The sequence below is a fragment of the Caulobacter zeae genome, assembly GCF_002858925.1.
In the GTDB taxonomy this organism is placed as follows: domain Bacteria; phylum Pseudomonadota; class Alphaproteobacteria; order Caulobacterales; family Caulobacteraceae; genus Caulobacter; species Caulobacter zeae.
In genome coordinates this window covers 55,731-113,401 of record NZ_PJRS01000020.1, presented here as the reverse complement: position 1 = coordinate 113,401, position 57,671 = coordinate 55,731, and the positions used below count along the sequence as shown (strand labels likewise).

General features: G+C 69.0%; 41 protein-coding genes and 1 pseudogene (2 of these 42 cut by a window edge). 25 read left to right on the top strand and 17 right to left on the bottom strand.

Annotated elements, in window-relative coordinates; all coding sequences use genetic code 11:
• A protein-coding gene (locus SGCZBJ_RS11205; protein ID WP_101718086.1) for an ATP-binding protein crosses the window boundary here: on the top strand, nucleotides 1-353 show its end. 1,195 nt of this gene lie to the left of the window's left edge; 353 of the gene's 1,548 nt are visible here — the last part of the coding sequence; the start codon falls outside the window, past its left edge; its stop codon occupies nucleotides 351-353.
• A 45-nt stretch (nucleotides 354-398) separates the two neighbouring features.
• On the opposite strand, the gene ahpF is transcribed toward SGCZBJ_RS11205, so the two are convergent.
• The 5 genes from ahpF to SGCZBJ_RS11185 form a co-directional block, all read right to left on the bottom strand.
• Nucleotides 399-1,979 carry an alkyl hydroperoxide reductase subunit F gene (gene ahpF, locus SGCZBJ_RS11200; protein WP_101718085.1) on the bottom strand — a complete coding sequence of 527 codons (1,581 nt, stop codon included), beginning with the start codon at nucleotides 1,977-1,979 and terminating at the stop codon, nucleotides 399-401.
• Nucleotides 1,980-2,111: 132 nt separating this feature from the next.
• Nucleotides 2,112-2,675, bottom strand: a complete 564-nt coding sequence (gene ahpC / locus SGCZBJ_RS11195; protein WP_101718084.1) for an alkyl hydroperoxide reductase subunit C — start codon at nucleotides 2,673-2,675, stop codon at nucleotides 2,112-2,114.
• Between the two features lie 102 nt (nucleotides 2,676-2,777).
• On the bottom strand, nucleotides 2,778-2,957 hold the full coding sequence (locus SGCZBJ_RS25370; protein ID WP_133149231.1) for a hypothetical protein: 180 nt from the start codon (nucleotides 2,955-2,957) through the stop codon (nucleotides 2,778-2,780).
• Between the two features lie 89 nt (nucleotides 2,958-3,046).
• Nucleotides 3,047-4,984, bottom strand: coding sequence for a sialate O-acetylesterase (locus SGCZBJ_RS11190; protein WP_240621481.1), 1,938 nt, complete (start codon nucleotides 4,982-4,984; stop codon nucleotides 3,047-3,049).
• A 150-nt stretch (nucleotides 4,985-5,134) separates the two neighbouring features.
• Entirely contained in the window at nucleotides 5,135-7,591 is a 2,457-nt protein-coding gene (locus SGCZBJ_RS11185) for a glycoside hydrolase family 3 protein (protein WP_101718082.1), read from the bottom strand.
• A 136-nt stretch (nucleotides 7,592-7,727) separates the two neighbouring features.
• Between SGCZBJ_RS11185 and SGCZBJ_RS11180 the strand changes: the two genes are divergently transcribed.
• From SGCZBJ_RS11180 to SGCZBJ_RS11170, 3 genes are all read left to right on the top strand, one after another.
• The gene (locus SGCZBJ_RS11180) at nucleotides 7,728-9,695 is read left to right on the top strand and encodes a glycoside hydrolase family 97 protein (protein ID WP_101718081.1); all 1,968 of its coding nucleotides are present in this window, start codon (nucleotides 7,728-7,730) and stop codon (nucleotides 9,693-9,695) included.
• Between the two features lie 139 nt (nucleotides 9,696-9,834).
• On the top strand, nucleotides 9,835-11,448 hold the full coding sequence (locus tag SGCZBJ_RS11175; protein WP_101718080.1) for an alpha-L-fucosidase: 1,614 nt from the start codon (nucleotides 9,835-9,837) through the stop codon (nucleotides 11,446-11,448).
• A 49-nt stretch (nucleotides 11,449-11,497) separates the two neighbouring features.
• A complete protein-coding gene (locus SGCZBJ_RS11170; RefSeq protein ID WP_101718079.1) occupies nucleotides 11,498-12,253 on the top strand; it encodes an SDR family oxidoreductase in 756 nt (251 codons plus the stop codon).
• Between the two features lie 200 nt (nucleotides 12,254-12,453).
• Here SGCZBJ_RS11170 and SGCZBJ_RS11165 read toward each other — a convergent pair whose 3' ends face one another.
• The 5 genes from SGCZBJ_RS11165 to SGCZBJ_RS11145 all read right to left on the bottom strand — a co-directional run bounded on the left by SGCZBJ_RS11165 (nucleotide 12,454) and on the right by SGCZBJ_RS11145 (nucleotide 18,833).
• Entirely contained in the window at nucleotides 12,454-14,727 is a 2,274-nt protein-coding gene (locus tag SGCZBJ_RS11165) for a TonB-dependent receptor (protein WP_101718101.1), read from the bottom strand.
• A gap of 188 nt (nucleotides 14,728-14,915) precedes the next feature.
• A complete protein-coding gene (locus SGCZBJ_RS11160) occupies nucleotides 14,916-16,007 on the bottom strand; it encodes a DUF3667 domain-containing protein (RefSeq protein ID WP_240621480.1) in 1,092 nt (363 codons plus the stop codon).
• A gap of 133 nt (nucleotides 16,008-16,140) precedes the next feature.
• Nucleotides 16,141-16,683, bottom strand: coding sequence for a UTRA domain-containing protein (locus SGCZBJ_RS11155; RefSeq protein WP_101718078.1), 543 nt, complete (start codon nucleotides 16,681-16,683; stop codon nucleotides 16,141-16,143).
• A gap of 90 nt (nucleotides 16,684-16,773) precedes the next feature.
• Entirely contained in the window at nucleotides 16,774-17,484 is a 711-nt protein-coding gene (gene hutC, locus SGCZBJ_RS11150; RefSeq protein ID WP_101718077.1) for a histidine utilization repressor, read from the bottom strand.
• A complete protein-coding gene (locus SGCZBJ_RS11145; RefSeq protein WP_240621483.1) occupies nucleotides 17,481-18,833 on the bottom strand; it encodes a formimidoylglutamate deiminase in 1,353 nt (450 codons plus the stop codon). The genes hutC and SGCZBJ_RS11145 overlap by 4 nt, the downstream gene beginning before the upstream one ends.
• A 217-nt stretch (nucleotides 18,834-19,050) precedes the next feature.
• Between SGCZBJ_RS11145 and hutI the strand changes: the two genes are divergently transcribed.
• The 3 genes from hutI to hutG are packed head-to-tail and all read left to right on the top strand — an operon-like array spanning nucleotide 19,051 to nucleotide 22,618.
• Nucleotides 19,051-20,259, top strand: a complete 1,209-nt coding sequence (gene hutI, locus SGCZBJ_RS11140) for an imidazolonepropionase (RefSeq protein ID WP_101718075.1) — start codon at nucleotides 19,051-19,053, stop codon at nucleotides 20,257-20,259.
• Complete coding sequence (gene hutH, locus SGCZBJ_RS11135) at nucleotides 20,241-21,791, top strand: histidine ammonia-lyase (protein ID WP_420808159.1); 1,551 nt, start codon at nucleotides 20,241-20,243, stop codon at nucleotides 21,789-21,791. The genes hutI and hutH overlap by 19 nt, the downstream gene beginning before the upstream one ends.
• Nucleotides 21,788-22,618 carry an N-formylglutamate deformylase gene (gene hutG / locus SGCZBJ_RS11130; RefSeq protein ID WP_101718073.1) on the top strand — a complete coding sequence of 277 codons (831 nt, stop codon included), beginning with the start codon at nucleotides 21,788-21,790 and terminating at the stop codon, nucleotides 22,616-22,618. Before hutH ends, hutG begins: the two co-directional genes overlap by 4 nt.
• Here the strand turns inward: hutG and SGCZBJ_RS26080 are convergent.
• A pseudogene (locus SGCZBJ_RS26080) lies at nucleotides 22,605-22,752 on the bottom strand (hypothetical protein); the annotation flags it as partial. The gene hutG and the pseudogene SGCZBJ_RS26080 sit on opposite strands and share 14 nt — an antisense overlap.
• Before the next feature lie 23 nt (nucleotides 22,753-22,775).
• Here SGCZBJ_RS26080 and hutU point away from each other — a divergent pair.
• The 11 genes from hutU to SGCZBJ_RS11075 all read left to right on the top strand — a co-directional run bounded on the left by hutU (nucleotide 22,776) and on the right by SGCZBJ_RS11075 (nucleotide 36,672).
• On the top strand, nucleotides 22,776-24,440 hold the full coding sequence (hutU, locus tag SGCZBJ_RS11125) for a urocanate hydratase (protein WP_101718072.1): 1,665 nt from the start codon (nucleotides 22,776-22,778) through the stop codon (nucleotides 24,438-24,440).
• On the top strand, nucleotides 24,440-24,982 hold the full coding sequence (locus SGCZBJ_RS11120; protein ID WP_101718071.1) for a HutD/Ves family protein: 543 nt from the start codon (nucleotides 24,440-24,442) through the stop codon (nucleotides 24,980-24,982). Before hutU ends, SGCZBJ_RS11120 begins: the two co-directional genes overlap by 1 nt.
• Nucleotides 24,983-25,021: 39 nt before the next feature.
• On the top strand, nucleotides 25,022-25,522 hold the full coding sequence (locus SGCZBJ_RS11115) for a chemotaxis protein CheW (RefSeq protein ID WP_101718070.1): 501 nt from the start codon (nucleotides 25,022-25,024) through the stop codon (nucleotides 25,520-25,522).
• A 41-nt stretch (nucleotides 25,523-25,563) separates the two neighbouring features.
• Nucleotides 25,564-26,952 carry a CheR family methyltransferase gene (locus SGCZBJ_RS11110; protein WP_205685370.1) on the top strand — a complete coding sequence of 463 codons (1,389 nt, stop codon included), beginning with the start codon at nucleotides 25,564-25,566 and terminating at the stop codon, nucleotides 26,950-26,952.
• A 7-nt stretch (nucleotides 26,953-26,959) separates the two neighbouring features.
• The gene (locus SGCZBJ_RS11105) at nucleotides 26,960-27,535 is read left to right on the top strand and encodes a chemotaxis protein CheW (RefSeq protein ID WP_101718069.1); all 576 of its coding nucleotides are present in this window, start codon (nucleotides 26,960-26,962) and stop codon (nucleotides 27,533-27,535) included.
• A complete protein-coding gene (locus tag SGCZBJ_RS11100; protein ID WP_101718068.1) occupies nucleotides 27,535-29,205 on the top strand; it encodes a methyl-accepting chemotaxis protein in 1,671 nt (556 codons plus the stop codon). The genes SGCZBJ_RS11105 and SGCZBJ_RS11100 overlap by 1 nt, the downstream gene beginning before the upstream one ends.
• Before the next feature lie 7 nt (nucleotides 29,206-29,212).
• Nucleotides 29,213-31,306, top strand: a complete 2,094-nt coding sequence (locus SGCZBJ_RS11095) for a hybrid sensor histidine kinase/response regulator (RefSeq protein WP_101718067.1) — start codon at nucleotides 29,213-29,215, stop codon at nucleotides 31,304-31,306.
• Nucleotides 31,303-32,376, top strand: a complete 1,074-nt coding sequence (cheB, locus tag SGCZBJ_RS11090) for a chemotaxis-specific protein-glutamate methyltransferase CheB (RefSeq protein ID WP_205685369.1) — start codon at nucleotides 31,303-31,305, stop codon at nucleotides 32,374-32,376. Before SGCZBJ_RS11095 ends, cheB begins: the two co-directional genes overlap by 4 nt.
• Complete coding sequence (locus SGCZBJ_RS11085; protein ID WP_101718065.1) at nucleotides 32,373-34,022, top strand: response regulator; 1,650 nt, start codon at nucleotides 32,373-32,375, stop codon at nucleotides 34,020-34,022. Before cheB ends, SGCZBJ_RS11085 begins: the two co-directional genes overlap by 4 nt.
• Nucleotides 34,019-35,833, top strand: coding sequence for a response regulator (locus SGCZBJ_RS11080; RefSeq protein ID WP_101718064.1), 1,815 nt, complete (start codon nucleotides 34,019-34,021; stop codon nucleotides 35,831-35,833). Before SGCZBJ_RS11085 ends, SGCZBJ_RS11080 begins: the two co-directional genes overlap by 4 nt.
• A gap of 176 nt (nucleotides 35,834-36,009) precedes the next feature.
• Complete coding sequence (locus tag SGCZBJ_RS11075; protein ID WP_101718063.1) at nucleotides 36,010-36,672, top strand: M23 family metallopeptidase; 663 nt, start codon at nucleotides 36,010-36,012, stop codon at nucleotides 36,670-36,672.
• A 40-nt stretch (nucleotides 36,673-36,712) separates the two neighbouring features.
• Here the strand turns inward: SGCZBJ_RS11075 and SGCZBJ_RS11070 are convergent, their stop codons facing one another.
• From SGCZBJ_RS11070 to SGCZBJ_RS11050, 5 genes are all read right to left on the bottom strand, one after another.
• Nucleotides 36,713-37,696, bottom strand: a complete 984-nt coding sequence (locus SGCZBJ_RS11070) for an isoaspartyl peptidase/L-asparaginase family protein (RefSeq protein ID WP_101718062.1) — start codon at nucleotides 37,694-37,696, stop codon at nucleotides 36,713-36,715.
• Nucleotides 37,697-37,897: 201 nt separating this feature from the next.
• Nucleotides 37,898-40,744, bottom strand: a complete 2,847-nt coding sequence (locus SGCZBJ_RS11065; RefSeq protein WP_240621479.1) for a TIM-barrel domain-containing protein — start codon at nucleotides 40,742-40,744, stop codon at nucleotides 37,898-37,900.
• 53 nt (nucleotides 40,745-40,797) lie between these two features.
• Nucleotides 40,798-42,399, bottom strand: a complete 1,602-nt coding sequence (locus SGCZBJ_RS25860; RefSeq protein WP_420808158.1) for a DUF5597 domain-containing protein — start codon at nucleotides 42,397-42,399, stop codon at nucleotides 40,798-40,800.
• 613 nt (nucleotides 42,400-43,012) lie between these two features.
• Nucleotides 43,013-44,527 carry a tryptophan halogenase family protein gene (locus SGCZBJ_RS11055; protein ID WP_101718059.1) on the bottom strand — a complete coding sequence of 505 codons (1,515 nt, stop codon included), beginning with the start codon at nucleotides 44,525-44,527 and terminating at the stop codon, nucleotides 43,013-43,015.
• Between the two features lie 116 nt (nucleotides 44,528-44,643).
• Nucleotides 44,644-47,490, bottom strand: coding sequence for a TonB-dependent receptor (locus tag SGCZBJ_RS11050; protein ID WP_101718058.1), 2,847 nt, complete (start codon nucleotides 47,488-47,490; stop codon nucleotides 44,644-44,646).
• Between the two features lie 404 nt (nucleotides 47,491-47,894).
• On the opposite strand from SGCZBJ_RS11050, the gene SGCZBJ_RS11045 reads away from it, so the two are divergent.
• The 7 genes from SGCZBJ_RS11045 to SGCZBJ_RS11015 all read left to right on the top strand — a co-directional run bounded on the left by SGCZBJ_RS11045 (nucleotide 47,895) and on the right by SGCZBJ_RS11015 (nucleotide 57,057).
• Nucleotides 47,895-48,836: a 2-dehydro-3-deoxygalactonokinase gene (locus tag SGCZBJ_RS11045; RefSeq protein ID WP_101718057.1), complete on the top strand. Its 942-nt coding sequence runs from the start codon at nucleotides 47,895-47,897 to the stop codon at nucleotides 48,834-48,836.
• Entirely contained in the window at nucleotides 48,823-49,443 is a 621-nt protein-coding gene (locus SGCZBJ_RS11040) for a 2-dehydro-3-deoxy-6-phosphogalactonate aldolase (protein ID WP_101718056.1), read from the top strand. Before SGCZBJ_RS11045 ends, SGCZBJ_RS11040 begins: the two co-directional genes overlap by 14 nt.
• Before the next feature lie 49 nt (nucleotides 49,444-49,492).
• The gene (locus SGCZBJ_RS11035) at nucleotides 49,493-51,067 is read left to right on the top strand and encodes a sodium/sugar symporter (protein ID WP_101718055.1); all 1,575 of its coding nucleotides are present in this window, start codon (nucleotides 49,493-49,495) and stop codon (nucleotides 51,065-51,067) included.
• On the top strand, nucleotides 51,058-51,969 hold the full coding sequence (locus SGCZBJ_RS11030) for an SMP-30/gluconolactonase/LRE family protein (protein ID WP_101718054.1): 912 nt from the start codon (nucleotides 51,058-51,060) through the stop codon (nucleotides 51,967-51,969). Before SGCZBJ_RS11035 ends, SGCZBJ_RS11030 begins: the two co-directional genes overlap by 10 nt.
• 17 nt (nucleotides 51,970-51,986) lie before the next feature.
• Complete coding sequence (locus tag SGCZBJ_RS11025) at nucleotides 51,987-52,712, top strand: FadR/GntR family transcriptional regulator (protein ID WP_101718053.1); 726 nt, start codon at nucleotides 51,987-51,989, stop codon at nucleotides 52,710-52,712.
• A 94-nt stretch (nucleotides 52,713-52,806) separates the two neighbouring features.
• Entirely contained in the window at nucleotides 52,807-53,943 is a 1,137-nt protein-coding gene (locus SGCZBJ_RS11020) for an efflux RND transporter periplasmic adaptor subunit (RefSeq protein WP_101718052.1), read from the top strand.
• A gap of 9 nt (nucleotides 53,944-53,952) precedes the next feature.
• Nucleotides 53,953-57,057 (top strand): efflux RND transporter permease subunit, encoded by a 3,105-nt coding sequence (locus SGCZBJ_RS11015; RefSeq protein ID WP_101718051.1) that lies wholly within the window; start codon nucleotides 53,953-53,955, stop codon nucleotides 57,055-57,057.
• Nucleotides 57,058-57,100: 43 nt separating this feature from the next.
• On the opposite strand, the gene SGCZBJ_RS11010 is transcribed toward SGCZBJ_RS11015, so the two are convergent.
• Nucleotides 57,101-57,671: the 3' portion of an aminotransferase-like domain-containing protein gene (locus SGCZBJ_RS11010; protein ID WP_101718098.1), read on the bottom strand. 761 nt of this gene lie beyond the right edge of the window; 571 of the gene's 1,332 nt are visible here — the last part of the coding sequence; the start codon falls outside the window, past its right edge — the gene reads right to left on this strand; the stop codon is at nucleotides 57,101-57,103.

Sequence of the window (57,671 nt, the reverse complement as noted above, 5' to 3'; positions counted from 1 at the left end):
TCGAGGACCATCCGACCAACCAGCGGGTGGCCCAGCTGATCCTGGCGACCCAGGGCGCGGAGGTGGTCACCGTGGGCGATGGCTTCGAGGCGGTCGCCGCCTTCGGAGGCGGCCGCTTCGACATCGTCCTGATGGACATGCAGATGCCGCGCATGGACGGCCTGACCGCCACGCGGGCCATCCGCGCCCTAGAGGTCGAACGCGGCGCGACCCGCACGCCGATCATCATGCTCAGCGCCAACGCCCTGATGAAGCACCGCAACGAGGCCCTGACCGCCGGCGCCGACCTGCACGTGGCCAAGCCGATCACGGCGGCCAACCTGCTGGCGGGGATCCAGGCGGCGGTGGCTTGAGCTTTCTGGATCCCTCTCTCTGAGAGAGAGATCGGGTAAAGCCGATCAGGCCGCTTCGGCCTGCTCGGCCGGCAGGCGGATCAGGTAGTCGAAGGCCGACAGCGAGGCCTTGGCGCCCTCGCCCATGGCGATGATGATCTGCTTGTACGGCGTGGTGGTCGCATCGCCGGCCGCAAAGACGCCCGGCATCGAGGTCTCGCCGCGGTAGTCGACCTCGATCTCGCCGCGGTTGGAGAGGGCGACGTTCGAGTCCTTCAGCCACTCGGTGTTGGGCACCAGGCCGATCTGCACGAACACGCCTTCCAGGTCGACGCGGTGGGCCGTGTCGTGGTTGCGGTCCTTGTAGGACAGGCCGTTCACCTTGGCGCCGTCGCCGTGGATCTCGGTGGTCATGGCCGAGGTGACGATGGTGACGTTGGGCAGGCTGGCGAGCTTGCGTTGCAGAACCGCGTCGGCGCGCAGTTGGCTGTCGTACTCGATCAGGGTGACGTGGGCGACGATGCCGGCCAGGTCGATGGCCGCCTCGACGCCGCTGTTGCCGCCGCCGATCACCGCCACGCGCTTGCCCTTGAACAGCGGGCCGTCGCAGTGCGGGCAGTAGGCCACGCCCTTGTTCTTGTACTCGGCCTCGCCGGGCACGTTGACGTTCCGCCAGCGGGCGCCGGTGGACAGGATCACGGTGCGCGACTTCAGGCTGGCGCCGTTCTCGAGCTTGACCTCGATCAGGCCGCCCGGGGTCTTGGGGGCCACCAGGCCGACGGCCTTCTGCAGGTTCATCACGTCGACGTCGTACTGCTTGACGTGCTGTTCCAGCGCCGTGGCCAGCTTGGGGCCTTCGGTGTGCTGCACCGAGATGAAGTTCTCGATGGCCATGGTGTCGAGCACCTGGCCGCCGAAGCGCTCGGCGGCGACCCCGGTGCGAATGCCCTTGCGGGCGGCGTAGACGGCCGCGGCCGCGCCGGCGGGACCGCCGCCGATGACCAGCACCTCGAAGGCGTCCTTGGTCTTGATCTTCTCGGCCATGCGGGCTTCGGCGCCGGTGTCGAGCTTGGCCAGGATCTGCTCGACCTCCATGCGACCCTGGCCGAACGGCTGGCCGTTCAGCAGGATGGTCGGCACAGCCATAACTTGGCGCGCTTCAACTTCCTCTTGGAAGAGCGCGCCGTCGATGGCGACGTGGCGGATGCGCGGGTTCAGGGCGCTCATGGTGTTGAGCGCCTGCACGACGTCGGGGCAGTTCTGGCAGGACTGCGAGAAATAGGTCTCGAAGCTGTAGTCGCCGTCCAGGGCCTTGATGCGCTCGATCACCTCGGCGTCGAGGCGCGGCGGGTGGCCGCCGACGTGCAGCAGGGCTAGCACCAGCGAGGTGAACTCGTGGCCCAGCGGCAGGCCGGCGAAGCGGACATCGGCGTCGCCGGCGGCGCGCGTAATGGCGAACGAGGGCTTGCGGGCGTCGGCGCCGGCCAGGTTCAGGCTGACCTTGTCGGACGTCGCGGCGACGTCTTCCAGCAGGGCCAGCATGTCCTTGGAACCCTTGTCGTCGCCAAGCGACGCGACCAGTTCGATCGGCTGGCGCAGGTTCTGCAGATAGGTGCTCAGTTGGGTCTTCAGACCAGCGTCCAGCATGACGGGCTCCCAGAAAACTAGGGGGAGGAGGAAGTGCGTTCGATTTTCGGGGGAGGATCGAACGCGGCGAACGATCGAGGGGTGCGCCGCCGCTCCAGAAGGAGCGGCGGCGCGGGGTAGGTCTAGGTACGCTTAGATCTTGCCGACGAGGTCGAGCGAGGGGGCCAGGGTCTTTTCACCCTCTTCCCACTTGGCCGGGCAGACTTCGCCCGGGTGCGAAGCCACGTACTGGGCGGCCTTGATCTTGCGCAGCAGTTCGATGGCGTTGCGGCCGATGCCCTCGGCGGTCACTTCCATGAACTGGATCACGCCTTCCGGGTCGACCAGGAAGGTGCCGCGGTCGGCCAGGCCGACGCCCGGACGCATGATCTCGAAGTTGTTGGTGATCGCGCCCGAGGGGTCGCCGACCATGTGGTACTTGATCTTGCCGATGGCCGGCGAGCTGTCGTGCCAGGCCTTGTGCGAGAAGTGCGTGTCGGTCGACACGGCGTAGATCTCGACGCCCAGGCGGGTGAAGACGTCGTAGTTGTCGGCCAGGTCTTCCAGTTCGGTCGGGCAGACGAAGGTGAAGTCGGCCGGGTAGAAGAAGAAGACCGACCACTTGCCCTTGGTGTCGGCGTCGCTGACCGTGACGAACTTGCCGTCCTTGTACGACTGGGCGGTGAAGGATTTGATCGTGGTGTTGATCAGCGACATGGGACGCTCCGTTGGAAAAGGATGCGTCGTAGGTATCGCGATGCAGCAAATAGGTCCAATCGATAAAATCAGTTCCGAAGATAGATCGTTCCTATCTCGGTTTCACGACGCCTTGCGAGCAAGCTGAGCTGTGACGGGGGCTTGTGGCGCATAGGGTTCGGCGACGGGCAGGCAGCGGACTAGGACCTCTACGGTGAGTTCGCGGTCGGTGATGATCGGCGGCGCTTCGCCGAACACCGCTCGCCAAAGTTCGGCCAGTTCTTCGCAGGTGCGGTCAGTCAAGCAGCGGGCCTCCTTCAGGAGAAGGAAAGCCTTATGACGCAAGGGGTTGCTGGTTAATAAGCGGGGCTGGAGAGGAAATTCCCTCTCTCTTAAGAGAGAGGGATTTTGAGTTCGAACGGCGTCGCCGGCAGGCGGTTTCGGCCATAGAGGTTCAGCACCGGGCTGTCGGCCCAGGCGAAGCGGACCTTCACGGCGGCGTAGCCCGCCGGGACGCTCAGGCGGACCTTGTCGCCCTCCACGGTCGCATCAACGAAGCGGCACGCCTCGGCGGCCTCGCACAGCTCGAAGCCGGCCGGACGGCCCGAGCCGTAGACCACCGCCGGCTGGTCGAGCGTGACGACGACGTCGGCGCCCTCGCGCATGGCCGAGAGCGGCGCGGGTCCGGACGCGTCCAGGGACTCGCCATAGGCCAGCTTGCGGGCCAGGCCGCCGAGCCGCAGGCCGACCTGAAGCTTGTCGGCCGGGTGGATGTCGTAGGGCGAACCGAGATCGACGGCGGAGGCCAGGCCCGTCTTGGGATCGTCGGCGACGGTGCGGCGCTGGACGTCGCGCAGCTCGGCCCAGCGCGAGACGCCGGTCTTGTCGACCTGCGGCCCGAAGGCGGCCAGCTGCACCATCAGGAACGGCGCGTCCGGCGCGTCGAAGGCCCGCCGCCAGTCGGCGATCAGGGCCGGCATCAGCCGCTCGTACTCCTTGGCCTCGGTGACGTTGGCCTCGCCCTGGTACCAGGCGAAGCCCTTGACGCCGTAGGGCGCCAGCGGGGCGATCATGCCGTTGTGCAGGGTCGACAGGCCCGAGGTTCCCAGCCACGGCGCGTGCGGCGGCAGGCCGGTGTCGGACAGCTTCGTCGAGACCTTGTAGCGCCAGGTTCCGCCCAGCGGCACGAACGCGCCGTCGGCCAGCTTCAGGCCCTTGTCCTTGGCGGGGCCCCAGGCGCCGCCGCCGCCGCCCACGTCGATGGCGCGCACGGCGATGATGTTGCGGCCGGTCTTCAGGGTTCCGGCCGGCACGGCATAGGCACGCTTGAAGTCCCAGCCTTCCTGCGAGCCGACCTGGCGGCCGTTGACGAAGCTGGTGTCGATGTCGTCGACCGGCCCCAACATCAGGGTGGCGGCCTGCGCCGCCTGGGCCTTGGTCAGGGTGATCTCCGCGCGCAGCCAGATCGTGCCGTCGAAGGTCTCCAGGCCCGGATTGGTCTCCCAGAACTGCTCTGCTGGCATGGTCGCCCAGGCCCGGTCGTCGAAATCGGGCCTGGCCCAGCCCGCCGCATGCGGCTCGACCCTGGCGGCCCAGCGGTCGAGCATCGCGCCCCAGCGGGCCATGCCCTTGGCGGGATCCTTGGCGTAGTCGGCCAGCACCGACAGGCCCTCGTCATAGCCGCCCAGGGCCTTGAGGCCCTGGCCGCTGATCCAGTCCTGGATGATCGAGCCACCCCAGGTGGCGTCGATCAGGCCGACCGGCGCGCCCGCGGCCTTGCGGATGTCGCGGCCCATGAAGAAGCAGGCGGCCGAGAAGTTGTTGGCGCTGTCGTAGCTGGAGACCTTCCAGGCGGCCTGGGCGGGCAGCGTGTCGGTCGGGTTGGGCAGGCTGGTGCGGCCGGTCTGAAGCAGGCGCACGTGCGGGTCGGTCGCGCCGGCCGCCTCGGCCTCGCCATTGAGGGCGCGGCGCAGCGGATATTCCATGTTCGACTGGCCCGAGCACAGCCAGACGTCGCCCATCAGGAGGTCGGAGACCGTCTGGGTCGCCTCTCCGGCCTTGACGGTCAGGGTCAGAGGCTGGCCGGTCGCCGGGCGGGCGTTCAGCAGGGCGACCCAGCGCCCCTTGGCGTCGGCCGTGGCCAGGCCCTGCTCACCCGACAGGTCGAGGGCGACGACGGCATTGGGCGCGGCCACGCCCCAGACCCGGATGGGCTGGTCGCGCTGGAGCACGGCGTGGTCGGTGAACACCGAGGCCAGCAGCGGCGCGGCGGCGGCGGCGGGGCCGGCGAAGGCCAGGGCGGCGGCCCCGGCGAGCAGGTGACGAACCAAATTATGTCTCCTGATAAGCGCTCGGGAGGAGCCGATATCCTCGTCCTTCGACGAGCTCAGGATGAGGATATCTAGCGCCGCGGCTGACATGACCCTCATCCTGAGCTTGTCGAAGGACGAGGGTCATACCGCTTCAGATGGAGGGACCGATCAGTCCGCCTTGGCCGGGCATGTCGTGCCGGTCGGGTCGGTGGTCAGCTTCACGCCGCTGATCGAGACCGTCAGGGTCCCGGCCGTGGCCAGCGAGAACGGGGCCTTGACCTTGGTGACGTCCGTGCCGGCGGCCTGGAAGCACTTCAGCGGCACCTTCAGGCTGGTCCACTCGCCGAGCTTGGCGCCCGACAGCACCGGGGTGACGTCGAGCTTGCCGGCGCCGATACCCAGGGTCGTCTTGGCCGACGGGGCGGCGTCAACGCGCCAGTTCACCTGCAGGGCGATCTCGGCGTTGGTCTGGAAGGTCAGGTCGAAGGCCTTGTCGGCGGCGATCTCGGCCGCGGCGGGAACGCCGCCGGCGAAGGTCAGCTGGCGGCCGGCCTCCTGCACGTTGCCGGCGTCGACCGGCTTGATGTGCACCGAGGTGGTCGGCAGCAGGCGGAATTCGAACGGCGCCGAGGTCTTGCCGCCGACGAAGTAGTTACTGTCGTTGGCCGCGATGGCGGTGACGCCCGAGACTTCCGACAGCTTGGGCACGGTCCGGCCGGCCTTGTAGGTCAGTCCGTAGCCGTAGGCGAACAGCGGCGCGTAACCCTTGTCGCCCTTGTTCAGCGAGAACTGCGCGGCGGTCTTGGGCCAGCTGAACGACAGCTTGCCATTGAAGTCGCGGCGCGGCTTGCCGGCGGCGTCGCCGACCAGCACGTCGGCGATCCCGCCGCCTTCCGAGCCTGGCAGCCAGGCGGCGACGAAGGCGTCCGAGGCGTTCAGCTCGGGGTTCACCCACAGCGGACGGCCCGACAGGAACACGGCCACCACCGGCACGCCCTGAGCCTTCAGCTTCTTGAGCAGGGCCAGGTCGGTCTTGTCGCCTTGCTGATACTCCAACGACTTCAGGTCGCCGACGCCCTCGGCATAGGGCTGCTCGCCGAACACCACGACGGCGACGTCAGGCTTGTCGCTGAAGCTGCCGTCGACGCTGAGCGAGGCGCTGCCGCCCGAGGCCTCGACCGCGTCCTTGAAGCCCGAATAGATCGACTGGGCGTTCGGGAAGTCGCTGTTCTTGTTGTCGGTGCCCTGCCACGACAGGGTCCAGCCGCCCGACTGCTGGCCGATGTCGTCGGCGCCCGAGCCGGCGACCAGCACCTTCGCGCTGGCCTTGATCGGCAGCACGCCGCCGTTGTTCTTCAAGAGCACCAGCGACTTGGCCACGGCCTCGCGAGCGATGGCGCGGTGGTCGGCGTTGCCCAGCACGCCTTCGCGGCCTTCCCACGGACGGTCGGCGCGGAACAGGCCGAGCTTGGCCTTCACGCGCAGGATGCGGCGCACGGCGTCGTCGATGCGGGCCATAGGCACCTCGCCCGACTTGGCCTGGGCCAGCAGGTTGTCATAGAGGCCCTTCCAGCTGTCGGGGGCCATGTACATGTCCAGGCCCGCATTGGCGGCCTGGGCGCAGTTGGTCGGCGTGCAGCCCTCGACCTGGCCGTGGCCGTTCCAGTCGCCGACGATGAAGCCGTCGAAGCCCATGCGGCCCTTCAGCACGTCGGTCAGCAGCGACTTGTTGCCGTGCATCTTCTGGCCGTTCCAGCTGTTGAACGAGGCCATGATGGTCATGGTCCCGGCGTTGATGGCCGGAACGTAGCCCTGGGCGTGCAGGCGGATCAGCTCGGCTTCCGAAACCTGGGTGTCGCCCTGGTCCTTGCCGTTGGTGGTGCCTCCGTCGCCCAGGAAGTGCTTGGCGCTGGCCGCCACGTGCCCCTTTTGCAGGGCCTGGCCCTCGCTGACGGCGCCTTGCAGGCCCAGGATCATCTCGCGGGCGTACTGGCGGACGATCGCGGGATCCTCCGAATAGCCCTCGTAGGTGCGGCCCCAACGGTCGTCGCGCGGCACGGCCAGGGTCGGACCGAAGGCCCAGTCGAAGCCTGACACCGCTGTCTCCTGGCCCGTAGCGGCGCCGATCTTGCGGATCAGTTCAGGATCATGGGCCGCGCCCAAGGCGATGTTGTGCGGGAAGAGCGTGGCGCCGACGAGATTGTTGTTGCCGTGCACGGCGTCGATGCCGAACATCAGCGGAATGTTGGTCCCGCCACGCTGGGCGGCGGCGTCGCGGAACGCCTTGACGGTGTCGACCCACGGGCCGACCGGCGAGCGGTCGGGCGCGCCCAGGGGCGGCGAGCTGCCGCCGGCCAGGATCGAGCCCAGCGGATAGGTCTTGAGGTCCTCGGCCTTGATCGAGGCGGTGTCGGCCTGGATCATCTGGCCGATCTTCTCTTCCAGCGTCATCTTGGCCAGCAGGCCGTCGACGAAGGCTTCCGTGGCCGGATCGACCAGGCCCTGGCTCTTGGCCGCGGGCCACAGGGCCGGATGGGCGGTGCTCTTGGGACCGTCGGCGGCGAAGGCCGGGGCCGACAGAAGGGTGGTCGCCATCAGCGCGATGGTCAGGGTCCTGGTGTTCATGCTCCCCCGCTCTTCCTTGCTTAGGGCGGTCTGGAAGCCGCCTGGATGTTACCGGTATCGAAAGCTCGACGCCGATGCATACACGGTCTAATTAATACGACAAACACTGAGACAACGAATTTTAGGGAGACGTTGCATGGGGGTCATTCGGAGCGCCTTGCTGGCTGGAGCCGCATTGACAGCGCTGTATAGCGCAAAAGCCTCCGCCGAAACCCGCACCCTTTCCTCCCCCGACGGCGCGATCTCGATCCAAGTCTCCGACGAGTCGGGACAGGCGCGCTACGCCGTCGCCTACCGGGGCAAGAGCCTGATCTCCCCCTCGGGCCTGGGGCTGGAGCTCTCCAAGGGCGGCCGTTTTTCCTACGGCGTGAAGATTGTCGGCGCCGAAACGCCGAGCGGCGAGGACGTCTACGACCTGCCGGCCGCCAAGGTCAGCCACGTGGCCCAGAAGCGCAACGAACTGGCCGTCGACTTCCAGGAAGAGAGCGGCCGACGCTTGCGGGTAGTCTTCCGCGCCTACGACCAGGGCGTGGCCTTCCGCTATGTGCTGCCCCAGCAGGAGGCGACGGCAGCCACCAACGTCAACGACGAGGTGACCGGGTTCTCGTTCCCCAGGGACTACGGCTGCTGGGGCCTGAACCTCGGCAAGTTCGGCACCAGCCACGAGGGCGAGTTCGACGCCGTCCAGGCTTCGAAATTCCGCGAGCATAACCTCTATGACGCCCCGCTGGTCTGCCAGGGCGACAACGCCGCCTTCGCGCTGGCCGAGGCCGACCTGAAGGACTGGGCCGGCATGTACCTGACCGGCAGGGGCGACGGACGCCTGGGCCTGTCGGTAAAGCTTTCGCCGCGCCTCGACGGTTCGGGCACGGCGGTGAAGACCCGCCTGGGCGCCGACGTCGTCTCGCCGTGGCGGGTGATCATGATCGCACCCAAGGCCGGGCAGCTGGTCGAGAACACCCTTTTGACCACGCTGAGCGCGCCGTCGGTGGTCGAGGACACCAGCTGGATCAAGCCGGGCAAGGCCGCCTGGGACTGGTGGAACGGCCCGGCGCTGAAGGCCGTGCCCGACGCGGGCATGAACCCGCAGACCATCAAGGCCTATATCGACTTCGCCGCCGCCAACGGCCTGGAATACATGCTGATCGACGAAGGCTGGAACGTCGGGGCCGGCGGCGCCTCGGTGGTGCGGCCGGGCGTCGACGTCACCCGCCCCAAGCCCGAACTCGACCTGCCGGGCCTGATTTCCTACGGCGCCGACAGGAAGGTCGGCGTCTGGCTGTGGCTGAACTGGAAGGCGCTGGACGCCCAGATGGACGAGGCCCTGGCCCTCTACGAGCAGTGGGGGATCAAGGGCATCAAGGTCGACTTCATGGACCGTGACGATCAAGCGATGGTGGATTTCTACCACCGCCTGCTGAAGAAGGCGGCCCAGCACCACCTGATGGTCGACCTGCACGGCGCCTATCACCCGACGGGCCTGATCCGGACCTATCCGCACTACCTGACGCAGGAAGGCGTGCTGGGGGCCGAATACAACAAGTGGAGCGCGCGGATCACCGCGACCCACAACGTCAACCTCGCCTATACCCGCATGCTGCTGGGACCGATGGACTACACCCCCGGCGGCTTCCGCAACGTGGCGCCCGACAAGTTCGAGCCGCGCGACAAGCTGCCCTTCGTGCAGACCACGCGCGGCCAGGCGCTCGCGATGTTCGTCGTCTACGACAGCCCCTTCACCATCGTCGCCGACAGCCCCGACACCTATGCCGAAAGCCCCCAGGGCCTGGACTTCGCCGCCGCCGTGCCGACCACCTGGGACGAGGTGCGCTTCGTGACCGGCGAGATCAGCCAGTCGATCGTCGTGGCCCGCCGCAAGGGCGACGAATGGTGGATCGGCGCGCTGAACAACGAGACCGCTCGGACGGTGAAGGTCCCGCTCGGCTTCCTGGGCAAGGGCGCGTGGAAGGCCGACGTCCGCCAGGACGGCGCGACCCCGACCGGTATCGAGGTTTCGAACCCTGAAGTTTCCGCCACCTCGACCCTGACCCTGAAACTCGCCGCCAGCGGCGGCGCGGCCGCGCGCCTGACGCCGGTCCGCTAGCGCTTCCCTTGGACCGAAGACCCCGCCCTTCGACAAGCTCAGGGTGAGGTCTTCTTACTGACCCGCCTTTGCAATAGCCCTCATCCTGAGCTTGTCGAAGGACGAGGGCGACACCACCGCCAGACTGACGAGACCGACCATGCCCTTCACCCGCCGCGCGCTTCTGGGCGCGACCGCCGGCCTCGCCGCCTCGCCCGCCCTGGCCGCACCTCGCGGGCCGTTCAAGGCCAGCTGGGAGTCGCTGGCGGCCGGCTACAGGACGCCCGACTGGTTCCGCGACGCCAAGCTTGGCATCTGGTCGCACTGGGGGCCGCAGTGCGTGCCCGAGTACGGCGACTGGTACGGCCGGCAGATGTACCAGCAGGGCAACCCCTTCTACGAACACCACGTGAAGACCTACGGGCATCCGACGCAGTTCGGCTTCATGGAGTTCATCCCGCGCTGGAAGGCCGACGCCTGGGATCCCGAAGGCCTGATGAAGACCTACGTCGCCGCCGGCGCGAAGTTCTTCATGTCGATGGCCAACCACCACGACAATCTCGACCTGTTCGACAGCCGCCATCACGCCTGGAACTCGACGCGCGTGGGGCCCAGGCGCGACATCGTCGGAACGTGGGAGAAGGTCGCCCGCCGCCACGGCCTGAAGTTCGCCGTCTCCAACCACGCCGCCCACGCCTGGCACTGGTGGCAGACCGCCTACGGCTACGACGCCGAAGGCCCGCTGAAGGGCCAGCGCTACGACGCCTTCCGCCTGAGGAAGGCCGACGGCAAGGGCAAGTGGTGGCAGGGCCTGGATCCGCAGGACCTCTATACCGGCCCCAACATGGTGATCCCCGACGGGATCAATTCGATCGCGCAGGCCAACGCCTGGCACGACAAGCACGACGGCGAGTGGCTGGAGACCCCGCCGCCGAACAATCCCGCCTTCGTGCGCAACTGGCTGCTGCGCCAGAACGACCTCGTCGACCGCTACAAGCCCGACATGGTCTATTTCGACAACTACGCCCTGCCGCTGGGCCAGGCGGGGCTGGAGGCCACCGCGCACTTCTACAACAAAGCCATGCGCCAGTTCGGCAGGACCGACGTTGTGGTGACCGGCAAGAAGCTGACGCCCTTCCAGCGCAAGGCGATCGTGGAAGACGTGGAGCGCGGCTTCTCCGACCGCCTGCGCGACGAGCCCTGGCAGACCGATACCTGCATCGGCAACTGGCACTACGACCGCGGCCTCTATGAGCGCGACGGCTACAAGACCGCCAGGGACGTGATCCAGCGCCTGACCGACGTGGTCAGCAAGAACGGCACGCTGATGCTGTCGATCCCCCAGCGCGGCGACGGCTCGATCGACGACAAGGAAGCCAAGGTGCTGGCCGACATGGCCGGCTGGATCGCCGTCAACGGCGAGGCGATCTACTCGACCCGCCCATGGAAGATCTACGGCGAGGGCCCGACGCGCCTCGTGGAAGGCATGCAGAACGAGGGCGACGCCAAGCCGTTCGAGGCCCGCGACATCCGCTTCACCACCAAGGCCGGCGCGCTCTATGCCCTGCCGCTGGTCGAGCCCGGCCGCGAGATGGCGATCGAGAGCCTGGCGTTGGGCGCGCCGCATGCGACCGGCGAGGTGCGGCGCGTCAGCTTGCTTGGCGGCGATCCCCTGCCCTTCACCCGCGACGGCGAGGGCCTGAAGGTGACGCTGCCCGAGCGGCGGCCGGCCTTCACCCCGGTTTTGAAGATCGAAGGTCCGGGGCTGGCCTAAGCCTTTCAAACGCCCGTATGCTCCCTCGAGAACCGAGGGAGCATACGCCATGACCGATCTTTCCGGCCGCACCGTCCTGATCACCGGCGCCTCGTCGGGCATCGGCGCGAACCTGGCCCTGGCCGCCGCCAAGGCCGGCGCGCGGGTGGCGGTGGCGGCGCGACGGGCCGACCGACTGGCGACCCTGGTCGGCGAGATCGAGGCGATCGGCGGAATGGCCCTGGCGGTGTCGATGGACGTCGAGGACGAGACCTCGGTGATCGCCGCCTATGACGCGGTCGAGGCCTCCTGGGGCGCGCCGAACTCGGTGATCGCCAATGCCGGGATCAATGTCCGCGCCTCGGCGCTGGATATCGCCATCGAGGACTTCGACAAGATCCTGGGGGTCAACACCCGGGGCGTGTTCCTGACCGCCCGCGAGGGCGCGCGGCGGATGATCAAGGCCGGCGTCGAGGCGCGCGGCCGGATCGTTCTGGTGGCCTCGATCGGCGCCCACAAGGTTCTGCCGGGCATCACCGCCTATTGCGCGTCCAAGGCCGCCACGGCCCACATGGGCAAGAGCCTGGCCCGCGAGTGGGCCAGCAAGGGCATCAACGTCAACATTCTCTGCCCCGGCTACATCCGCACCGAACTCAACGACGCCTGGTTCGACAGCGAGGGCGGGCAGAAGCTGGTGGCCGGCTTTCCGCGCAAGCGGCTGATGGACACCAGCGACCTGGAAGCCACGGCGCTGTACCTGGCCTCGGACGCCTCGCGGGCGGTGACGGGATCGGTGTTCACGGTGGACGACGGGCAGTCGCTGTAGAGAGATGCTCCCCCTGTGGGGGAGCTGTCGCGGAGCGACTGAGGGGGGAGTGGCTGATGAGGCGGCCAACGCCCCGGAAGCTGAGAACTTCCCCCCTCCGGCCCTACGGGCCGCCTCCCCCGGAGGGGGAGGATCCAGAAACGAAAAACGCCCCCCGAACCGAAGCTCGGAGGGCGCTCTTCTAGTCCGTCAGCTCAGGATCAACGCAGCTTGGCGCTGAGCGAGATCCCGACGATGCGCGGCTCGTTGTAGACGGCCGCCATGTAGTTCTCGATCACGCCCTTGAGGTTCTTCTCGTTGGTGATGTTGCGGCCGAACAGGGCGACCTCGTAGGCGCCGTTTCCGCCTTCGTAGCCGAGCTTGAGCCCGCCTTCGAAGTTGCCCTTCGAGTAGAACTCGGCCGTGTCGTACAGCACGAAGTTCGTATAGCCCTGCTTGTTCCAGTCAGTGGCGGCGAACAGCTTGCCGTCGGCGCCCACCGGCAGCTCGTAGCGCGCCGTGAAGCTGAGGTTGTACTCGGGCGCGTTGGGCAGCGGCTGGCCGTCGATCTGGGTGAAGTAGTTGGTGCCGAAGGCCCCCGGGATCGCGATCGTCGGCGTCTTGACCGTGCAAACCACGACGCTGTTGAGCGCGCAGACCTGGGCGTAGACCCGCTTGTCGTTGATCTCGCTGTGCAGCAGGCTGAGGCCCGCCGTCAGGGTCAGGTTGGCGATCGGGCGCCACTCGGCGTCGGCTTCCATGCCGTAGGCCTTGGCCTCATCGGCGTTGAACAGCACGCCGTTGCCATTGGCGTCGTTGCCGTTCAGCTGGATGTCGCTGACCTTGTAGGTGAAGGCCGAGGCGTTCAGGCGCAGGCTGTTGTCGAGCAGGACGCTCTTGAAGCCGGCTTCCCACGACAGGATCGTCTCGGAGTCGGCCGTGGTGAAGTCGGAGTTGAACACCGCCGAACGGCCCTGGATGGTCGGGCCGCGGAAGCCCTTGGCCACGCGCGCATAGACGCTGAGGTCGGGGTTCACTTCGTAGAGGGCGCTCAGGTCCCAGCTGGGCTGCTCGTCCGACAGGCGCACGAAGCGACGGCCGGCATAGGTGTCGGCGCCGGCGGCGGTCAGCGAGGTCTTGGCCAGGCGGGTCTTCTTGGCATCGTAGGTGTCGCGCGCGCCGGCCGTGATGGTCAGGGCGTCGGTCACCTTGTAGCTGACCTGGCCGAACAGGGCCCACGAGGTGTTGAGGTTGTTCAGGCGCACCCAGTTGTTGGGGTTACGGGCCGCCACGCCGGTGTTGAGGAAGTAGCCGCGCTGGTAGAAATCGGTGGTGTCGCGCGAGTCGAAATACAGCGCGCCGACCTGCCACTTCAGGCGGTCCTCGCCGTTGCTGGCCAGGCGGATTTCCTGGGTCAGCTGGTCAAGGTCGCGGATCTGGCCCATCGACTGGCCAAAGCCGTTGGCCACGCCGCCGACCGGGAAGTTGGCGCCGGCGCCGCCGTCGGTGTCGCCGCGGCTGTAGCCGCTGGTGGTCTCGTAGGCGCTGATCGAGGTCAGGGTCATGCCGCCGAAGTCGTAGGCGACGTTCAGCGAGGCGCCCTTTGTGTCATAGGCCTGCGGATTGTCGTGCGCTTCGTCGTAGGCGACGCTGTCGCGCGGGGCGTTGACGACGTTCGAGCCCTTCTTGATGGCGTTGCGCAGGAAGAGCGTCGAAGTCCCCTCGTAGTTGCGCACATGGGCCGAGGCCAGGACCGTCAGCTGCTCGGTCGGCTTGGCCAGGATCTGCAGGCGCGCATCCTTCTCGTCGAAGCCGCCCATGGCGTTCTTGCGCGGAGTGACGGTGCCGTCGAGGCTCGTGCCGGCGAAGGTGTTGTCCACCCAGTCGTCGCGGTGCTGGTACAGGGCCGAGACACGGAACATCAGCTTGTCGCCGGCGATCGGGCCGCCGATGCCGCCGTCGAAGGTGGTCGTGCCGTAGGTGCCGTACGAGGCGCTGGCGCGGCCCTGGAAGGTTTCCGACGGGCGGATGGTGTCGAACTTGACGATGCCGGCGGTGGTGTTGCGGCCGAACAGCGAGCCCTGCGGGCCGCGCAGCACTTCAACCTGCTGGACGTCGAACACCGGGTTCGACTTCAGCACCACGTGCTCGAGGACGACGTCGTCCTGGATGATCGACACCGGCTGGGAGGCGCCGAGGTAGAAGTCGATGTTGCCCAGGCCGCGGATGTAGAAGCGCGGGAAGATGCGGCCCGTGGTGGTCTCGGCGTAGAAGCTCGGCACCTTGCCCGACAGCGAGATGATGTCGTCGCCGCCGCCCTGGATGGCGCGCAGCTGGTCACCCGCGACCACGCCGACCGACACCGGCGTGTCCTGCAGGTTCACCGAGCGGCGCTCGGCGGTGACGATGATCTCTTCGAGGCTGGTGGAGTCGGCGGCTTCCTGGGCGTTGGCGGCGGCGCCGAACGCGAGCGCGCCGAGCGCGCTGGTCAGCATCAGCGCCGACCGGCCGAAGGTGGTCTTGGACAAGAAGTAATCCCCTTTTTACGTATAAGCGGCTGCGGCTATTGATTATTTCCGCAACACGCCGTTCGGATATCAGGAGCTTGCAAAGCTGTCATGACACCCCTCGCGGACGGCCGGGGATAAAGTCCGTCCGCGAACAATAAATCGGCAGACCGCCGTCAGATCTGCGACAGCCCCAGCCACAGCAGGCCCGCCAGCAGGAACACGAAGGCCAGCTGGGCCGAGAACCAGACGATGGCGGTCTTGAGCAGGGCGCCGAAGACGTTGGAGCCGTAGACCCCGCGCAGGGTCATGAACAGGTTCACCGGCGCCCACAGCAGCGCCACGAGCACGCCGATGTCGCGCGCCGGGGCCGGCAGGATCATCACCGCCGCCCACAGCAGGAAGATGAACGACAGGTAGTTCATCGACACGATCAGGTGGTCGTACATGTAGAACTTGCGGCGATAGAAGTAGCAGGCGCCCAGGCTGAGGGCGAGGATCGGCAGCAGGAACACCGCCAGCCGGTGGCCCCAGCCGAACACCACGGCGACGAAATAGCCGGGCGTGGCCACGACCTTGTTGAGCTGGGTGTTGAACCACTCCAGCTTGGCCCGCTCGGTCGGCTCGACCTCGCCCACGTCGATGAAGGTGCGCTTGCCGTTCGCGTCGACCCCGTCGGAGAGCAGGCCGCCCTCCTTCATCGACTGCTGGATATCGTTGGTCACCTCGCCGGGGATGGCCCTGACACTGCCATTGATGCTGGGCGGGACGGGTTTGCCGTGCTCGTCGGCCTTGGCCGGACCGTGCGGAGCGGCCTTGGCGTCGCCGTGCTGCCCCTGCGCCGCGTGGTCGCCCTTGTGCTGGGCGTCGTGCATGGCCTTGTGGATCACAACCTCGGCCGACAGGATGAACAGCAGCAGCGAGACCAGGAACAGGCGGAACGGCGGCACGTGCCGCGCGCGCTTGCCGTCGAGATATTCGCGGCTCAGCGTGCCGGGTCGGGCGAACAGCCACGGCAGGGTGCGCCACAGGCGGCCGTCGAAGTGGAACATCCCCTCGATGGCTTCCCAGGTGACGTGCAGGATCGACTTGTGGTGGTCGGAGGCTTCCTGGCCGCAGGCGTGGCAGAAGTGCCCGACCAGTTCGGTCTCGCAGTTGTCGCACTTGGTCCCTGGCGGCGGCGCGGGGTGGCTCGAGCGGCCATCCGACTTGAACCGCGCCAACCATCCGCCCAGCGCACCGCCGCTGATCGCCTCGAGTTCCTTCACGCCACGTCCCCACGCACGCCCCAAGCGCGATTCAGCCCGCGCTCGCGTGCTGATGTACGACAGCTTGGGCGTGCATGCACGAGCCGAACGCCGGAGGATCGACGTTCCTGCCGCTTCGCCCAACCGGCAGGCGTCAGTCGAGGTAGTCCCAGTAGGCCTTGCCTTCCAGGGTTCGCAGCTTCAGGTTCACGGCGCATTGCTCGACATTGAAGAATATCTGGTGCTCGTCGTCGGCCGCTTCGTGCCGATAGACCAGCGCGGGAACGCCGGCGCCCGCTTCCAGAAGTCCAGCCTCCTCGCCCTGGCAAGGCAACGCCCGCGTATCGGAGAAGGTCAGCTTGGCGCGACCGGCCGCGATGTCGGGGATGGCGTTCCAGGCGCGCAGCGGATCGGCGAAGGTCCGCTCCGACGAGCCCAGGGCCGCAAAGACCAGGCTGTCCTGCATGACGCGCTTTTCGACCAGCACAGGCTTGCCGTCCAGCAGGTGCAGGGCGCGCAGATGCAGCACCCGCCGCTCGATGGTGTTGGTGCGGTCCACAGCGAAGTCGAACATGCGGTGGATCACGTCGAGGATCCGCACCTCGCGACGGGGCGGATCAGGCGAGCCGTCCCAGAGGTCCAGCCCGGGCAGGCGAACCTCGGCGGCCGGCAGCAGGTTCAGCGTTTGCTCATTCATGATGGCGATACCCCAGACGGCCGCCTGCCCAAGCGGCTCGCCCGAAGGTGTAGCGCGTCGACCGTTAACGCCAAGGACGAGGTGTCGAAGTCAACGCGCGGGGCCGAAGCGGGCGACCAGGTCGTAGGCCTCGCCCGGGAACAGCTGGCGCACGCGGGTGACCGGCTCGCCGGCCCGCCAGGTGCGGCGCTCGACGGCCAGCAGGGCCGCGCCAGGATCCAGCGCCAGCAGCTCGGCGACAAAGGCTTCCGCGCCCACGGCGCTGATCCGGCTTTCCGCTTCCGTCCAAGGCACGTGGTGCAGCAGCCAGGCGCCAGGCGGCTCGGCGGCGAAATCGGCGGTGGCGGCCTCGGGCACGACGGAAAGGCTGATCAGCCGGTCCTCCAGCGCGAAGGGCCGGCCGCCTGCGATGTGCAGGCCGCGCAGCACGATCAGCTCGCCCTCCCCCGCCAGTTCGATCTCGTCGCCGTCGTCGGGATCGGCCGGACGGCGCTCGGCCGCCAGCAGCCGAAAGGCGTAGGTCTCGCCCCTCGCAGTGATCTCGGCCTGGATGTCGGGGATGTCGAGGACGGTGGAATGCACCTTCGGCCGAGCCACGAACGAGCCCGCGCGACGACGGCGCACGATCAGCCCGGCCTCGGCCAGCGCCGACATCGCCTTGTTCACGGTCATCCGCGAGCAGCCGTACTGGGCCATCAGCTCGCTTTCGAACGGCACGCGATAGCCCGGCGCCCACGCGCCCGAGCGGACCAGGCCCTCGATCTCGTCGCGGATGCGCTGGTGCAGCGGAACGGCGCTCACGACAGCAGGCTCTTGAGCACCTGGCGATAGCGCTCGGCGATCGCCTCGCGATGCCGGTGGCGGCCGCCGGAGACGACGGGCCGGCCCGCGCGCCAGACGCTGTCGATCGCCCCAAAGCGGCCGGCGAAGATCAGGCTGTCGACCAGGGCGTCGCCGCTGCGCCCGACGATGGCCGGGTGCTCGCGATCCAGCGTGACGAAGTCGGCCGGCGCGCCGCGGCGCAGGCCCGGACGGCCGGCGCCCAGGACCTGGCTGCCGCCGGCCACCGCCGCGCGCCACAGCTCGCCGCCGGTCGAGCGCTTGGGACCGCCGGCCAGCACGTTACGGGCGCGGCGGGTCAGGCGCTGGGAATATTCCAGCACCCGCAACTCCTCCGCCGCGTCGATCAGCACGTTGCTGTCCGAGCCGATCCCGAAGGCGCCGCCGGCGGCTTGGTAGTCATGGGCGGGGAAGACGCCATCGCCGAGATTGGCCTCGGTGATGGGGCAGAGTCCCGCCACCGCGCCGCTCTTGGCGAGGCGCTCGGTCTCCATGGCGTTCATGTGGGTGGCGTGGACCAGGCACCACTGCTTGCCGACGTCGGCGTGGTTCATCAGCCAGCGCACCGGACGCTGGCCGGTGGCGGCCAGGCAGTCGTCGACCTCTTTCGTCTGCTCGGCGATGTGGATGTGAGTGGGACCGCCGGCCGCCAGGGGCGTGATCGCGGTCAGCTCTTCGGCGGTGACGGCGCGCAGGCTGTGCGGCGCGACGCCGACCACCGCATCGGGCAGACCGGCGACGGCCGCGCGGCTGGCCTCCAGCAGGCGGGCATAGCCGTCGACGTCGGTGACGAAGCGCTTCTGGCCCTCGCCGGGCGCGGCGCCGCCAAAACCGGAGTGGGCGTAGAACACCGGCAGCAGGGTCAGGCCGATGCCCGTCTCCTGCGCGGCGGCGGCGATCCTCGCCCCCATCTCGGCCGGGTTGTCGAAAGCGCCGCCGTCGGTGTCGTGATGCAGGTAGTGGAACTCGCCGACGCGGGTGAAGCCGCTTTCCAGCATCTCGACCTGGCCCATGGCGGCGATGGCCTGCAAGGCGTCGGGGTCCAGTCGCTCGACAAAGCGGTACATCAGTTCGCGCCAGGTCCAGAAGCTGTCGCTTCCCTCGCCGCGCGCCTCGGTCAGGCCGGCCATCGCCCGCTGGAAGGCGTGGCTGTGCAGGTTGGGCATGCCCGGCAGGGCCGCGCCCAGACGAGGCTCAGAACCGGCGACGACGTCGATGTCGATACGGGCGATACGGCCCTCCGACAGGGTCAGGCGAACACCCTTGGCCCAGCCGTCGGCCAGCAACGCGCTCTCGCACCAGACCACAATGTCCTTGGCAGCCTCGGGAGCCGCCTGAGGCGCGGGTTCGTTCGACGTCTCGATGACCGCCTCTTCGGCGAGCTCGGGGGACGCCTCTTCCGGGCCTTCAAGATTCTCGGCGTCGCTCACTGGACAATCCTCGTCGCTCGCGAATATGTCTATACATATTGAACCGCGCCGCAAGGGTCGCGGAGCACGACTCAAGACGTCACGGGAGGCGCTGGCGATGCGGTGCGATCGAGTTTGGATCAAGGCCCGGCTTGCGACCCTCGCCGAAGGCGCGCCTGGACTGGGCGTCGTCGAGGACGGCGTGATCGCCGCCAAGGACGGCCGGATCGTCTACGCCGGCCCCGCCAGCGACGCCCCAGCCTTCGATGCGGCCGAGATCGTCGACTGCGAAGGTCGCTGGATCACGCCGGGCCTGATCGACCCGCACACCCACCTGATCTTCGGCGGCGACCGCGCCCACGAGTTCGAACTGCGGCTGGCCGGCGCTTCGTACGAAGAAATCGCCAGGGCCGGCGGCGGCATCGTCTCGACCATGAGGGCCACCCGCGAGGCTAGCGAGAGCGAGTTGGTCGCCGCCGCCCTGCCCCGGCTCGACGCCCTGATCGCCGAGGGCCTGACGACGATCGAAGTGAAGTCCGGCTACGGCCTGTCGCTGGAACACGAACTCAAGAGCCTGCGCGCCGCCCGGGCCCTGGCCAGGGCGCGCGCCGTCTCGGTCAAGACCACCTTCCTGGGCGCCCACGCCCTGCCGCCGGAGTTCAAAGGGAACGCCGACGGCTATGTCGACCTCGTCTGCCGCGAGATGATCCCCGCCGTGGCCGCCGAGGGGCTGGCCGACGCGGTGGACGGCTTCTGCGAGGGCATAGGCTTTTCGCCCGCCCAGATCCGCCGGGTGTTCGAAACCGCCCGCGCCCACGGCCTGCCGGTGAAGCTGCACGCCGAGCAGTTGTCGAACCTGCACGGCGCGGCCCTGGCCGCCGAGTTCGGGGCGCTGTCGGCCGATCACCTGGAGCATCTGGACGAGGCCGGGATCGCCGCCATGGCCAGGGCGGGCACGACGGCGGTGCTGCTGCCCGGCGCCTACTACTTCGTGCGCGAGACCAAGCTGCCGCCGCTCAAAGCCCTGCGTGCGGCCGGCGTGCCATTGGCGCTCGCAACCGACTGCAACCCCGGCACCTCGCCGCTGACCAGCCTGCTGCTGACCATGAACATGGCCGCCACCCTCTTTCGCCTGACGGTGGACGAGTGCCTGGCCGGCGTCACCCGGCAGGCCGCCCGGGCGCTCGGCGTGCTGGCCGACCGGGGAACCCTGGAAGCCGGCAAGGCCTGCAACCTCGCCATCTGGGACATCGAGCGTCCCGCCGAACTTGTCTACCGCATGGGCTTCAACCCGCTCCATGCGCGCGTCTGGAGCGCCGTTTCGTGAACACCGAAGTCCTGCATCCCGGCGAGGTCAGCCTCGCCCAATGGAAGTCCGTCTATCGCGGCGCGGCCGCGCGCCTGGCGGACCATGCCTGGCCGGTGATCGAGGCCAGCGCGGCGGCGGTGACCCGCATCCTGGCCAAGGGCCAGCCGGTCTACGGCATCAATACCGGCTTTGGGAAACTGGCCAGCGTGCGCATCGGCGACGAGGACCTGGCGACGCTCCAACGCAACATCGTGCTGTCCCACGCCGCCGGTACGGGCGAGCCGTCGCCGGTTCCGGTGATCCGCCTGATGATGGCCCTGAAGCTGGCCAGCCTGGCGCAAGGCGCCTCGGGCGTGCGGGTCGAGACGGTGAAGCTGCTCGAAGCGATGCTCGAACTGGGCCTGACGCCGGTGGTGCCGAGCCAGGGCTCTGTCGGCGCATCGGGCGACCTGGCGCCCCTCTCACACATGGCCGCGACCATGATCGGGGTCGGCGAAATCGATGTCGGCGGCGTGCGCAAGCCCGCGCTGGAAGCCCTGAGCCGCGCGGGCCTCGCCCCCGTGGAGCTTGGCCCCAAGGAAGGCCTGGCCTTGCTGAACGGCACCCAGTTCTCGACCGCCAACGCCCTGGCCGGCCTGTTCGAGGCCGAGGTGCTGTTCCAGTCGGCCCTGGTCACCGGTGCCCTGTCGACCGAGGCCGCCAAGGGTTCGGACACCCCGTTCGATCCACGCATCCACCAGCTTCGCCGCCACGCAGGCCAGATCGAGACCGCCGCGGCCCTGCGCAGCCTGATGGCGTCCTCCGGCATCCGCGCCTCGCACCTCAAGGAGGACGAGCGCGTGCAGGACCCCTACTGCCTGCGCTGCCAGCCGCAGGTGATGGGCGCGGCGCTGGACGTGCTGCGCCAGGCGGCCACGACCCTCGCCACCGAGGCCAACGGCGTTTCGGACAACCCGCTGATATTTCCGGAAGCGGACGAGGCCCTGTCCGGCGGCAACTTCCACGCCGAGCCGGTGGCCTTCGCCGCCGACATGATCGCCCTGGCGGTCTGCGAGATCGGCTCGATCAGCGAGCGCCGCATTGCCATGCTGGTGGATCCGGCGCTGTCGGGCCTGCCGGCCTTCCTGACGCCAAGGCCCGGCCTCAACTCCGGCTTCATGATCCCGCAGGTCACGGCCGCCGCCCTGGTGTCGGAGAACAAGCAGAAGGCCTATCCGGCCAGTGTCGACTCCATCCCGACCTCAGCCAACCAGGAAGACCACGTGTCGATGGCCGCCCACGGCGCGCGCCGCCTGCTGTCGATGGTCGAGAACGCGACGGCGGTGATCGGCATTGAATTGCTGGCCGCCGCGCAGGGCTGCGACTTCCACGCGCCGCTGACCTCCAGCGCCGTCCTCGAGGCGGTGCGGGGCACGGTGCGGAGCAAGGTTCCGCACCTGTCGGACGACCGTCACTTCCATCCCGACATGGAAGCGGCCAACATCCTGGTGCGGACCGGCGCGATCATCGACGCGGCGGCCGGCGTTCCCTTGCCCGGAGCGACCACATGAGCAGCGACTGGCTGGAAGTCTGGCGGGGCGACGCGCCCCTGATCGTCAGCATCCCCCACTCGGGATCCTTCATCCCCGAGGACATCGAGAAGCGCCTCGTCTCGCCCTGGCTGGCCCGCAAGGACGCCGACTGGTGGATCGAGCGGCTCTACAACTTCGCCGACGACCTGGGCGCGACGACCGTGCGGACGGCCGTTTCCCGCACGGTGATCGACGTCAACCGCGACCCGTCGGGCGCCTCGCTCTATCCAGGCATGGCGACCACCGCGCTCTGCCCCACCGACACCTTCGACGGCGAGCGGCTCTACGCCGAGGGCTTCGAGCCGGACGAGGCCGAGATCGCCGCCCGCCGCGAGCGCTGGTTCATTCCCTATCACGCGGCCCTGCGGGCCGAGATCGACCGGCTGCTGGCGCTGCATGGCAAGGTCGTCCTGTACGATGCCCATTCGATCCGCTCGCGCGCGCCCAGGCTGTTTCCGGGCGAACTGCCGGTGTTCAACATCGGCACGAACTCGGGCCAGAGCTGCGACCGGGCCCTGGCCGCCGCCGTCGAGGCCGCCTGCGAAAGCTCGGGCCTGCCGATGGTGACCAACGGCCGCTTCAAGGGCGGCTGGATCACGCGCCACTACGGCAAGCCCGAGCGCGGCATCCACGCCGTGCAGATGGAGCTGGCCTGTCGCGGCTATATCGACGACCCCTCGCCCCGCATCACCCCGCAGTCCTGGCCCTCGCCCTACCGCCCGCAGAAGGCCGCGCCGATGCGCAGCGTGCTGGGCGACGTGCTGAAGGCCTGCGTCGACTTCGCTTCATCAGCTCCTCCCCCGTGAAACGGGGGAGGTGGCGCGGCGCGAATACGCGCCGTGACGGAGGGGGCGAGTTCAAGCTCGGCGCCCAATCACGCCCCCTCCACCGCTTCGCGGTCCCCCTCCCCCGCGTCGCGGGGGAGGAGTTCGTTCCCCATTCCCCGCCAGAGCCCCGTCATCCATGACCCGCCTCGACAACACCCGCGTCATCCGCCCCGCCACCGGAACCGAGCTCACCGCCAAGTCCTGGCTGACCGAAGCGCCGCTCAGGATGCTGATGAACAACTTGCATCCCGACGTCGCCGAGCGGCCCGAGGAACTGGTGGTCTATGGCGGCATCGGCCGCGCCGCCCGCGACTGGGAGAGCTACGACAAGATCGTCGAGACCCTGCGCCGGCTGGAGGACGACCAGACGCTGCTGGTGCAGTCGGGCAAGCCGGTCGGCGTGTTCCGCACCCATGCCGACGCCCCACGGGTGCTGATCGCCAACTCCAACCTGGTGCCGCGCTGGGCCAACTGGGAGCACTTCAACGAGCTCGATAAGAAGGGCCTGGCCATGTACGGCCAGATGACCGCCGGCTCGTGGATCTATATCGGCGCTCAGGGCATCGTGCAGGGCACCTACGAGACCTTCGTCGAGATGGGCCGCCAGCATTATGCCGGCGATCTTTCCGGAAAGTGGCTGCTGACCGCGGGCCTGGGCGGCATGGGCGGGGCGCAACCGCTGGCCTCGGTGTTCGCCGGGGCATCGTGCCTGGCCATCGAATGCCAGCCCTCGCGGATCGAGATGCGCCTGCGCACCGGCTATCTCGACAGGTCGACCGACAGCCTCGACGAGGCCCTGGCCTGGATCGAGGAGTCGTGCGCCGCCAAGACCCCGATCTCGGTGGGCCTGCTGGGCAACGCCGCGCAACTGCTGCCGCAGATGTACGCGCGCGGCATCCGCCCCGATCTCCTGACCGACCAGACCAGCGCCCATGATCCCATCAACGGCTACCTGCCGGCGGGCTGGACGCTGGAGCAGTGGATGGACGCCCGTGAGCGCGATCCGGCCGGCGTCGACAAGGCCGCCCGCGCCTCGATGGCCGTGCACGTTCAGGCCATGCTCGACTTCCAGGCCGCCGGCGTGCCCACCGTCGACTACGGCAACAACATCCGCCAGATGGCGCTGGAGGAAGGCGTGGCGAACGCCTTCGACTTCCCCGGCTTCGTACCGGCCTATATCCGCCCGCTGTTTTGCCGCGGCATCGGCCCGTTCCGCTGGGCGGCGCTGTCGGGTGATCCGGACGACATCGCCAGGACCGACGCCAAGGTCAAGGAACTGATCCCCGACAATCCGCACCTGCACAACTGGCTCGACATGGCCGGCGCGCGGATCAAGTTCCAGGGCCTGCCGGCGCGTATCTGCTGGGTCGGCCTGGGCGATCGCCACCGCCTGGGCCTGGCCTTCAACGGAATGGTCGCCAAGGGCGAGCTGAAGGCCCCCGTCGTCATCGGCCGCGACCACCTCGACAGCGGCTCGGTCGCCTCGCCCAACCGCGAGACCGAAGCGATGATGGACGGCTCGGACGCCGTGTCGGACTGGCCGCTGCTGAACGCCCTGCTCAACACCGCCTCGGGCGCCACCTGGGTCTCCCTGCACCATGGCGGCGGGGTCGGCATGGGCTTCTCGCAGCACTCGGGCATGGTCATCGTCTGCGACGGCACCGACGCGGCCGCCAAGCGGATCGAGCGCGTGCTGTGGAACGACCCCGCCACCGGCGTCATGCGCCACGCGGATGCTGGCTACGAGATCGCCAAGGACTGCGCGCGCGAGCACGGCCTGGACCTGCCGGGCATTCTCTAGTGCGCCTCCTCCCCGCCGCCAGCCGCATCGCATCTCCCTGGAAGAACGGCGGCGGGACGACCTGGGAGATCGCCGCCCAGCCGCCGGGCGCGGACCTGTCCGCCTTCGACTGGCGGCTGAGCATCGCGCAGGTGGCGACGGCCGGTCCGTTCTCCGTCTTCCCCGGCGTCGACCGTGTACTGACGGTAATCGCCGGCGCGGGCCTGCGACTGACCATCGAGGGCCAGGGCGAGGTCGTGCTGGATGAGGCCTCGAAACCCCTGCCCTTTGCTGGCGACGCCCCGGCGTCCGCGACGCTGGACGCCGGCCCGATCCGCGACCTCAACCTGATGGTCCGGCGGGGCGTCTGGCGGGGCTCGGTTCAGCGCATCGACGGCGCGGCGACGATCAACGCCAACACGCGAACAACGGTGCTGGTCGCGCTCGCTTCCGCCCGGGTCGGCAAACAGGTCCTGGCCGCAGAGGACGCCTTAATCCTCGATCCCGATGCAACCTTGACCGTAGACGGGCGTTTGCTGCTGATCGGCATCGATCCGGCCTGACCGGCGCGTCGGCAGGATCGATCCTTTGCGGAGCCCGGAATGACCAGCAGCCTCTATGTGACCTTCCGCGCCGGCGCGCTGGAAGCGGCCCTGCCGCAGGCGGCGGTGGCCGAGATCCTGCCCGTGCCGGAGCTCGTCGCCGCGCCCGGCGCGCCGCGCGTTCTGGCCGGCTTCGTCAATCTGGGCGGCGAGGCCGTCGCGGCCCTGGCGCTGGACCGCCTTCTGGAGTCGGAGGGCGGCGAGCCCGCCCCCGCCCTCTATCGCCACCTGATCCGCCTGCGCCCCCTGGCCGGCGCGCCGTCGGTGACCCTGCTGGTCGACCGCGTCACCGACGCCGCCGCCCACGCCCCCGACACCCAGGCCGTCGAGGAGGCCGACAGCCTGGGCGGCTGCATCGCCGAGACCGCCCTGATCGATGGTCGGCTGACGCCTGTGCTGTCGCCCGAACACCTGCTGCTGGCCGAGGAGAAGGCGCGCCTGGACGAGTTCGCCCGCCGGGCCCAGGAGCGTCTCGCCGCCTGGGAAAGCGAGCCGGCGTGAAACCGCTCCGGGCGGCCCCGCGCCCCCTGGCCCCTCGCTTATTGGCCCTCGCCGCCGACGAGCCGTTCCAGCGTCTCAAGCGCGCGGTGATCGCCCGCACCGGCCACCACTACTACGCCGACAAGGACGAGGTGCTGTGGGACCGCGTGCAGCGGCGGCTGCTGGCCAACCGTGACCGTGATGTCAGCGCCTATCTGAAACGCCTCTCCGGCGACGATGGCGAAGCGGAATGGGCGGCGCTCGAGACCGAGATCACCATCGGCGAAACCTTCTTCTTCCGCTACGCCGAGCAGTTCACGGCGCTGCGCGAGACGATCCTGCCCGACATCCTCGAGCGCCGAGCGCAAGACAAGCGGATCCGCATCTGGAGCGCCGGTTGCGCCACCGGGGCCGAGCCCTATTCGATCGCCATCCTGCTGTCGCAGATGCTGGGCGAGGCGATCAGCGACTGGCGGATATCGATCCTGGGCGGCGACATCAACGCCGCCTTCCTGGAGACCGCGCGCAAGGGGCAGTTCGGCCGCTGGGCGCTGCGGGCGGTCAGCGACGCCGACCGCTCCCAGTGGTTCACCGAGACGGCCCGCAACACCTGGACGCTGAAGAGCCCCTATCGCGGCCTGGTGCGGTTCGAGCGCCAGAACCTGCTCGACCTGCTGGGCCCGGCCCCGCCGCTGGAGCTGACCGAGTTCGACCTGATCCTGTGCCGCAACGTGCTGATCTACTTCCACCACGATGTGGTCGAGCAGCTCGTGGGCGCGCTGGGAAGCCGGCTGGCGGCCGACGGCTGGCTGCTGCTGGGCCATGCCGAGCCCAACCCCGCCTTCGGCAAGCTGCTGGACGTGACCCAACTGCCCGGCACGGTGGCCTATCGCCCGGCCGATCCGGAGCGTCCAGCCCAGCCAGGACCGAGCTTCGAAGTCTTCGCCGCGCCGGAGCCCGAGCCCTCGTCCCAGCATCTGGCCGAGGCGCCGTCGCCGCGCTGGCGGCCGGCCCCGATCCCGACGCCCGTTCCCTCCCCTGCTCCGCCCGTCGCCGACCTGGTGGAGAGCGTGCGACGCCTGGCCGACGCCGGCGACTATCTCGCCGCCGAGGCCGCCTGCCGGCAGGCCCTGGCGCTGGCGCCCGAGGATCCGGCCCTGCATCTACACGACGGCCTGGTGCTGCAAGCGCTGGGGCGTTCGGCTCCGGCCGAGGCGGCTTTCAAGCGGGCTCTTTATCTCGATCGCAGCTTCGCCCTGGCGCACTATCACCTGGGCCTGCTGCTGCTGGAGCGCGGACGAAGCAAGGCCGCCGCCCGTTCGCTGAAGACCGCCGCCCAGATCGCCGGAACCGTTCCGCCGGATACGCGTTTGGCCCACGGCGCAGGTCTGGACGCCGGCCAGCTGCGCAAGAGCGTCCGTCTGCTGCTGCAGTCGCTCGTGGGGGTGTAAGAACGAGATGAGTAAGGCCGACGCCGTATCCGGCGACGGATTGGGGGGACTTCTGGACGATGCGCGCGCCCAGGCGATCCTGGCGGCGCGCACCCGTCGGCTGGCGCAGCGCCGGACCGCGCCCCAACCCGAAACGCCGCTGGAAGACGTGCTGCTGTGCCAGGCCGGCGCGGGCCTCTTCGCCCTGCCGCTGGCCGCCGTGGAGCGCGTGACCCCGTTCGAGCCTCGCCGCCTGACACCGGCCGGCGGCCGTCCTGGCCTTCTGGGGCTGGCCAGCGTCGAGGGTCGACTGCGCCGCGTGCTCGACCTTTCCCGTCTGACCGGCGGCGCGCCCGCGGCGCCCGACGCCCCCGGCTTCATCGTCGCCCTGCGCGGGGCGGGGAATATGGCCTTGCGCGTGGACGCAGCCCCCGGCGCCGCCAGGGCCTCCCGCGAGGCGCCCGGCGGCGACGCCTTCGAGGGCGGCGCGCGCGGCGTCGTGGCCGAAGGCTCCGGCGATCTCGCCGGCCGCACCGTCACCCTTCTTCATCTCGACGACCTCGTCGTCGACCACCTTTCCGCCGCCTTGGGGGCAAGAGCCTAGTGACCATCGCCAACCGCATCATCCTCGGCTTCGCGGCCGTCACCGTCCTGCTCCTGGGCGTGGGCCTGTTCGGCCTCGTCCAGATCGGCGTGGTCAAGGACACCACCGAGACCATCGTCACCCGCGACATGGCCGTGGTCCGCCAGGTCGCCCAGATCCGCACCACCGCCAACGAGATGCGCGCGGCCAGCGACGCGGTGATCACCAGCTACCTGTCGCGCTCGGCCGGCGGCGCGGGCGGCAACGAGGAAGACCCCGTCACCCGCTGGCGCCAGCGCGGCGTCGACATGGACACGGCGCTGGAAAAGGCGGCCTCGGCCGCTCGCGACTATCGCCAGACCGCCCTGTCGGCCGAGCGCGCCGACGCTTGGCGCCGCATCGAGGACTACCTGAACCAGACCGCCGCTTCCTCGCGCCAGGGACGGACCGACACCGAGAACCTGTTCAGCGCCATCCGCCGCAACGACAGCGCAGGCGTGGCCGCCGCACAGACCGCCCTCGTCCAGCGTCGCGGCGAGTTCGGCCGCGGCATCCAGGGCGCCGAGGATGTGCTGGACGACGCCATCCTCTCGGGTCAGCGCCGCATCAACGACGTCTACAAGGTCAGCCAGGTGTCGATCATCGTCGCCCTGATCGTGGCCGCCGTGATCTCGGGCGCGATCACCTGGGCGATCCGGGGCTCGATCGTCGGGCCGCTGGGCGCATTCATGGGCTTCGTCGGCAAGGTGGGCGAAGGCGACCTGACCGGCCGCGCGGCCGCCGTCAGCAATGACGAGCTCGGCAAGCTGGGCGGCACGCTCAACACCATGGTCGACGGCCTGGTCGTGCTGGCCCGCCAGAGCCGCGAGGCCACCGAGAACCTCAACGCCGCCACCGCCGAGATCCGCGCCTCGACCCAGGAGCAGGCCGCCAGCGTCGAGGAACAGCTGGCCGCCGTGCAGGAGACCGCCGCAACCGTCGACGAGATCACCCACTCCGGCGCCCAGATCGGCAAGCGCGCCCAGGAAGTCATCGCTTCGGCCCAGGCCACCGCCCACACCAGCAATGAGGGCCTTCGCGCCGTCGACGAGACCGCCAAGGCCATGGACGCCATCCGCGAGCAGGCCGAGGCCGTCGCCGAGAACATCGTCGCCCTGTCGGAGAAGACCCAGGCGATCGGCGACATCATCGCCACCGTCAACGACATCTCCGAACGCTCGCACCTGCTGGCCCTGAACGCCGCCATCGAGGCGGCCTCGGCCGGCGAGAACGGCCGCAGCTTCGCGGTCGTGGCCTCGGAGATGAAGATGCTGGCCGACCAGGCCAAGGAAGCCACCACCCAGGTGCGCTCGATCCTCGGCGACATCCAGCGCGGCATCAACGCCTCGGTCATGCTGACCGAAGAGGCCGTCAAGCGCGTGGCCGCCGGCAAGGAGCGCACCGACACCACCCAGCGCACGATCACCGAGATCACCGGCCGGGTGCAGGAAAGCGTGCAGACCTTCCAGCAGATCGTCGCCTCGACCAACCAGCAGCAACTGGGCATCGAGCAGGTGATGGGCGCGCTGCAGAACATCCGCCAGGCCAGCCAGCAGACCGCCGCCGGCACCCGTCAGCTGGACGAGGCCGCCGCCAACCTGTCGGACCTGTCGCGCCAGCTCTTGGCCCTGTCCGAGCGCTACCGGACCTGATCGCGACGTGCCCGACATCCGGCGACAGCTTCTGGCGGCGTTCGACCTCGAACACCGCGAGCACCTCCAGGCGATCCGCCAGGCCATAGCGGCCGGCGGCGAGGCCGACACGCGCGAGATCTTCCGCCGGGCTCACAGCCTGAAGGGCGCAGCGCGGGCGGTCGACCTGCCCGCTGTCGAAGAACACGCCCACGCGCTGGAAAGCCTTTGCGCGGAACTGATGGACGGCCAGCGGACGCTCGACGCCGATACAACGGCGGCGCTGGAAGGCCTGCTCGACGCGGTGGAGGACGCCGCCGGCGCCGCCTACGCCCCGCCCGCGCCCAAGCCGGCGGCGACCACCGCGGCCGTCGCCGACGAAACCGTCGAGTACGTGCGCATCGACGTCGAGGCGGTCGCCGGCCTGTCGCGCGCCATGCAGACCCTGTCGGGCGACGTGCTCGACCACGGGGCCATCGACGAGGACCTGCGCCGCCTCGCCTCTGACGCCCGCAAGCTGGAGCGCCGCTGGCGCGACACGCGCGGCGGCGCGGCGGTCCGGGCGCGCGAGGTCGAGCAGGGCCTGAAGGACCTGTCGCGCGCCCTCAACGAGCTGTCGGTGCGCCGGGTGCGGGCCGGCTGGGCGCTGGACCAGGGCCTGTCGGACCTGCGCGGCCGGGTCGAGGAGATCAGCCAGGCCCCGGCCGAGACCGTGTTCGGCGGCTTCGCCACCATGGTCCGCGACATCGCCCGCGAGGCCGGCGTGGCGGTCGACGTGCGGGTCACGGGCCTGGACACCCGCGCCGACCGCCGGGTGCTGCAGGCGCTGAAGGACCCGGTGATGCACCTGCTGCGCAACGCCGTCAGCCACGGCCGCGAGGCGCCGCAGGCCCGCGCAGCAGCCGGCAAGCCAGAGCGCCTGACCGTCGCCATGACCGTCTCGGCCGCCTCGGGCCGGCTGCGCATCGACATCGCCGACGACGGCCCCGGCCCTGACCTCGCCCGGCTGGAAACCGCCGCCGTCGAGAAAGGGCTGATGCCGTCCCGCCCCGAAGGCGCGCCCGCCCCGACGCCCGAGGAGCTTCTGGCCCACGCCTTCGCCCCGGGCGTCTCCACGGCCCAAGGCGTCGACAAGCTGGCCGGCCGCGGCATGGGCCTGTCCGTCGTCGCCGAAGCGGTGCGCAAGCTGCGTGGCGAACTGCGCCTGACCGCCGGTCGCCCCTGGGGCGCGCGGGTGGCGCTGTCGACCCCGCTGTCGGCCGCGCGGCAGTCGCTATTGTTCGTCGACATCCAGGGCCGCCAGGCCGCCCTGCCCTCGCTGAGCGTGCGCCGACTGTTGCGCCTGGACGCCACCCGGCTGGAAACGGTGGAAGGACACCCGGCGGCACGGATCGCGATCGACGGCGACGACGTTATCGTCCCAATGGTCCCGCTTTCCGCCCTGCTGTCCGGCGTCGCCGCCGAGGTTCCCGTCCACGCCGGCGCCGTGTCCGCCGTGCTGCTCAGCCATGGCCGCCGCCACGTGGCCCTGGCCGTCGACGCCCTGTGCGACGTGCGCTCGGCCCTGGTCGAGGACCTGGACGCCGACGACCTCGACGCCGACCTGATCGCCGGCGCCGTGCAGTTGGACGACCAGGCGCCGGCGCTGGCGCTCGATCCCGACGCCCTGGTGCGCCGCTGGCTGCGCGACCAGCGCCAGCTGGCCGCCGGCGGCCTGGGCTTCGCCGAGGAGGCCGAGGACGCCGACGAGACGACCCGCACCATCCTGGTGGTCGACGACTCCATCACCACCCGGACGCTGGAAAAGAGCATCCTGGAGGCCCAGGGCTATCGCGTGCTGCTGGCCGTCGACGGCCTGGACGCCCTGAACCTGCTGCGCTCGGGCCAGGCGATGATCGACCTAGTCGTGGCCGACATCGAGATGCCGCGCATGGACGGCTTCTCGCTGCTGCAGGCGGTCAAGGCCGACGCGGCCCTGGCCGGCACCCCGGTGATCCTGATGACCTCGCGCGCCGACGCCGCCGACGTGCGCAGGGGCCTCGACCTGGGGGCCGAGGCCTACATCACCAAGCAGAAATTCGACCAGCGCGAGCTGCTGGCGGCGATCGGGCAACTGCTGTGAAGGCCTCGAGCAAACCCGTGCGGGTGATGATCGTCGAGGACTCGATGGTGGTGCGGGTCCTGCTGACCCACATCGTCGAGCGCGATCCGCGCCTGACCGTCGCCGCCGCCGTCGCCTCGGCCGAGGAGGCCCTGGCCTGCATAACCAGCGTCAGGCCCGACGTGATCTCGATGGACATCCGCCTGCCCGGCATGGACGGGCTGGAGGCCACGGCGCGGATCATGTCGGATCATCCCACCCCGATCGTCGTCATCGCCGACGCGGTCGAGGACGCCTCGCTGAAGATCTCGATGAACGCCCTGCGGGCCGGCGCCCTGACGGTGGTGGAGAAACCCGTCGGCCTGGCCACCGACGGCTACGAGCGGCTGGCCGACACCATCTGCACCCAGCTGTTCATCATGAGCAGCGTGCCGGTGATCCGCAGGCGGGCCATCGGCGGCGGAGCGCGCGCCCCGCGCGAGACCGCGCCCATCGCCACGGCGGCCGACTTCCAGGACCTGGGCTATCTGGCCCTGGCCGCCTCGACCGGGGGGCCGCCGGCCCTGGCCCGGGTGCTGGACGCCCTGCCCGCCGACTTTCCCGCCCCGATCCTGATCGTCCAGCACATGGGCGCGGCCTTCATGGAAGGTTTCGCCAGCTGGCTGGACAGCCTGTCGCCGATCCGCGTCGGCGTGGCCAGGGACGGCGAACTGGCCTTGCCCGGCCGCGCCTATGTCGCCCCCGGCGACCGCCACCTGACCCTGACGCCCGGCGGCGTGCTGCGCCTGTCGGGCGCCGCGCCCGTCAGCGGCCAGCGGCCTTCGGCGACGGTCCTGTTTCAGTCGCTGGCCCGATCGGTGGGCTCGCGCTCGGTGGCGGCTCTGCTGACCGGCATGGGCGAGGACGGCGCCAAGGGCCTCTCCGAACTGCGCGCCGCCGGCGGCTTCACGATCGCCGAGCACGAGAGCAGCGCCGTCGTCTACGGCATGCCCGCCGCCGCCGTGAAGCTGGGCGCGGCCCGCGCGGTGCTGAGCCTAGACCTGATCGGTCCGCGCATCGCCCAACTGGCCAAGCGCCGGGAGGACGCATGACCGCGTCGGTCCTGGTCGTCGAGGATTCCGAAACCCAGGCCCTGCGCCTGCGCGGCCTGCTGGAGGCCGAGGGCTTTTCGGTGTCGTGCGCGGCCAGCGGCGAGGCGGCGCTGGAACACCTGAACGCCCACCTGCCCGACCTGATCGTCGCCGACTTCCACCTGCCCGGCATGGACGGCCGGGAGCTGTCGCGGCAGATCCGCCTGAACGGCCGCACCCGCGCCCTGCCGGTGCTGATGCTGACAGGGGCCCGCGAAAGCGACCTGGAGCGCCAGGGCCTGGAAAGCGGCGCCGACGCCTATGTCGCCAAGTCGGCCGACCCCAAGGTGGTGATCGTGCGGCTGAAGGCGTTGCTGCGCCGGGCCCGCGCCGAGACCGCCGCGCCCAAGGCCTCCGAACCCTTCCGCCGCGCCCGGGTGCTGGTGACCCATCCCAGCGCCACGCTGCGCCTGCGCCTGGGCCACCTGCTCGAGCATGACGGCTACGAGGTGGCGACGCTGGAGCGACTGGATCCCGACGCCGCCGCCCTGGACGGCGAACTCGATGGCGTGGTGGTCGGCGTGCGCGGCGGCGACCGCGACGATCTGGCCCTGCTGGCCGCCCTGGACGCCCGCCGCGCACGACTGCCCGCGCCGTTCCAGCTCCTGGCCTTCGGCGGCGAGGAGGCCGACCGCGACCTGCTGACCGACGCCCTCGAAGCCGGGGCCGACGACGTGGTGCCCGCCTCGGCCAATGACGAGGTGGTCCGCGCCCGGGTCCGCGCCCAGCTGCGTCGCAAGCTGATGGCCGACGAAGCCCGCCGCAGCGCCGGCCAGGCCCGCGCCCAGGAACTGGCGCTCGCCCGCGCGGAGGCCCGCGCCGCCGTTGCCGACGACCTGGCCAGCGCCAACCGCCAACTGAAGGACGCCCAGGGCCAGCTGGTCCAGGCCGCCAAGATGGCCTCGCTGGGCGAGCTGGTCGCCGGCATCGCTCACGAGATCAACAACCCGCTGGCCTTCCTGCTGGGCCACCAGGACACCGTCGAGCGCCTGGTCGCCGCGGCCGCCCACGAGACCCCCTCCCCCGGCCTCGACAAGGCCAGGGCGCGCCTGGCCTCGATGCGGGTGGGTATGAAGCGCATCCAGGATCTCGTCCTGAACCTGCGCAAGTTCTCGCGCCTGGACGAGGGCGACCGCCACGTGCTGGACGCCGCCGACTCCATCGAGACCGTGCTGGCCCTGCTGACCCACAAGCTGGGCGACGGCATCGAGGTGCGCCGCGCCTACGCCGCCCGCAACACCCTGGAGGGCTCGCCCGCCCTGCTGAACCAAGTGGTGATGAACATCGTCGGCAACGCCGCCGACGCGCTGGAGGGGCCCAATGGGGGCCAGGGCGTCATCGCCATCACCACCCGCGACCAGGACGGCGACTTTGTCATCGTGGTCGAGGACTCCGGCCCCGGCGTGCCGGCCGACCTGCGCGACCGCATCTTCGAACCGTTCTTCACGACCAAGCCCGTGGGCGCCGGCACGGGCCTTGGCCTGGCCATCGCCTACAACGTAGTGCGCGCCCACGGCGGCTCGATCGCCATCGACCAGGGCGACCTGGGCGGGGCGCGCTTCACCATCACCATCCCGCCACCTGTCACCGACGGAGAAGGCCGATGAGCGCCTCCGGGGGCGAGCGCCCGACGATCCTGGTCGTCGACGACGAGCCCGATATCCTCGTCGCCCTGGAAGACCTGCTGGAGGACCGCTACCGCGTCCTGACCAGCAACGCCCCGGGCAAGGCCCTGGACATCCTGGCCCAGGAGCCGTCGGTGTCCTTGATCCTGTCGGACCAGCGAATGCCGGGCCTGACCGGCGACCAGTTCCTGGCCGCCGCCCGCTCGATCAGCGACGCCGAGTCCATCCTGCTGACCGGCTATGCCGACCTGTCGGCCGTGGTCGCCGCCCTGAACCTGGGCGGCGTCAGCGGCTATGTCGCCAAGCCGTGGGAGCCCGAGGCCCTGCGCGCGGCCGTCGCGGCCGGCGTCGAGCGCACGCGCCTGCGCCGCGCCCTGCGGACCGAACAGGCCCTGCTGCGCGGCCTGATGCACAGCATCCCGGCCGTCATCGCCTTCAAGGATGCGCAAGGCCGGGTCGTGCGCACCAACGCCGCCGAAGAGCATCCCTTCGCCGACGCCCCGCAGGCCGCCGAGGCCCTGGCCGCGGGCCAGCCCGTGCAGGTGGTCGAGGAAGAGGCCACCCTGGCGGGGCCGGTCTGGACCGAGCGCCAGTACGTGCCGCTGCGCGACGAGGCCGGCCACCTGCTGGTCATCGAGCGCGACATCACCGACCAGAAGATGGCCGAGATCCGCCTGCGCCAGGCCGACAAGCTGCAAGCCCTGGGCACCCTGGCCGGCGGCGTGGCGCACGACTTCAACAACCTGCTGACCGCGATCCTGGGCAGCCTGGAGCTGGCCGGCCGCCGCCTGTCCGACGCCGACAAGGTGAGGCGCTATCTCGACAACGCCAGCCTGGCGGCGCGCAAGGGCGCGGCCCTGACCCACCGCCTGCTCGGCTTCAGCCGCCAGCAGGAGAGCCAGCCCAAGGTGGTCGACGTGGCCGACACCCTGATGGGCATGGACGCGATCCTGGTTCGCACCCTGGGCGGCGCGGTGCGCATCGCCTGGGACCTGCCGACCGACCTGTGGTCGGCGCATGTCGAGCCCGACCAGCTGGAGCTGGCGGTGCTGAACCTGTCGGTTAACGCCCGCGACGCCATGCCCGGCGGCGGGGTGATCTCGATCAGCGCCCGCAACTTCGCCATGGCCGGCCCGACCGCGCGCCACGACCTGCCCGACGGCGACTATGTGCTGGTCACGGTGCGCGACACCGGCGAGGGCATCAGTCCCGAACTGATGGCCCGGATCTTCGAGCCGTTCTTCACCACCAAGCCGGTCGGCAAGGGCACGGGCCTTGGCCTGTCGATGGTCTACGGTTTCGCGCAGCGTTCGGGCGGGGCGATCGACATCGAGAGCCAGCCTGGCGAAGGCACGGCGGTGAACCTCTACCTGCCGCGCGGCTCGGGCGACTGCGGCCCGGGCGAGGACTGCGCGCCGGCCGACGCCGCCCTGGACAGGCAGCCCTCGCGCACCGTTCTGGTGGTCGACGACGACCCGACCGTGCGGGCGGTGACGGTGGCCATGGTCCGCGACCTCGGCCACCGGGTGATCGAGGCCGAGGACGGCGAGCAGGCCCTTCGCAAGGTGCGCGAGGCCGGCCCCGACCTGATGATCGTCGACTTCGCCATGCCCGGCATGACCGGCCTGGAACTGGCCCGCGCGGCCGAGGAGCTGTCGCCCGGAATCCGGGTTATACTGGTCACCGGCCACGCCGACGTGACGCCCGACCGCACGGACCTGTCGATGGTGCGCAAGCCCTTCGAGAACAGGGAACTGGCCGACCGTATCCGCTCAGTGCTGGCCGGCGCGTAGGTCGACATTCGAACAATGTTCGATTGAATCTCAAGCTTGCAGCTTGAGCATAGCCAAGCACATGCGCGTCGTCCTGACGCAGCAATCCTGCCTTTTCATCGCCTTATCTGAATGGTTAACGACGCCCGTGGCGCGCTAAACGCCCCACGAGGTGAAACGATCCATAGGATGGCGAAATGCATTTTCCGGCGCTGAAGAAGCTTCCTCCCCAGGCGCGGATCGCCCTGGGTCTGACGGTGCTCTTCGCGCCGATGGCGGGTCTGGCGATGGAAAACCCGCACGCGAACCGGTCGGCGCGGCCGGCGGTGCAGACCCTGCTGAACAGGCTGGACGAGGCGCCGCCCCAGCCCGTGCGCATGGAGACGGTGTGGAAGGGTTCCGACGTCGACGGCGACGGCGCGCCCGACTTCGCCAACCCCACCGGCGCGGCCCCGCGCGAGTATGACGACTTCGGCGACGGCGCGTTCGGCGCCCGCCGCGACGGCGGCTCGCGCAAGCACGAGGGCGTCGACTATGTCGCGGTCGCCGGCCAGGCCGCCAAGGCCCCGATGTCGGGCTACGTCACCAAGATCGGCTACGCCTACGCCGACGCGCCGGACCTGCGCTTCGTCGAGATCACCAACCCGGCCCTCGGCTACGTCGCCCGCGCCTTCTACGTCGATCCCGACGTCGAGGTCGGCCAGACCATCCGCCTGGGACAGGTGATCGGCACCGTGGCCAGCCTGCAGAAGCATTATCCCGGCATCACCGACCACGTGCACCTGGAAGTCATCAAGCCCGGCGGCCGGCGGATCAACGCCGCGGCCCTGATCCAGCCGAAGCTGGTGGCGGCGGCGTAACAAACCTCCCCCACAGGGGGAGGTTCCTTTGATCCGCGCCCTACTTCTCGTCCGCGTAGATCGCCGTACCCCGCCCCTTGGCGCTGGCCCAGCCCCGGTACATGCCCGAGCTGTTCATCGGAAAGGCGACCTCGCCCTTGGCGTTCATGGTGATCATGCCGCCGTCGCCGCCGATGTCGCCGATGGCCTTGATCGTGGCGTCGCCGGCGGTCTTGAGGTCCTCGCCCTTCCAGGCGATGCGGGCGCAGACCTGGTGGGCGGCGCTGGTGCGGATGAAGTATTCGCCAGACCCGGTCGCCGAGACCGCGCAGACGCCGTCCTGGGCGTAGGTTCCCGCGCCGATGATCGGGCTGTCGCCGATGCGGCCCCACTTCTTGCCAACCATGCCGCCGGTCGAGGTGGCGGCCGCCAGGTGGCCCTGGGCGTCGATCGCCACCGCGCCGACCGTGCCGTAGAGGTGGGTCGGATCCAGCGCCGCCTTCTGCTTGGCGCGCCAGGCCTCCAGCTGCTTCCAGCGCTCCTCGGTGCGGAAGTAGCCGGGATCGACCTGCTCCAGCCCCTGCTCGACCGAGAACCTGTCGGCGCCCTCGCGGGCCAGCATCACGTGCGGCGACTTCTCCATAACCGTCCGCGCCAGGCTGATCGGGTGCTTCGTACGGGTCACGCCCGCCACCGCGCCGGCCTTCAGGGTCGCGCCGTCCATGATCGAGGCGTCCAGCTCGTTCTTGCCGTCGGCGGTGAAGACCGCGCCGCGGCCGGCGTTGAACAGCGGATTGTCCTCCAGCACCTTCACCGCCGCCTCGACGGCGTCGAGGCTGGAGCCGCCCTTCTCGAGCACCGCCGAGCCGGCCTTGAGCGCCGCGTCGAGGCCGGCGCGATAGGCCGCGTCTTTCTCGGGCGTCAGGCTGCCGCGGTTGATCACGCCCGCCCCGCCGTGGATGGCCAGCGACCAGTCGCCGGCGAAGGCGGCCGGCGCGGCGGTCAGCGAGGCCGCGAGCGCGGCCGCGGCGATGAACTTGGACATGGAGCGGCCCTCTTCGGATTCGTCGCCGCCAAGGTGGACCGCCCATCCCCGCAAAGCAAAGCCCCGGCGCTTGCGGCGCCGGGGCTTATCAACTGTGCGTGGTCCTCGTCCTTCGACGAGCTCAGGATGAGGACCAAGGCAAGGGTCGTGCATTCAAGTTCCTCACCCTGAGCCTGTCGAAGGGCGAGGAACTTGCGCCCCTTACTTCCGGGCCAGCACCACCGGCTGGCCGTCGTACTCGACGGTCAAGTCGGCCGCGGCGTCGAAGTCGGTCGGCCTGGCGCCCTTGCCGATGAAGCGGACCTTGAAGGTGCGCTTTTCGACCATGCCCTTGAAGCCGCCCGAGCGGGCGCCGATGGTCACCCGGCCGGTGGCGTCGTCATAGGAGATCGGCGTGCGGGCCCAGGCGCCGCGGGCGTAGCCGTTGGACAGGCCGTCGTCTTCATAGAGCTCGTACCTGCCGTCCTTGCCGGTGAAGACCAGCAGGGTGATCGGCGCGTCGGGCTTTTCGCCGACATACTGCTGGACGACCGTGGTCGGCACGATGGCGCCGGCCTTCACGAACAGCGGCATGCGGGCCAGCGGCGCGTCGGCCTTGACCGTCTGGCCGCCCTTGAAGGCCTTGCCGGTCTCGAAATCGTACCAGGTCCCGGCCGGCAGGTAGACGCCGCGCGAGCGGGCCTTGAAGGCGGTGACCGGCGCGACCAGGAAATCCTGGCCGAACAGGTACTGGTCGTCGACGTTCCGGGCCTTGGCGTCGTTCGGATAGTCCATCACCAGGCCGCGCATCATGCTGCCGTCGCGGTGATAGGTGTCGGCCGCCAGGGTGTAGACGTAGGGCATCAGCCGGTAGCGAAGCTCGTCATACCAGGCCAGCGACTTGTAGATATCGCTGCCCTCGTCGGCGAGTTCGTAGATCTCGCGCAGCGGCAGCTCGCCGTGGCTGCGGAACAGCGGGCTGAAGGCGCCGAACTGGAACCAGCGCAGGTTCAGCTCCTGCCACTCGGCCCAGTGGGCGGGATCCTTGGTCTCATAGCGCTTCTCGACCGAGAAGCCGCCGATGTCGGTGGTCCAGTTGGGAATGCCCGACATCGACAGGTTCACGCCGGCCGAGATCTGGTCGCGGAAGTCGTCCCAGCGCGCCACCACGTCGCCGCTCCACACCGCCGAGGCGTTGCGTTGCAGGCCGCCGAAGCCCGAGCGGGTCAGGATGAACGGACGGACGTCGGGATTGTCCCTGATCTCGCCCTCGTAGACGCCGCGGGTGTGCTCCAGCGCGTAGCTGTTGAAGTATTCCGCGCCGGGGCCCAGCGCTGTCGGGCTCATGCGCAGGGTGCGCTCGGGCACGTCGACGTTCGAGTGCAGGTCGGGCTCGGAGGCGTCCATCCACCAGGCGTCGACGCCATAGACCTTCAGGTCGCGCTTGACCTGCTTCCAGTAGATGTCGCGGGCTTCCTGCGAATAAGGGTCGTAGAACGAATTCAGGTAGCCGGGACCGACCCAGTCAAGCGCGCCCTGCTCGATGTTGCGCTTGTACATGTGACCCTTGGCGTCGAGCTCCTTGAAGTTGTCCGTAGTCGGATAGAACTTCGGCCAGATCGAGATCATGAAGTGGGCGTTCATCCCGTGGATGTCGTCGACCATCTTCTGCGGGCTGGGGAAGCGCGTTTCGTCGAACTTGTGGGTGCCCCACTCCGGGTCTTTCCAGTAGCGCCAGTCCATGACGATGTTGTCGAGCGGCAAGCCGCGCTTACGGTACTCCTTCACCACGCCGACGATCTGGTCCTGGGTCTCGTAGCGCTGGCGCGACTGCCAGAAGCCGTAGGCCCAGCGCGGCATCATCACCGCCGAACCGGTCAGGTCGCGATAGCCCGAGACCACCTGATCCAGGTCGTCGCCGCCGATGTAGTAGTAGTCGATGGCCTTGCCGACTTCCGAGGTCAGTTGCAACGAATGGCGGTCCACCGCCGGCATCGGGTCGTTGTGCAAGAGGCCGATATAGCCGTCGTCGGGCGTCCACTCGACGCGCACCTTGTGCTTCTTGCCCGGCGTCAGCTTGGCGTCGAAGTTGTGGTACCAGGGGTTCCAGTTCTGGCGCCAGCGGTCGATGACCAGCTGGCCGTCCAGCCACACCTTGGCGTAGCCGCTGGAATAGAGCTTGAAATTGTGCTCGCCGGCCTTGTCGGTCTGGACGAAGCCGTCCCAGGTCACGGTCTGGCCCGGCAGGTTCTTCTTGGCGGCGTCCTGAAGTTCGGCCGGCCAGCCCGGCAGGTCCTTCAGGAAGCGGTAGTCGATGTCCTTCTCGACCCGCGTCACCTTCAGCTGGCCGTTCTGGTAGTATTTGGCCGTGAAGCCGCCGGCCTTGCCGTCGGCGTCGAAGACCTTCAGGTCGCGCGAGGCGACGTCATAGGGGACCGGATTGCCGAAACGGGTGATAGAGTTGTTGTCCCACAACAGGCCGTAGCCCTTGGACGACAGCAGCATCGGCACGGCGATGGCGCGGTTGTACTGCAGCAGCTCCACGTCGCGGCCATTGTAGTTCATCTGGCCGTTCTGGTGCTGGCCAAGGCCGTAGAAGGCCTCGTCCGTACCCGGATTGAACTGCTGGCGAACGCTGTAGAAGTCCTGCCCCTCGACCTTGACCGGCGTGAAGGCGCCGCGATCGCGCTCGGCCAGCACCTTGCGGCCGGCGGCGTCGAGGAAGTCGACCGTGCCGTCCTTCAGCGAGACCTGGGCGGTGGCCTTGGCGGTCTTCAGCGTCAGCACCCCGCCCTTCTCGTCGACCGTGAAGCCGCTGGTGACAGGCTTGGCTGTGACCATCAGGCTGGGCGGCGCATCGAACGTGTCGGTCGGCGAGGCGGTGACGTGGATGATGCGCTCGCCCATCACCTGCAGCCGCACCTTCTTGGCCGGACCCGAGGCGGGGGTGACGACCACGCCGTCGGCGGTCTTCTCGAAGCCGCCGTCGAGGGCGAAGGCGCTGGTCGAGGCCAGCAGGGAAAGGGCCAGGCCCACGGCCAAGCCGCGCCCTCGATAGATGCTGCGCATGTCGTTCTTCTTCCCTGTCGTCGTTGTTCTTGGTTCTTGGAGAAAGCGGCGACCTAGTAGGTCGCCAGCTTCACCTTCAGGATCTGCGGCAAGGTGGTCAGGTTCAGGCCGTAGTCGACCTGGTCGCCGTTCCACAGGCGGTCGAACACCCACCGGCCCGCCTCGTCGAAGTGGCCTTCCTCGACCCGCGAGACCATGAACCGCTCGTTTTTGGCCGCGCCGAAGGTCAGGCGAGCGCGGTAGCCGGTGATCAGGAACTCGTCGGGCGACAGCTGGGCGATCAGGGCGCCGGCGTCGGGGATCTCGCGGTCGGGCTGCTTCTCGGCCTTGGCCATCCAGGGAGCCTCGATCGAGCCGAACTGCCATTCGCCATAGGTGACGCGCACGTTCCAGCGGCCGCCCAGGTCGATGGTCTCGGGCTTGCCGCCCTCCTGCTCGCCCACGCCCCAGACCTTGCCCTCGTAGGACAGGCGGGCCCACTCGCGGGCCATCGGCGACAGCAGGCGGTAGTGGACGGCGAAGTTCTCAAGCGTCTTGGCGTCGACCGTCTTGGCGCCCAGCGGGTAGTTGGAATAGCCGGTGAAATCGAGGCCGAACGGCGCGAAGCCGATGCCCTGATGGCCCAGCACGTCGTAGATGTAGCGGGCATAGGCCTTGTCGCTGCCGATCTCGGGCACGAACAGGGCGTTGTCGGGCCGGCCGTATTGCTCCAGCGTCTTCCGGACCTTCTCGCTCTCGCGCATGTAGATGTCGGGCGCCAGGGCGTCGATCGACGGCGCGGCGGCCTTCCAGACGTCGAGCACATTCCAGGTCGGCCCGCCCGACGAGTAGGTGAACGGGTCCTGGTCATTGAAGGGGTCGCGCAGGGCGGCGTTGACGTACATCGGCAGCGGCAGCACCTGCTTGCCGGCGGCGGCGATCTCGTCGACATAGCGGCCGATCGACCAGGCATAGAAGAACTCGTCGGCGTCCTTGCCGAACACCTCTTTCCAGGTCCCCGGCTTCTTGTTCATCGCCTTGACCAGCTCCTTGGGAACCTGGCCGTCGAAGATCTTCTGGGCGGTCGGCGAGAAGTCGCGGATGGCGCTGTAGGCCCCGACCTCGTTCTCGGGCTGGACCATGATCACGGTGTGGTCGGGATCATTGGCCTTGATGAAGCGCATCAGCTCGACGAAGGCCTTCTTGTCGGCCTCCAGCGTCGCGCGGAAGTGGGGCGACAGCGAGTTCTTGACCTCGCCCTTGCCGTTGACCAGGCGCGGGAAGCGCTTGTTGTCGAGCTTGACCCACTCCGGAGCGTATTGCGGGCCGTTGTTCTTCCAGGTGGCGAACCACAGGATGACCAGCTTGGTGTCGTTCTCGCGCGCCTGCTTCAGCAGCAGGTCGAGATAGGAAAAGTCGAACTTGCCCTCGACCGGCTCGATCTGCTCCCAGGCGATCGGGATCTCCAGGGTGTTGGCGTGCAGGGCCTTCACGGCCGGCCACACCTTGGGCATCTGAGAGGCGTAGTTGGCCGCGTTATTGGCCTGGACGCCCAGCATCAGGAACGGCTTGCCGTCGACCAGCAGGGCGTGCTTGCCGTCCTTGGTCACCAGCTTGGGCAGCTGGCCTTGCGCGAAGGTCGGCGTGGCGACGGTCAGGCTGAGGATCGCTCCCAGGGCGGCGAAGCCCTGCCGGCCCCACTTGGGCTTCCAAGAAGACGTCACGCGAGAACCTCCATGCTGGCGAGCCGGCCTGAACCTATGCCTGCATCGATCGCCCGCGGCGGAAAGTAAGCGCTGTCATATGGCATCGACATGCCGCTCGCCTCCTCCCGATCCGGCGGTCGCGCGAGAGACTTTCAGCCCCGCCAACTCGTTACCGCTACCATTCTTATAAATAGGACAATTAGCCGAGGCGGCCGCGATTGCAACCGGTTTTCACGGCGCTGCTTCGGGCGCGCCCGCCCGGCAAATCTTTGTAACAATTGCACAAAAGGCAAAAAAATCCGCGCATCGCCCGCAGGAGGCGATGCGCGGTTGAAAAGACTCGCGCGAGACCGGGGAGGTGGTTCGCGCGGCGCGCTGGCGAACTTCGCGAGAAGATCGCACGGCCGAACAGTCGCTTTCACGACCCCGGCGCCACGGTCAGATATGTATAATCATACAAATGAATGCGCAAGGGTTTTGATAGCGTTATCAGCCCATTTTTTTGCGCCGTGGCGGTTCAGAGCGGCAATGCCGACCGCAAAGACGGCCGCCACCGGGCATGGCGTCGGCGCCCCCTCCCCGATCAGCCGATCGGCGCCGCCGCGCAGTGACGGGCGATGAAGGCGTCCTGCGTGGGCATCGACTGGGCCGTATGCCGGATCAGCGCCCGGCGATGCTCCATCAGCTTGCGCAGTTCCGCCTCGGGGATCCGGTCGGCCAGCGGATCGTAGGCTTCGGGCACGACGCCAAGGCCGTTGTAGATGGCGATCCAGCTGGGCCGGCCAAAGCCGTCGCCCTCGTGGATCGCCACGTGGCCGCGCGCCTTGTAGAGCGCGATCTTGGCCCGCAGGCTGTCGGGCAGCTCGACCTCGCGCACCTGCCGCCACATCGGCTCGTCGCGCTGGTTGATGCAGTAGTGCAGGATGATGAAGTCGCGGATGCGCTCGTATTCCTGGGCCGAGACGCGGTTGAACTCGTCGGCCAGCAGCGGGTCGCAGCGGCGGTCGGGGAAGAACTCCAGCAGACGCGCGACGCCGTTCTGGATCAGGCTGATCGAGGTCGACTCCAGCGGCTCCAGGAACCCGCCGGACAGGCCGACGGCCACCACGTTGCGGTCCCAGAACTTCCTGCGACGCCCGGCCAGGAAGCGCAGTTGGCGCGGATCGTCCAGCGCCTGGCCGTCCAGGTTCTCCATCAGGGTGCGGGCCGCGCGCTCGTCGTCGACGAAGGCGCTGGAATAGACATAGCCGTTGCCGATCCGGTGCTGCAGCGGGATGCGCCACTGCCAGCCGGCCTCGCGGGCGGTCGAGCGCGTGTAGGGCGTCAGGCCGTCGCCGCCCAGCTTGCAGGGCACGGCGAGCGCTCGGTCGCAGGGCAGCCAGCGCGACCAGTCCTCGAAACCGGCCTTCAGCGCGCCTTCGATCAGCAGCGCCCGGAAACCCGAGCAGTCGACGAAGAGGTCGCCCTCGACGCGGCGGCCGTCCTCCAGCACCACCGCCTCGACGAAGCCGTCCTCGCCGCGCAAGGCGACGTCGACGATCTTGCCCTCGGCGCGCATGACGCCCCGCGCCTCGGCGTAGCGACGCAAGAAGGCCGCGTAGAGCCCGGCGTCGAAATGGTAGGCGTAGGCGTAGTCGTGCAGCGGCGAGCGCGGATCGGGGCTGGGCGGGATGAAGCGGTTCAGCGCCGCCGCCGCGGTCGGCAGCGACCAGTCCTCGAGACTGCTGGGATCGCCCAGAGCCCTCAGCCGCCGCCACAGCTGGTGGGCCTGGACGGCCTCGTGGTCGGTGCCGAAGTCGCCGAAGCCGTGGAAGTAGCGATGGCCCACGCGGCCCCAGTCGCGAAAATCGATGCCCAGCTTGAAGCTGGCCTGGGTAGCGCGGATGAACTCGACCTCGTCCAGGCCCAGGGTCTGGTTGAAGTTGCGGATGGTCGGGATGGTGGCCTCGCCGACGCCGACCGTGCCGATCGCCTCGGACTCGACGACCTCGACCGACACCGCGTCGTCGACCAGCAGCCGACTGAACGCCGCAGCCGCCATCCAGCCGGCGGTGCCGCCGCCCACGACCACGACCTTGCGAATGCGCTGGTCCACCACGTCTCTCCCCTGGGGCCTGTTCGAAGGCGCGCCCCAAAACACGAAAGCCCTCCGACGGCCCCGACCAGCATGTGGTCCGGATCGTCGGAGGGCCCTCGTTCCTAAGTCAGATCAGCTTAGAAGCTGGCGCGCAACGCCACGGCGACGCGACGGTCGGTCTCCACCCAGTTGTAGGGGGCGACGCGGTCGGGGTTGCCGACCTCGAGCACGGTGCGTTCCTTGAGGATGTTCGTCGCCTGCACGCCGATCTTGTACTGCTTGTTGATGCTGTAGAAGATCGAGCCGTCCAGCTGGCCGTAGTCACGCGACCAGACCGGGGCGTTGACGTTGGCCGCCGAGCTGGTCAGCAGATAGCGCTGGCGCCAGTTGTAGGCCAGGCGGGCCGAGATGCCGTACTTCTCGTACATCACAGCCACGTTGTAGCTGCGCGACGACATGCCTTCGAGCGGCAGGGCGGCGTTGTTGGCGGCGCCCGTCTGGTTGCCGTCATCGACATCGGCGGCGGTGTTGCGGCCACCCTCGTTGTCGATGAACGTGTAGTTGGCCTGCACGCCCAGGCCCGACAGCGCGCCGGGCAGGAAGTCGTAGAACTGCTGGTAGCCGATCTCGAAGCCCTGAACCGTGCCCTTGTCACCGTTGTAGTAGCGCATGACCTCGAAGTCGAAGGTCTGGCCGTTCGAGGTGTAACGCTCGGTGCCGGTGTCGGTGAAGATGTAGTCCTTGATGTTCTTGCGGAAGACCGCGAACGTCAGGCTGCCCGTGGGGGCGAAGTACCATTCGGCGCTGAGGTCGAACTGATCCGACTTGATCGGGCGCAGGTTCGGGTTGCCGCCGGTGCCGGTGGCGCCGTTGTAGACCGTGGTCGTGCCCGAGGTGGTGAAGTCGAAGCCCAGCGCCGTGTAGGGCTGAAGTTGCGACAGGGTCGGGCGGACGATGGCCTTCGACGCGGCGAAGCGGACTTGCAGCTGCGGCGTGACGTGCAGGCGCAGGTTCAGGCTCGGCAGGACGTCGGTGTAGTCGGACTTGGTGCTGCCCGTGACGATGGTGCCGCCGGCGGCGAAGGCCTTGGCGGCCGCGCAGGTGGCGCTGGTGATCTCATCGCAGGTCGGCGACGAGGGCACGATGCTGCCGCCGTCGGCCGAAGCCTCGGTCTTGACCACGCGGACGCCGATGTTGCCGTCCAGAGGCATGTTGCCGAACAGGTTGTCCGAACCGAAGCGCAGCAGGCCGTAGCCGGCGTAGGTCTTCTCGTTCTGGGTGTTGTCGTTGGCGTCCAGGAACGAGGTCACCGGCGACCAGCCCCAACCGGCCGTCTCGGTATTCTTCAGCAGGTCGTAGGCGTGCTGCGAGCCGTTGGTCACGACGCCGGCGACCGGGAACCAGGCCACGCCGGGAACGCGCACGTCGCCGCCGAAGAAGTTCTTGAAGGTGTAGAGCTCGGTCAGGTTCGGGGTACGGCTGTCATTCAGGTAGACCGGCGTGCCGCCGCCCCAATACTGGGCGCTCAGCAGGCTCCAGTTCCAGCCGGACTCGCGGGTTTCGAAGTCCTTGTCGGTGGCGCGGACGCCGAAGCGGAAGCTCTTCAGCCAGCCGTCTTCCGGGAAATCGTAGGTCACGTCGAGGCGGGCGGCCTTTTCGGAAGCCTCGCCCTCGTCGATGTGGTCCATCGCCGCGCCCCAGTAGTACTGGTCCTTGACGTAGGTGTTGTTGCCGCCGAGCGTGGTGACCGTCGGCACGCTGGTGCCCAGGTTCCAATTGACGTCCGGCAGGTCGCCGTCGACGCCGGCCACGTCCTGCAGCTGGGTGAAGACGGTCAGGCTAGAGGTCTTCGAGGTCGACTTCACGTATTGCAGGTCGCCCGAGATGGTCCAGGCGTCGTTGACGAACCACTTGCCGTTCAGGGCGATGTCGCCCGTCTTCTTGTGGCCTTCGCCGGCGCGGGTGTCGGCGGTGTACTGGGCGTCATAAACGGTGCCGCCGGTGAACACGCCGGCCGAGTTGTAGGTGTAGCCGTTGGCGTTGGTCTGGTTCATCGTGTTTTCCACGAGAACCGCGCGCTCGATGTCCTTCGGGTCAGCCTTGGAGCCCATGGCCTGCAGCGAGAACTCGAACTTGTCGTTCGGACGCCATTGGGCGGCGAAGGCCAGCGACTGGCGCTTCTGTTCCCAGTCGACCGAACGCCAGCCCATGGCCTTGGGCACGTAGACGGTCTTGCCGTTGACGGTCATCGGGTCGTAGCGGTCGACCGAGATGCTGTTGGTGCGGTTGCCGACGCTGCCGTAGCTGTAGGCGATCAGGGTGCCGAACTCGCCGAACTTGGTGTCCCAGCGGTCGCTGGCGATCACGTTGCCCGAGTAGTAGCCCTTCTTTTGCAGCTCGCCGTAGTTGTAGTCGCCCGAGAAGGCCAGCAGGTGGCCCTTCTGGTCGAACGGCAGGCGGGTGCGCAGGTTCACGGTGCCGCCGATGCCGCCTTCGATCATGTCCGACGACGGGTTCTTGTAGACGTCGACGCCGGCCAGCAGGTCGGCCGACACGTCTTCGAAGCTCAGGCCGCGGCCGTTCTTGGCCGAGAAGATGTCACGGCCGTTGGTTTCCGAACGCACCCACGACAGGCCGCGAATGGCCACGCCGCCGCCTTCCGCGGCCATCCGGGCCGGGTCGCGCGCTTCGTTGGTGCGTTGCAGGGTGATGCCCGAGATGCGCTGCAGGGCTTCGGAGACCGAGCGGTCCGGCAGGGCGCCGATGTCGACCGCGGTGATCGAGTCGACGATCACTTCGGCGTTCTGCTTGATCTTCTGCGCGGACTGGATCTGGGCGCGCTGGCCGGTGACCACGACCTCTTCGACCTGGGTCTCCTCGGCCGTCGGCGCGGTCTGCGCCAGCGCTGTCAACGGAGCCACGGCGCAAAGCGCCAGGGCCGAAGCGCCGAACATGAAGCGATGTGAGTTATGAAGGCGTCGCATGCCTGTTTCCTTCCCCCGTGAGTGAATCCGCCCCGGCGTTCTCAATTGGCGCCGGTGACGTGCAGAGCGACCAATGCCCCGCACAATCTGATTGGTAGCTATAGTCATATAATTGTGGTCATCAAGACAAAATTGATAGCGCTATCATTTCCACTAATGGCCGCGCCCTTTCGGCCACAGGCGGGGGCTTGCCAGCCCTAAACTCCTAGGTGAAACAATGGTCTGACCACATCTGCAGGAGGCTGGATCACCCTGTCGTTTGCACCGGTCATTATTATATTATAAATGCCTTGTGACCCGGCCTGGAGCCTCTCGCCGGGCGCGCGTTTAGGGATGAACATGACGCAGGCTGACCACTCCGCATGGCTTCACATGGGAAGCGCTCGCGTCGGGGGAGCCTGCTGATGGTCGCGTCCGATCCCTCGATCACCATCTTCGGCGACTGGGGCACCTCGCGCCTGCGCCTCTACCTGCGCCAGGGCAAGAGCGTGCTGGACCGTCGCGACGGCCCCGGCATCGGCTCGCTCAGCGCCTCGCCCGAGCAGATCTTCCTGGACCTCGTCGGCGACTGGCGCGAAGCCGGTCCCGAGACGATCCTGCTGTGCGGCATGGTCGGCTCGCGCAACGGCTGGGTCGAAGCCCCCTACGCCCCCTGCCCCGCCGACGCGGCGGCGATCAGCGAGCGGCTGGTCAAGGTCGAGGCCCAGGGCCTGACCGTCTCGATCGTGCCGGGCCTGTCGTGCACCAACCCTCTGGGCGGTCCCGACGTGATGCGCGGCGAGGAAACCCAGATCCTCGGCGCCCTGGCGCTGAACCCGGAACTCAAGGTCGGCCGCCACCTGCTGGCCATGCCCGGCACCCACACCAAGTGGGTCGTGGTCGAGGACGGCGCGATCGCCAGCTTCCTGACCGCGCCGGTCGGCGAGATCTTCGCGGTGCTGCGCGAGCACTCGATCCTGGCCAAGGCCGCCGCCGGCGACGCCCCTGCAACGCCCGAAGGCTTCGACCTGGGCCTATCGCGGATCACCGACAAGGGCGCGGCCCTGCTGCCCCACCTGCTGTTCGAGACCCGCAGCCGCCAGCTGATCGACGGCCTGCCCAAGGCAGACGCCATGGGCTTCCTGTCGGGCCTCTTGATCGGCGCCGACGCCGCCGGCGCGGCCGGCTGGTTCGGCCAGCTGGGCAAGGTCGCCCTGATCGGCGCCCCTGCCCTGAACGCCCTCTACGCCAAGGCCATCAAGGCCGCCGGCGGCGACAGCTTCGAGATCGACGGCGACGCCGCCGTGCTCGCCGGCCTGTCTTCCCTTTCCTCCTCAATCACGCGTGATGCCCATGTCCTTGCCTGACGCCCCGCCCATCGTCGCCATCCTGCGTGGCGTGAAGCCCGACGAGATCGTCGAAATCGCCGGCGCCCTCGTCGACGCCGGCATCGGCTATATCGAGATCCCGCTGAACTCGCCCGAGCCGCTGGTCAGCATCGGCAAGCTCTGCAAAGCCTTCGGCGACAAGGCCCTGTGCGGCGCCGGCACCGTCCTGACCCCGCAGGCGGTCGATGACGTGGCCGCGGTCGGCGGCAAGCTGATCGTCACCCCCAACATCGACGCCGACGTGATCTCGCGCGCCGTCGAGCTGGGCCTGACCGTCATGCCAGGCTTCTCCACCCCGACCGAGGCGTTCGTCGCCGTGAAGGCCGGCGCCAAGGCCCTGAAGCTCTATCCGGCCGGCTCGTTCGGCCCCGGCCACCTGAAGGCCGTGCGCGACGTGCTGCCCAAGGACATCGAAATCTACGCCGTCGGCGGCGTCGGCGCGGCCAACCTCAAGCCCTGGCTCGACATCGGCGTGGCCGGCATCGGCGTCGGCGGCGAGCTCTACCGCCCCGGCTACACGGCCGCCGAGGTCGGCGAGCGGGCCCGCGCCCTGGTGGCGGCCTGGACTGCGCAGACCGCCGGCTGAGCCGTCTTACCGTCATAACAAAGAGCAGCCCTAAAGGGGGGAAGCCCACGTGACACTAGCAACCATCGACCTCGCCATCCTGGCGATCTATGCCGTGGCGATCTTCGCCTTGGCGCAGTGGGTTTCCCGCGACAAGGGCGGGCACAAGAAGGACTCGACCGACTACTTCCTCGCGTCGAAGGCCCTGCCCTGGTGGGCGATCGGCGCCTCGCTGATCGCCGCCAACATCTCGGCCGAACAGATCATCGGCATGAGCGGCTCGGGCTACGCCATCGGCCTGGCCATCGCCTCTTATGAATGGATGGCGGCCCTGACCCTGCTGATCGTCGGCAAGTTCTTCCTGCCGATCTTCATCAAGAACGGCATCGTCACGATGCCGCAGTTCCTGGAGCAGCGGTACGGCCCCAGCGTGCGGACCATCATGGCCGTGTTCTGGCTTGGCCTGTACGTCTTCGTGAACCTGACCTCGATCCTGTGGCTGGGTTCGATCGCCGTGCACACCGTGACCGGCATGGACCAGATGTGGGCCCTGGCGGCCATCGGCGTCTTCGCCCTGGCCTACCAGCTGTGGGGCGGCCTCAAGGCCGTGGCCCTGACCGACATCGTGCAGGTGGCCCTGCTGGTGGCCGGCGGCCTGATCATCGCCTGGCTGTCGCTGGACAAGATCGGCGGCGCCGGCGGCGTCGTGGCCGGCTTCAACCACCTGACCACCCAGTTCCCCGACCACTTCGACATGATCCTCGACCGGGCCAGCCCGCACTACAAGGACCTGCCTGGCCTGTCCGTCCTGTTCGGCGGCCTGTGGATCATGAACATCAGCTACTGGGGCTTCAACCAGTACATCATCCAGCGCGCCCTGGGCGCCAAGGACCTGCCGGAAGCCCAGAAGGGCATCGCCCTGGCCGCCTACCTCAAGCTCCTGATGCCGGTCATCGTGGTGCTGCCGGGCATCGCCGCCCTGGTGCTGGTCGACGGGACCATCAAGCCCGACCAGGCCTATCCGGAGATGATGAAGCTGCTGCCGCCCGGCCTGCTGGGCCTGGTGTTCGCCGCCCTGGTGGCCGCGATCGTCGCGTCGCTGGCGGCCAAGATCAACTCGATCGCCACCATCTTCACCCTCGACCTCTACGCCAAGCTCAAGCCGGGCAACAGCGAACAGCACCTGGTGCTGGTCGGCCGCGTCACCGCAGTCGTGGCCGTGATCATCGGCATCCTGACCGCCAAGCCGCTGCTGGGCGGCGCCGAGCAGGCCTTCCAGTTCATCCAGGAGTTCACCGGCTTCTTCACGCCGGGGATCGTCGTGATCTTCATCCTGGGCATGTTCTGGAAGCGGGCCACGACCGCCGGCGCCCTGACGGCCGCCATCGGTTCGGCCGTGCTGTCGGCCATCTTCTGGTGGCTGCAGGAGCAGGCGATCTTCACGATGCCGTTCATGAACCGCGTCGGCGTCGTGTTCCTGCTGAGCCTGGCCGCCGCCGTGGTCGTCTCGCTGGTCGCCCCGCAGAAGAAGGACGTCAACGTCGTCAGCCTCGAGGGCGTCTCCTACAAGACCACTACCGGCTTCAACATCGCCGGCCTGGGCGTGATCATCATCCTGATCGCGCTGTACGCCACGTGGTGGTGATTTCCAGCCAGCAGCCGGCCGCGATCATCGCGGCCGGCGACGTGCTCGGCGAGGGGCCGGTGTGGGACGCCGGCCGCCTGCTGTGGACCGACATCCAGAGCCGCCGCCTGCGCGCCTTCGACCCCGCCAGCGGCGCGGTCGAGACCTTCGCCGCCCCCGAACGCATCGGCTCGATCGCGCTTCTGCCCGACGAGGCGAACCGGGTCATCGCCGCCTTCGAAACGGGCCTTGGCCTGTTCGATCTGGCCTCTGGCCAGGTCGAGTGGCTGCACCGCGTGGAAGCCCATGCCAACGGCCGCCGCTTCAACGACGGCCGTGTCGACCGCGCCGGGCGCTTCTGGGCCGGGACCATGGTCGAGGACGAGGCCATCCGCCATCGCGCGGAAGCCAGCGTCTGGCGCCTGGACCACGCCGGTGACTTCACGCCCCACTTCGGCGGCGTGCAGATCGCCAATGGCCTGGCGTTCAGCCCCGACGGCAAGACCGCCTATTTCTCCGACAGCCCGCTGCAGACCATCTTCGCCTTCGACCTGGACGAGGACGGGACCCTCTCCAACCGCCGGGTCTTCGCCGAGGTGACCGAGGGCTACCCCGACGGGGCCACGGTCGATTCAGAGGGTTGCCTGTGGAGCGCCCGCTGGGCCGCCGGAACCGTCGTGCGCCACGCGCCCGACGGCCGCGTGCTGGAGACCCTGCACGTGCCGGCCAGCCAGCCGACCTGCGTGGCGTTCGGCGGCGATGATCTTCGCACGCTGTACGTCACTTCGGCCCGCGACGAGCTGTCGGAAGACGAATTGGTCAGACAACCGCACGCAGGCGATGTATTCGCGTATGACGTGACCGTTCCGGGTCTGCCCGAACCACGATACACAGGGGCGATTCGTTTCGCGACCAACGTATAGAAAAGAAGACTTTGGCGATGCGCACCCAGCCTGGACTGAGCCTCACCTACGGCCTCGTGGAATCGCTTGGTCAGGCCATCGTCACCGGCGAGTACGCCGAGGTGGGTTTTCCCACTGAAGGCGAACTGTCGAAGAAGTTCGGGGCCAGCCGCACGGTGACGCGCGAGGCGGTGAAGATGCTCACCGCCAAGGGCCTGCTCAGCGCCCGTCCCCGCCACGGCACGGTGGTCGAGCCGGAAGCCAACTGGAACCTGCTCGACCCCGACGTCCTGCGCTGGCTGCTGGAGCGCAAGTTCTCGCTGAAGCTGCTGTCGGACTTCACCGAGATGCGGCTGGGCATCGAGCCGGCCGCCGCGGCCCTGGCCGCCCGCAACGCCGACGAGGCAGGCCTGGACGCCATCCGCAAGGGCCTGGCCCGGATGAAGGCGGCCGCCGACGGCGAGGACGATCCCCTCGCCTCGGACATCGCCTTCCACATCTCGATCCTCAACGCGACCAAGAACCCGTTCTACAGCGAGCTGCACGAGCTGGTGAACACGGCGCTGCGGATCTCGATCCGCTTCACCAACCGCATCAAGGGCCGCACCGCCTCGATCCCCTCGCACGAGGACGTGGCCAACGCGATCATCGCCCGCGACGCCGTTGCCGCCCAGACCGCCATGCAGGCGATCATCGTCGACGTGCTGGAACTGATCCGCGCGGCCTCGGCCGGCGACGCGCAGACGACCCGCAAGGAAGCCTGACCCCCGCTTCCGCGCCTTACCCCGATTTAACTCGTCGAACTTCGTTTCTCGTCTAGAAGTCCCTGCTGGGAATCTGACGAAAAAGGGGCATGTCGTGGGTTACGGGTTCAAGGGGTCGATCGGGCGCACCACAGCGCTGGCCCTGGTTCTGACGGTCGCGGCCGCCGGCCTTTCCGCCTGTGGCAAGGACAAGAAGGCCGAGGCCAAGGCCAAGAAGCCCGTCGCCGCCCTGACCGTCAGCGTCGCGCCGGTCGCCGTCCTGCCGCTGCCGCGCGTGATCAACGCCTCGGGCACCATCTCGGCCTGGGAAGAAGTGCCGGTCGGCGCCGAGACCGGCGGCCTGACCGCCACCGCCGTCAACGCCGAGGAAGGCCAGTTCGTCCGCCAGGGCCAGGTGCTCGTGGCGCTGAACGACACCCTCCTGCGCGCCCAGCTGCGCCAGCAGGAAGCGTCCGTCACCAGCGCCCGCGCCACCCTCGCCGAGGCAGAGGCCTCGCTGAAGCGCTCGCGCGAGCTGCTGGCCAAGGGCTTCCTGTCGCAGGCCTCGCTCGACACCGCCACCGCCCGCCAGGCCACCGCCGCCGCCCAGGTCGCCGCCGCCGAAGCCGCTCGGGGCGAGACCGTCGCCCGCGTGGCCCAAGCCTCGATCCGCGCGCCCGTCTCGGGCCTGATCGTCCGCCGCAGCGTCACCAAGGGCCAGATCGTCAGCGCCGGCAGCGAACTCTTCCGCATCGTCCGAGACGGCCGCATGGAGCTGGACGCCGAACTGCCCGAGACCGACCTTGGCCTCGTGAAGGCCGGCATGCCCGCCGTCATCACCTCCGAGCAGGTCGGCAAGGCCGACGGCGCGGTGCGCATCGTCACCTCGGAAGTCGACCCGCAGACCCGCCTGGGCGTCGCCCGCATCGCCCTGACGGCGATGGGCGCCTTCCGGCCGGGCATGTTCGCCCGCGCCCAGATCCAGGCCGGCGACCAGGCCTCGCCCGTGGTGCCCAGCGCCTCGCTCCTCTACCGCCAGAACCAGCCCGGCGTGTTCATGGTCGACCGCAACCGCAAGGCCCAGTTCCGCAAGGTGGCGATCGTGGCCCGCACCGGCGACGTCACCGCCGTCACCGGCGTCTCGGCCGGAGAAGAAGTGGTCGTGCAGGGCGCAGGCTTCCTGGGTGATGGCGACGCCGTGCGGGTGGCCGTCCACCAGGCCGCCCCCACCCTGTCCGCCGCCAAGCGCTAGGGCCCGACGATGGACGCCAACAACATCTCGCGCTGGGCGATCAAGAACCCGATCCCCGTCCTGATGCTCTTCGTCATGCTGACGATCGCCGGCGTGGCCGGCTTCATGGGCATGCGGGTCAACAACAACCCCGACGTCGACCTGCCGCTGGTGGTGGTCTCGGCCTCGCGTCCCGGCGCCGCGCCGAGCGAGCTCGAGACCCAGGTCACCCGCCTGATCGAGGACTCGATCGCGGGCCTGGGCCAGGTGCGCCACATCACCTCGACCGTGGGCGACGGCTTCTCCTCGACCTTCATCGAGTTCGAGCTGGGCGTCGACCACGAGCGCGTCACCAACGACGTGCGCAACGCTATGTCCAACCTGCAGTCCGCCCTGCCGCAGGACATGCAGATCCCCAACGTCACCCGCATCGACATCTCGGGCGACCCGCTGATCACCTACGTGGTCCAGGCCCCGACCCTGACGCCCGAGCAGCGCAGCTGGTTCGTCGACAACGACGTGGCCCGCACCCTGCTGGCCATACGCGGCATCGGCGAGGTCAACCGCCTGGGCGGCGTCAGCCGCGAGATCGAGGTCGCCCTGGATCCCGACCGCCTGTCGGCCCGCGGCGTCACCGCCGCCTCCGTCAGCCAGGCCCTGGCCAGCACCAACGCCGACCTGCCCGGCGGCCGGGTGACCGTCTCGGGCTCCGAGCGCGCCATCCGCACCCTGGGCGCGGCCGGTTCGGTGGAGCAGCTGCGCGAGACCCGCATTCCCCTGTCCAACGGCGGCACCGTGCGCCTGGGCGACCTGGGCGAGGTCACCGACCGCTGGGCCGAGCCGCGCAACCGCGCCCGCTTCGACAACCGCGAGGTCGTGACCTTCAACATGGTCCGCTCGCGCGGGGCCAGCGAGGTCAAGGTCGCCCAGAAGGTCCGCGAGGCGATCGAGAAGCTCGACAAGGAGCATCCCGAACTGACGATCTCCGAGATCACCTCGAACGTGAAATACATCGAGGAAAGCTACTGGGCCTCGCTCGAGGCCCTGGGCCTGGGCGCCCTGCTGGCCGTGCTGGTGGTGCTGCTGTTCCTGCGCGACTGGCGCGCCACCTTCCTGGCGGCCGTGGCTATCCCGCTGTCGCTGCTGCCGACCTTCGCGGTCATGGCCCCGCTGGGCCAGTCGCTGAACGGCGTCACCCTGCTGGCCCTGTCGCTGACCGTGGGCATCCTGGTCGACGACGCCATCGTCGAAATCGAGAACATCGTCCGCCACATGCGTGGCGGCAAGTCGCCCTACAACGCGGCGATGGAGGCCGCCGACGAGATCGGCCTGGCCGTGGTGGCCACCACCTTCACCATCGTGGCGGTGTTCGCGCCCACCGGTTTCATGCCCGGGATCATCGGCCAGTTCTTCAAGGCCTTCGCCCTGGCCGCCTGCGTCTCGGTGCTGTTCTCGCTGCTGGTCGCCCGCATGCTGACGCCGCTGATGGGCGCCTACATGCTCAAGCCGCACCACAAGCCTGACACCGACCCGTTCTGGATGCCGGGTTACCTGCGGGCCCTGAACTGGTCGCTGAACAACAAGTGGAAGGTGCTGGTCATCGGCTTCGTCAGCTTCGCCGCGTCGCTGGCCCTGATCCCGCTGCTGCCGTTCGAGTTCCAGCCGGCGGCCGACCGCGGCCGCGCACCGTTTTCGATCGAACTGCCGCCCGGCGCCACGCTGGACGAGACCGACGCCATCGCCCAGCGCGTCACCCGCGAGCTGCAGGCTCGCCCCGAGGTCAAGGGCGTCTACGCCTCGGTCGGCAGCGACGGTGTCAACAAGGCGCGGATCACCGCCGACCTCGTGCCGAAGGGCGAGCGGATGAACCAGCAGCAGTTCAGCCGCATGATGGTCGACCAGTTCAAGTCGGTCCCCGGCGCGCGCATCGGCGCGGGCAACAACAGCGGCGGCGGCCCCGGCGACGGCGGCAGCTACACCCTGCGCCTGGTCGGCGACGACGGCCCCGAACTGGAAGCCGCCGCCCGCCGCGTCGAAGCCGAGATGCGCGGCGTCCCGGGCCTGGCCAACGTGGTCAACACCGCCTCGATCGCCCGTCCGGAGATCATCGTCACCCCGCGTCCCGACCAGGCCGCCCGCATGGGCGTCTCGGCCGGCGCGATCTCGCAGGCCGTGCGGGTGGCGACCATCGGCGATATCGACCAGTCCCTGCCCAAGTACAATCTGGGCGACCGCCAGGTGCCGATCCGCCTGCGCCTGACGCAGAACGCCCTCGAGGACCTGTCGGTGCTGGAGACCCTGAAGGTGCCCTCGGCCACCGGCGCCTCGGTGCCGCTGAACGCGGTGGCCGACATCCGCTTCGGCGCCGGCCCCTCGCAGATCAGCCGCCAGGACCGTTCGCGCGTCGCCGAGATCACCGCCGAGCTCGACGGCATCGTGGTCGGCGAGGCTTCCAAGCGGGTCCACGCCTTGGAGTCGGTCAAGAAGCTGCCGCTCGGCGTCAAGGAGGTGGCCGCCGGCGACGCCGAGTTCATCGCCGAGATGATGCAGGGCTTCATCATGGCCCTCGTGACCGGCCTTCTGCTGATGTACGTCGTGCTGGTGCTGCTGTTCCGCAGCTTCGCCCACCCGGTGACCATCATGGCCGCCCTGCCGCTGGCCATCGGCGGCGCCTTCGCCCTCCTGAAGCTGGTCAACAGCAGCTTCTCGATGTCGAGCCTGATCGGCATCCTGATGCTGATGGGCATCGCCGCCAAGAACTCGATCCTGCTGGTCGAGTACGCGATCATGGCGATGAAGGACGGCATGACCCGGCGCGAAGCGCTGATCGACGCGGCCCACAAGCGGGCCCGCCCGATCCTGATGACCACCGTGGCCATGGGCGCGGGCATGGTGCCGGTGGCCGTCGGCTTCGGCGCCGACGTCGAGTTCCGGGCCCCGATGGCGATCACCGTCATCGGCGGTCTGATCACCTCGACCTTCCTGTCGCTGCTCTACATCCCGGTGGTGTTCGTGTTCATGGACCAGTTGAAGAACTGGTCGAACAAGCTGCTGGGGCGGTTCTTCCACCACTCACATCACCATCCCGCCCACGGGACGCACCAGGAAGAGCCGGTGCTGGTCACGCGGGACTGACGACCAGGGGGCGGACTTTCGGGTCCGCCCCTTTTTCGTGGCTTCAGACCAGGCGGCGCAGGGCCTCGGCCAGCACGCTCCGCTTGCCCGGCGCGCCCAGCGACAGCCGCGCGCCCGGGCGGCCCGCGTCGCGGGACGCGGAGAACAGGTCGGCCCGCGCCAGGGAAAGGCCCTCGGGCGCATTGCCGGCCGCCTGCTCCAGCCAGACATGCAGGCAACCCGCCGGTCCCTTGGCGTGCGGCAGGATCTCGGCGGCCAGGGCGCGACGAGCCAAAGCCTCGGCCCGCACGCCGGACAGGACAGCCTCGGCCGTCCCCTCGCGGATCCAGGCCGTCGCCACCGCCGCCATCAACGGCGCGGGCATCTGGCACAGGGCGTGGCCGGCCGCCGCCAGGCGCTGGGCCGCGGCCGCGTTGGGCGCGGCGACATAGGCGATGCGCAGGCCCGGCGTCAGCGCCTTGGCCAGGGTCGCCACGTGCCAGACGCGATCGGGCGCCAGGCTGGTCAAGGCCGTTGGCGCGGGATCGGGCAGCCGGCCGTAGGCGTCGTCCTCGACGATGCGGGCGCCGGCTCGGGCGCAGACCTCGACCACGGCCGCCCGTCGGTCCTCGCCC

What these genes read in the sequence shown, in the direction of transcription:
- SGCZBJ_RS11085 (WP_101718065.1), top strand. Translation starts at nt 32,373, where the DNA reads ATGACCGCGTCGGTCCTGGTCGTCGAGGATTCCGAAACCCAGGCCCTG.
- SGCZBJ_RS11165 (WP_101718101.1), bottom strand. Translation starts at nt 14,727, where the DNA reads ATGCTGACCAGCGCGCTCGGCGCGCTCGCGTTCGGCGCCGCCGCCAAC.
- SGCZBJ_RS11050 (WP_101718058.1), bottom strand. Translation starts at nt 47,490, where the DNA reads ATGCGACGCCTTCATAACTCACATCGCTTCATGTTCGGCGCTTCGGCC.
- SGCZBJ_RS11065 (WP_240621479.1), bottom strand. Translation starts at nt 40,744, where the DNA reads ATGCGCAGCATCTATCGAGGGCGCGGCTTGGCCGTGGGCCTGGCCCTT.
- SGCZBJ_RS11070 (WP_101718062.1), bottom strand. Translation starts at nt 37,696, where the DNA reads ATGTCCAAGTTCATCGCCGCGGCCGCGCTCGCGGCCTCGCTGACCGCC.
- SGCZBJ_RS11105 (WP_101718069.1), top strand. Translation starts at nt 26,960, where the DNA reads ATGAGTAAGGCCGACGCCGTATCCGGCGACGGATTGGGGGGACTTCTG.
- ahpC (WP_101718084.1), bottom strand. Translation starts at nt 2,675, where the DNA reads ATGTCGCTGATCAACACCACGATCAAATCCTTCACCGCCCAGTCGTAC.
- SGCZBJ_RS11175 (WP_101718080.1), top strand. Translation starts at nt 9,835, where the DNA reads ATGCCCTTCACCCGCCGCGCGCTTCTGGGCGCGACCGCCGGCCTCGCC.
- hutU (WP_101718072.1), top strand. Translation starts at nt 22,776, where the DNA reads ATGACCCGCCTCGACAACACCCGCGTCATCCGCCCCGCCACCGGAACC.
- SGCZBJ_RS11115 (WP_101718070.1), top strand. Translation starts at nt 25,022, where the DNA reads ATGACCAGCAGCCTCTATGTGACCTTCCGCGCCGGCGCGCTGGAAGCG.
- SGCZBJ_RS11075 (WP_101718063.1), top strand. Translation starts at nt 36,010, where the DNA reads ATGCATTTTCCGGCGCTGAAGAAGCTTCCTCCCCAGGCGCGGATCGCC.
- SGCZBJ_RS11170 (WP_101718079.1), top strand. Translation starts at nt 11,498, where the DNA reads ATGACCGATCTTTCCGGCCGCACCGTCCTGATCACCGGCGCCTCGTCG.
- SGCZBJ_RS11080 (WP_101718064.1), top strand. Translation starts at nt 34,019, where the DNA reads ATGAGCGCCTCCGGGGGCGAGCGCCCGACGATCCTGGTCGTCGACGAC.
- SGCZBJ_RS11155 (WP_101718078.1), bottom strand. Translation starts at nt 16,683, where the DNA reads ATGAATGAGCAAACGCTGAACCTGCTGCCGGCCGCCGAGGTTCGCCTG.
- SGCZBJ_RS11185 (WP_101718082.1), bottom strand. Translation starts at nt 7,591, where the DNA reads ATGAACACCAGGACCCTGACCATCGCGCTGATGGCGACCACCCTTCTG.
- ahpF (WP_101718085.1), bottom strand. Translation starts at nt 1,979, where the DNA reads ATGCTGGACGCTGGTCTGAAGACCCAACTGAGCACCTATCTGCAGAAC.
- hutG (WP_101718073.1), top strand. Translation starts at nt 21,788, where the DNA reads ATGAGCAGCGACTGGCTGGAAGTCTGGCGGGGCGACGCGCCCCTGATC.
- hutI (WP_101718075.1), top strand. Translation starts at nt 19,051, where the DNA reads ATGCGGTGCGATCGAGTTTGGATCAAGGCCCGGCTTGCGACCCTCGCC.
- SGCZBJ_RS11040 (WP_101718056.1), top strand. Translation starts at nt 48,823, where the DNA reads ATGTCCTTGCCTGACGCCCCGCCCATCGTCGCCATCCTGCGTGGCGTG.
- SGCZBJ_RS11015 (WP_101718051.1), top strand. Translation starts at nt 53,953, where the DNA reads ATGGACGCCAACAACATCTCGCGCTGGGCGATCAAGAACCCGATCCCC.
- SGCZBJ_RS11025 (WP_101718053.1), top strand. Translation starts at nt 51,987, where the DNA reads ATGCGCACCCAGCCTGGACTGAGCCTCACCTACGGCCTCGTGGAATCG.
- SGCZBJ_RS11180 (WP_101718081.1), top strand. Translation starts at nt 7,728, where the DNA reads ATGGGGGTCATTCGGAGCGCCTTGCTGGCTGGAGCCGCATTGACAGCG.
- SGCZBJ_RS11045 (WP_101718057.1), top strand. Translation starts at nt 47,895, where the DNA reads ATGGTCGCGTCCGATCCCTCGATCACCATCTTCGGCGACTGGGGCACC.